The sequence below is a fragment of the Kutzneria kofuensis genome, from assembly GCF_014203355.1.
GTDB classification, from domain to species: domain Bacteria; phylum Actinomycetota; class Actinomycetes; order Mycobacteriales; family Pseudonocardiaceae; genus Kutzneria; species Kutzneria kofuensis.
In genome coordinates, this window is sequence record NZ_JACHIR010000001.1 from 6,576,145 (window position 1) to 6,633,141 (window position 56,997).

52 protein-coding genes and 1 pseudogene (2 of these 53 cut by a window edge) are annotated in these 56,997 nt (G+C 71.1%); 35 read left to right on the plus strand and 18 right to left on the minus strand.

Annotated features, from left to right (window positions below; translation table 11 throughout):
- From steA to BJ998_RS30505, 4 genes are all read left to right on the plus strand, one after another.
- A protein-coding gene (gene steA / locus BJ998_RS30490; protein WP_184866782.1) for a putative cytokinetic ring protein SteA crosses the window boundary here: on the plus strand, positions 1-610 show its 3' portion. Its footprint begins 575 nt before the window's first position; only the last 610 of its 1,185 coding nucleotides appear in the window; the start codon falls outside the window, past its left edge; the stop codon is at positions 608-610.
- Complete coding sequence (locus tag BJ998_RS30495; protein ID WP_184866783.1) at positions 607-1,548, plus strand: copper transporter; 942 nt, start codon at positions 607-609, stop codon at positions 1,546-1,548. Before steA ends, BJ998_RS30495 begins: the two co-directional genes overlap by 4 nt.
- 97 nt (positions 1,549-1,645) lie before the next feature.
- Complete coding sequence (pyrG, locus tag BJ998_RS30500; RefSeq protein WP_184869046.1) at positions 1,646-3,319, plus strand: CTP synthase; 1,674 nt, start codon at positions 1,646-1,648, stop codon at positions 3,317-3,319.
- Positions 3,316-3,969, plus strand: a complete 654-nt coding sequence (locus BJ998_RS30505) for an NUDIX domain-containing protein (RefSeq protein WP_376775939.1) — start codon at positions 3,316-3,318, stop codon at positions 3,967-3,969. The genes pyrG and BJ998_RS30505 overlap by 4 nt, the downstream gene beginning before the upstream one ends.
- 86 nt (positions 3,970-4,055) lie before the next feature.
- On the opposite strand, the gene BJ998_RS30510 is transcribed toward BJ998_RS30505, so the two are convergent.
- Positions 4,056-4,946, minus strand: a complete 891-nt coding sequence (locus tag BJ998_RS30510) for a phosphotransferase family protein (protein ID WP_184866784.1) — start codon at positions 4,944-4,946, stop codon at positions 4,056-4,058.
- Positions 4,947-5,139: 193 nt separating this feature from the next.
- On the opposite strand from BJ998_RS30510, the gene BJ998_RS30515 reads away from it, so the two are divergent.
- On the plus strand, positions 5,140-5,853 hold the full coding sequence (locus BJ998_RS30515; RefSeq protein ID WP_184866785.1) for a GAF and ANTAR domain-containing protein: 714 nt from the start codon (positions 5,140-5,142) through the stop codon (positions 5,851-5,853).
- On the opposite strand, the gene BJ998_RS30520 is transcribed toward BJ998_RS30515, so the two are convergent.
- Complete coding sequence (locus BJ998_RS30520; RefSeq protein ID WP_184866786.1) at positions 5,850-6,257, minus strand: nitroreductase family deazaflavin-dependent oxidoreductase; 408 nt, start codon at positions 6,255-6,257, stop codon at positions 5,850-5,852. The genes BJ998_RS30515 and BJ998_RS30520 overlap by 4 nt on opposite strands.
- Before the next feature lie 153 nt (positions 6,258-6,410).
- Between BJ998_RS30520 and BJ998_RS30525 the strand changes: the two genes are divergently transcribed.
- Positions 6,411-7,631, plus strand: coding sequence for an MFS transporter (locus tag BJ998_RS30525; protein ID WP_184866787.1), 1,221 nt, complete (start codon positions 6,411-6,413; stop codon positions 7,629-7,631).
- 269 nt (positions 7,632-7,900) lie between these two features.
- Entirely contained in the window at positions 7,901-9,127 is a 1,227-nt protein-coding gene (locus BJ998_RS30530) for a GGDEF domain-containing protein (protein WP_312890402.1), read from the plus strand.
- Between the two features lie 2 nt (positions 9,128-9,129).
- On the opposite strand, the gene BJ998_RS30535 is transcribed toward BJ998_RS30530, so the two are convergent.
- Positions 9,130-10,422 (minus strand): GGDEF domain-containing protein, encoded by a 1,293-nt coding sequence (locus tag BJ998_RS30535; protein ID WP_184866788.1) that lies wholly within the window; start codon positions 10,420-10,422, stop codon positions 9,130-9,132.
- Positions 10,423-10,817: 395 nt separating this feature from the next.
- On the opposite strand from BJ998_RS30535, the gene xerD reads away from it, so the two are divergent.
- The 8 genes from xerD (at position 10,818) to BJ998_RS30575 (ending at position 17,858) form a co-directional block, all read left to right on the plus strand.
- Positions 10,818-11,741 (plus strand): site-specific tyrosine recombinase XerD, encoded by a 924-nt coding sequence (xerD, locus tag BJ998_RS30540; protein ID WP_312890581.1) that lies wholly within the window; start codon positions 10,818-10,820, stop codon positions 11,739-11,741.
- A gap of 130 nt (positions 11,742-11,871) precedes the next feature.
- Positions 11,872-12,816: a ParA family protein gene (locus BJ998_RS30545; RefSeq protein WP_184866789.1), complete on the plus strand. Its 945-nt coding sequence runs from the start codon at positions 11,872-11,874 to the stop codon at positions 12,814-12,816.
- Positions 12,813-13,145, plus strand: a complete 333-nt coding sequence (locus BJ998_RS30550; protein ID WP_184866790.1) for a hypothetical protein — start codon at positions 12,813-12,815, stop codon at positions 13,143-13,145. Before BJ998_RS30545 ends, BJ998_RS30550 begins: the two co-directional genes overlap by 4 nt.
- A complete protein-coding gene (locus BJ998_RS30555) occupies positions 13,138-13,980 on the plus strand; it encodes a segregation and condensation protein A (RefSeq protein ID WP_184866791.1) in 843 nt (280 codons plus the stop codon). Before BJ998_RS30550 ends, BJ998_RS30555 begins: the two co-directional genes overlap by 8 nt.
- Positions 13,977-14,846, plus strand: coding sequence for an SMC-Scp complex subunit ScpB (gene scpB, locus BJ998_RS30560; protein ID WP_312890403.1), 870 nt, complete (start codon positions 13,977-13,979; stop codon positions 14,844-14,846). Before BJ998_RS30555 ends, scpB begins: the two co-directional genes overlap by 4 nt.
- Positions 14,836-15,591: a pseudouridine synthase gene (locus BJ998_RS30565; RefSeq protein ID WP_184866793.1), complete on the plus strand. Its 756-nt coding sequence runs from the start codon at positions 14,836-14,838 to the stop codon at positions 15,589-15,591. Before scpB ends, BJ998_RS30565 begins: the two co-directional genes overlap by 11 nt.
- Before the next feature lie 537 nt (positions 15,592-16,128).
- Positions 16,129-16,548, plus strand: a complete 420-nt coding sequence (locus BJ998_RS30570; protein ID WP_184866794.1) for a MarR family winged helix-turn-helix transcriptional regulator — start codon at positions 16,129-16,131, stop codon at positions 16,546-16,548.
- Complete coding sequence (locus BJ998_RS30575) at positions 16,545-17,858, plus strand: MFS transporter (protein ID WP_184866795.1); 1,314 nt, start codon at positions 16,545-16,547, stop codon at positions 17,856-17,858. Before BJ998_RS30570 ends, BJ998_RS30575 begins: the two co-directional genes overlap by 4 nt.
- Here the strand turns inward: BJ998_RS30575 and BJ998_RS30580 are convergent.
- Both BJ998_RS30580 and BJ998_RS30585 read right to left on the minus strand, forming a co-directional pair.
- Positions 17,855-18,565 carry a class I SAM-dependent methyltransferase gene (locus BJ998_RS30580; RefSeq protein ID WP_184866796.1) on the minus strand — a complete coding sequence of 237 codons (711 nt, stop codon included), beginning with the start codon at positions 18,563-18,565 and terminating at the stop codon, positions 17,855-17,857. The two genes, BJ998_RS30575 and BJ998_RS30580, sit on opposite strands and share 4 nt — an antisense overlap.
- A gap of 15 nt (positions 18,566-18,580) precedes the next feature.
- Complete coding sequence (locus BJ998_RS30585) at positions 18,581-19,501, minus strand: AraC family transcriptional regulator (protein WP_184866797.1); 921 nt, start codon at positions 19,499-19,501, stop codon at positions 18,581-18,583.
- Positions 19,502-19,707: 206 nt separating this feature from the next.
- On the opposite strand from BJ998_RS30585, the pseudogene BJ998_RS30590 reads away from it, so the two are divergent.
- Positions 19,708-20,448 (plus strand): annotated as a pseudogene (locus BJ998_RS30590) (zinc-dependent alcohol dehydrogenase family protein); the annotation flags it as partial.
- Positions 20,449-20,562: 114 nt separating this feature from the next.
- Here BJ998_RS30590 and BJ998_RS30595 read toward each other — a convergent pair.
- From BJ998_RS30595 to BJ998_RS30605, 3 genes are all read right to left on the minus strand, one after another.
- Entirely contained in the window at positions 20,563-23,316 is a 2,754-nt protein-coding gene (locus BJ998_RS30595; RefSeq protein ID WP_184866798.1) for an AfsR/SARP family transcriptional regulator, read from the minus strand.
- Positions 23,317-23,450: 134 nt separating this feature from the next.
- The gene (locus tag BJ998_RS30600) at positions 23,451-26,186 is read right to left on the minus strand and encodes an AfsR/SARP family transcriptional regulator (RefSeq protein ID WP_312890404.1); all 2,736 of its coding nucleotides are present in this window, start codon (positions 26,184-26,186) and stop codon (positions 23,451-23,453) included.
- Between the two features lie 117 nt (positions 26,187-26,303).
- Positions 26,304-27,449 carry an epoxide hydrolase family protein gene (locus BJ998_RS30605; RefSeq protein WP_312890405.1) on the minus strand — a complete coding sequence of 382 codons (1,146 nt, stop codon included), beginning with the start codon at positions 27,447-27,449 and terminating at the stop codon, positions 26,304-26,306.
- A gap of 46 nt (positions 27,450-27,495) precedes the next feature.
- On the opposite strand from BJ998_RS30605, the gene BJ998_RS30610 reads away from it, so the two are divergent.
- The 10 genes from BJ998_RS30610 to BJ998_RS30655 all read left to right on the plus strand — a co-directional run bounded on the left by BJ998_RS30610 (position 27,496) and on the right by BJ998_RS30655 (position 35,886).
- Positions 27,496-28,641, plus strand: coding sequence for a DUF1015 family protein (locus tag BJ998_RS30610; protein WP_184866799.1), 1,146 nt, complete (start codon positions 27,496-27,498; stop codon positions 28,639-28,641).
- Between the two features lie 25 nt (positions 28,642-28,666).
- Positions 28,667-29,029: a chorismate mutase gene (gene aroH / locus BJ998_RS30615; RefSeq protein ID WP_184866800.1), complete on the plus strand. Its 363-nt coding sequence runs from the start codon at positions 28,667-28,669 to the stop codon at positions 29,027-29,029.
- A gap of 166 nt (positions 29,030-29,195) precedes the next feature.
- Positions 29,196-29,927, plus strand: a complete 732-nt coding sequence (cmk, locus tag BJ998_RS30620) for a (d)CMP kinase (RefSeq protein WP_184866801.1) — start codon at positions 29,196-29,198, stop codon at positions 29,925-29,927.
- Positions 29,917-30,594, plus strand: a complete 678-nt coding sequence (locus tag BJ998_RS30625; protein WP_184866802.1) for a lysophospholipid acyltransferase family protein — start codon at positions 29,917-29,919, stop codon at positions 30,592-30,594. The genes cmk and BJ998_RS30625 overlap by 11 nt, the downstream gene beginning before the upstream one ends.
- Positions 30,591-32,006: a ribosome biogenesis GTPase Der gene (der, locus tag BJ998_RS30630; RefSeq protein WP_184866803.1), complete on the plus strand. Its 1,416-nt coding sequence runs from the start codon at positions 30,591-30,593 to the stop codon at positions 32,004-32,006. The genes BJ998_RS30625 and der overlap by 4 nt, the downstream gene beginning before the upstream one ends.
- 3 nt (positions 32,007-32,009) lie before the next feature.
- Complete coding sequence (locus BJ998_RS30635; RefSeq protein ID WP_184866804.1) at positions 32,010-32,615, plus strand: LuxR C-terminal-related transcriptional regulator; 606 nt, start codon at positions 32,010-32,012, stop codon at positions 32,613-32,615.
- 15 nt (positions 32,616-32,630) lie between these two features.
- Positions 32,631-33,227 carry a TetR/AcrR family transcriptional regulator gene (locus tag BJ998_RS30640; RefSeq protein WP_312890406.1) on the plus strand — a complete coding sequence of 199 codons (597 nt, stop codon included), beginning with the start codon at positions 32,631-32,633 and terminating at the stop codon, positions 33,225-33,227.
- Between the two features lie 143 nt (positions 33,228-33,370).
- Complete coding sequence (locus BJ998_RS30645; RefSeq protein WP_184869053.1) at positions 33,371-34,543, plus strand: cytochrome P450; 1,173 nt, start codon at positions 33,371-33,373, stop codon at positions 34,541-34,543.
- Between the two features lie 12 nt (positions 34,544-34,555).
- Positions 34,556-34,753, plus strand: a complete 198-nt coding sequence (locus BJ998_RS30650; protein ID WP_184866805.1) for a ferredoxin — start codon at positions 34,556-34,558, stop codon at positions 34,751-34,753.
- Positions 34,750-35,886 carry an NAD(P)/FAD-dependent oxidoreductase gene (locus BJ998_RS30655; RefSeq protein WP_312890407.1) on the plus strand — a complete coding sequence of 379 codons (1,137 nt, stop codon included), beginning with the start codon at positions 34,750-34,752 and terminating at the stop codon, positions 35,884-35,886. The genes BJ998_RS30650 and BJ998_RS30655 overlap by 4 nt, the downstream gene beginning before the upstream one ends.
- 72 nt (positions 35,887-35,958) lie before the next feature.
- Here the strand turns inward: BJ998_RS30655 and BJ998_RS30660 are convergent, their stop codons facing one another.
- Positions 35,959-36,342, minus strand: coding sequence for a VOC family protein (locus tag BJ998_RS30660; RefSeq protein ID WP_184866806.1), 384 nt, complete (start codon positions 36,340-36,342; stop codon positions 35,959-35,961).
- 66 nt (positions 36,343-36,408) lie between these two features.
- Here BJ998_RS30660 and BJ998_RS30665 point away from each other — a divergent pair, with 66 nt between their 5' ends.
- From BJ998_RS30665 to BJ998_RS30675, 3 genes are read left to right on the plus strand one after another with little or no spacing between them, the layout of a single operon-like run.
- On the plus strand, positions 36,409-36,732 hold the full coding sequence (locus BJ998_RS30665) for an ArsR/SmtB family transcription factor (protein ID WP_184869055.1): 324 nt from the start codon (positions 36,409-36,411) through the stop codon (positions 36,730-36,732).
- A 49-nt stretch (positions 36,733-36,781) separates the two neighbouring features.
- Positions 36,782-37,372: a cation diffusion facilitator family transporter gene (locus BJ998_RS30670; RefSeq protein WP_184866807.1), complete on the plus strand. Its 591-nt coding sequence runs from the start codon at positions 36,782-36,784 to the stop codon at positions 37,370-37,372.
- Positions 37,373-37,389: 17 nt separating this feature from the next.
- A complete protein-coding gene (locus BJ998_RS30675; RefSeq protein WP_184866808.1) occupies positions 37,390-38,298 on the plus strand; it encodes a ribonuclease Z in 909 nt (302 codons plus the stop codon).
- A gap of 151 nt (positions 38,299-38,449) precedes the next feature.
- Here BJ998_RS30675 and BJ998_RS47765 read toward each other — a convergent pair whose 3' ends face one another.
- Complete coding sequence (locus tag BJ998_RS47765) at positions 38,450-42,343, minus strand: glycoside hydrolase family 3 C-terminal domain-containing protein (RefSeq protein ID WP_246488690.1); 3,894 nt, start codon at positions 42,341-42,343, stop codon at positions 38,450-38,452.
- Positions 42,344-42,511: 168 nt separating this feature from the next.
- Entirely contained in the window at positions 42,512-46,060 is a 3,549-nt protein-coding gene (locus BJ998_RS30685) for a glycoside hydrolase family 3 C-terminal domain-containing protein (RefSeq protein ID WP_184866810.1), read from the minus strand.
- Between the two features lie 152 nt (positions 46,061-46,212).
- On the opposite strand from BJ998_RS30685, the gene BJ998_RS30690 reads away from it, so the two are divergent.
- Complete coding sequence (locus BJ998_RS30690) at positions 46,213-47,397, plus strand: ROK family transcriptional regulator (RefSeq protein WP_184866811.1); 1,185 nt, start codon at positions 46,213-46,215, stop codon at positions 47,395-47,397.
- Positions 47,398-47,477: 80 nt separating this feature from the next.
- On the opposite strand, the gene BJ998_RS30695 is transcribed toward BJ998_RS30690, so the two are convergent.
- The 5 genes from BJ998_RS30695 to BJ998_RS30715 form a co-directional block, all read right to left on the minus strand.
- Positions 47,478-48,746, minus strand: coding sequence for a ThuA domain-containing protein (locus tag BJ998_RS30695; protein ID WP_312890408.1), 1,269 nt, complete (start codon positions 48,744-48,746; stop codon positions 47,478-47,480).
- 252 nt (positions 48,747-48,998) lie between these two features.
- On the minus strand, positions 48,999-49,199 hold the full coding sequence (locus tag BJ998_RS30700; protein WP_281393369.1) for an anthrone oxygenase family protein: 201 nt from the start codon (positions 49,197-49,199) through the stop codon (positions 48,999-49,001).
- Positions 49,200-49,298: 99 nt separating this feature from the next.
- Positions 49,299-50,027 (minus strand): aminoglycoside adenylyltransferase domain-containing protein, encoded by a 729-nt coding sequence (locus BJ998_RS30705; protein WP_184866813.1) that lies wholly within the window; start codon positions 50,025-50,027, stop codon positions 49,299-49,301.
- Positions 50,028-50,047: 20 nt separating this feature from the next.
- Entirely contained in the window at positions 50,048-51,193 is a 1,146-nt protein-coding gene (locus BJ998_RS30710) for a serine hydrolase domain-containing protein (RefSeq protein WP_184866814.1), read from the minus strand.
- Positions 51,194-51,248: 55 nt separating this feature from the next.
- Complete coding sequence (locus BJ998_RS30715) at positions 51,249-52,403, minus strand: cytochrome P450 family protein (RefSeq protein ID WP_184866815.1); 1,155 nt, start codon at positions 52,401-52,403, stop codon at positions 51,249-51,251.
- A 142-nt stretch (positions 52,404-52,545) separates the two neighbouring features.
- Here BJ998_RS30715 and BJ998_RS30720 point away from each other — a divergent pair, with 142 nt between their 5' ends.
- Positions 52,546-53,589 (plus strand): TetR/AcrR family transcriptional regulator, encoded by a 1,044-nt coding sequence (locus BJ998_RS30720; RefSeq protein WP_184866816.1) that lies wholly within the window; start codon positions 52,546-52,548, stop codon positions 53,587-53,589.
- Positions 53,576-54,040: an RDD family protein gene (locus BJ998_RS30725; protein WP_184866817.1), complete on the plus strand. Its 465-nt coding sequence runs from the start codon at positions 53,576-53,578 to the stop codon at positions 54,038-54,040. The genes BJ998_RS30720 and BJ998_RS30725 overlap by 14 nt, the downstream gene beginning before the upstream one ends.
- Here BJ998_RS30725 and BJ998_RS30730 read toward each other — a convergent pair.
- Complete coding sequence (locus BJ998_RS30730) at positions 54,009-54,200, minus strand: hypothetical protein (protein ID WP_184866818.1); 192 nt, start codon at positions 54,198-54,200, stop codon at positions 54,009-54,011. The genes BJ998_RS30725 and BJ998_RS30730 overlap by 32 nt on opposite strands.
- 89 nt (positions 54,201-54,289) lie before the next feature.
- Between BJ998_RS30730 and BJ998_RS30735 the strand changes: the two genes are divergently transcribed.
- Positions 54,290-55,246, plus strand: coding sequence for a DUF1152 domain-containing protein (locus BJ998_RS30735; protein WP_184866819.1), 957 nt, complete (start codon positions 54,290-54,292; stop codon positions 55,244-55,246).
- Here BJ998_RS30735 and BJ998_RS30740 read toward each other — a convergent pair.
- Complete coding sequence (locus tag BJ998_RS30740; RefSeq protein ID WP_184866820.1) at positions 55,243-55,716, minus strand: GNAT family N-acetyltransferase; 474 nt, start codon at positions 55,714-55,716, stop codon at positions 55,243-55,245. The two genes, BJ998_RS30735 and BJ998_RS30740, sit on opposite strands and share 4 nt — an antisense overlap.
- A gap of 28 nt (positions 55,717-55,744) precedes the next feature.
- Here BJ998_RS30740 and BJ998_RS30745 point away from each other — a divergent pair, with 28 nt between their 5' ends.
- Entirely contained in the window at positions 55,745-56,233 is a 489-nt protein-coding gene (locus BJ998_RS30745) for a class I SAM-dependent methyltransferase (RefSeq protein ID WP_246488691.1), read from the plus strand.
- Positions 56,234-56,337: 104 nt separating this feature from the next.
- Positions 56,338-56,997 carry the 5' portion of a ketopantoate reductase family protein gene (locus BJ998_RS30750; RefSeq protein WP_184866821.1) on the plus strand. It continues 261 nt past the right edge of the window, so the window shows 660 of its 921 coding nt (coding positions 1-660); its start codon is at positions 56,338-56,340; the stop codon falls past the right edge of the window.

Here is a 56,997-nt window from a genome sequence, read left to right on the forward strand (position 1 = left end):
CGTCGAGGACCTGCGCCGGTTGCGCCGGTACATCAAGGAGTTTCGGCCGGTGCTGATCGGCGTCGACGCCGGCGCGGACACGCTGCTGGACGCCAACCTGACCCCGGACGTGATCGTCGGCGACCCGGACGGCATCAGCACCGAGGCGCTGCGCTCGGCCACCGAGGTGGTGCTGCCGGCGCAGCCCGACGGGCACGCGCAGGGCCTGGAGCGGATCCAGGACCTGGGCATCGGCGCGGTGACCTTCCCCGCCTCCTGCAACGCCGAGGACCTGGCGCTGCTGCTGGCCGAGGCGCACGGCGCCAGCCTGGTGGTCACCGTCGGCTTCCGGGCGACGCTGCGGGAGTTCCTGGACCGCGGCACCGGCGGCTCCATCCCGTCCACCTTCCTCACCCGGCTGAAGCTGGGCAGCAAGCTCATCGACTCGCACGCGGTGGCCGAGCTGCACCGCTCCCGGGTGTCCCTGGGCACCGTGCTGCTGCTGGTGCTCGCCGTGGCCGCGGTGGTCGCGGTCGCGTTGCTGGTGTCCGACGTCGGCAGCGTCTACCCGACGCTGATCGCCGGCGCGTGGCAGAACTTCGTCAGCTGGCTTGGGGGCCTGTTCCAGTGATCTCGTTGCGCAACCACGTCATCTCCATCGCCGCGGTGTTCCTCGCGCTCGCCGTCGGCGTCGTGCTCGGCTCCACGTCGCTGAGCAACCGGGTGCTCGGCGGGCTCGCCGACGACCGGGCCAACCTGAGCAAGCAGGTGTCCGACCTGCAGTCCAAGCAGACCGACCTGACCGGCCGGCTCACCGACGCCGACCGGTACGCGCTGGCCACCGGCCCGCTGGCGGTGCGCGGCGCGCTGGACGGCAAGTCGGTCGTGCTGATCACCACCGCGGACGCCAAGACCACCGACCGGGACGGCGTGGCCGCCCTGCTCCGGGCGGCCGGCGCGACCGTCACCGGCGAGCTGCAGCTGACCGACGCGTTCACCGACCCGACCAAGTCCGACCAGCTGCGGTCGCTGGTGACCCGGCTGCTGCCGGCCGGCGTGCAGCTGCCGACGGCGTCCGATCCGGGCACCCTGGCCGGCGGGCTGATCGGGCCGCTGCTGCTGCTCGACAAGACCTCCGGCAAGCCGCAGGCGTCCCCCGACGAGACGGCCGCGGCGCTGACCGGGCTGGCCAGCGGCGGCTACGTCCGCCAGGGCCAGGGCCTGCACGCCGCGCAGCTGGCGCTGGTGCTCACCGGCGGGGCCGCGAGCGGCAACGGGGCCGCCGACCGGGCGGCGGTGATCGCCCGATTCGCCACGCAGGTCCAGCGGTCCGGCGGCGGCACGGTGCTGGCCGGGCGTACGGGGTCGGCGGACAACTTCGGGCCGCTGGCGGTGGTCCGTGCCGACGGTGCGACGACGTCCGTGTTGTCCACGGTGGACGACGTCGACAATGCCGCCGGGCAGGTGGTCACCGTGCTGGCGCTGCGCGACGCGGCGGCGGGCAAGTCCGGCAACTACGGCACCGCCGGCAACGCGCAGGCACCCGCTCCCACATCCGCCACCGGGTGAGGTGCTACTGTGAAATCCCGTGGAAAGGCCGGTCGGCCCAGCCGGCGGCCTACGTACGGACCAGTCACCACGGGAGCCACTCTTGTCACAGGCACGGATGACCAAGCACGTCTTCGTGACGGGAGGTGTGGCCTCCTCGCTGGGCAAGGGGCTCACCGCCTCCAGCCTCGGCCAGCTGCTCACCGCGCGTGGCCTGCGGGTCACCATGCAGAAGCTGGACCCGTACCTCAACGTCGACCCCGGCACGATGAACCCGTTCCAGCACGGGGAGGTCTTCGTCACCGAGGACGGCGCCGAGACCGACCTCGACATCGGCCACTACGAGCGGTTCCTGGACCGTGACCTGTCCGGGTCCGCCAACGTCACCACCGGCCAGGTGTACTCGGCGGTGATCGCCAAGGAGCGGCGCGGCGAGTACCTCGGCGACACCGTGCAGGTCATCCCGCACATCACCGACGAGATCAAGTCGCGGATCCGGGCCATGGCCGACCCCGACGAGAACGGCGTCGCGCCGGACGTGGTCATCACCGAGGTCGGCGGCACCGTCGGCGACATCGAGTCGCTGCCGTTCCTGGAGGCCGCCCGCCAGGTCCGGCACGACGTCGGCCGGGACAACTGCTTCTTCCTGCACGTGTCGCTGGTTCCGTACCTGGCGCCGTCCGGCGAGCTGAAGACCAAGCCGACCCAGCACTCGGTGGCGGCGCTGCGCAACATCGGCATCCAGCCCGACGCCATCGTGTGCCGGGCCGACCGGGAGATCCCGGACGGCCTCAAGCGCAAGATCGCCCTGATGTGTGACGTCGACACCGACGCCGTGGTGGCCGCGCCGGACGCGCCGTCGATCTACGACATCCCCAAGGTGCTGCACGCCGAGGGCCTGGACGCGTACGTGGTGCGGCGGCTGGACCTGCCGTTCCGGGACGTGTCCTGGACGGTGTGGGGCGACCTGCTGGAGCGGGTGCACAACCCCAGCGAGACGGCCCGGATCGCGTTGGTGGGCAAGTACGTCGACCTGCCCGACGCGTACCTGTCGGTGACCGAGGCGCTGCGGGCCGGCGGCTTCGCCCACCGGGCCAAGGTGCAGATCGTGTGGGTTCCGTCCGACGAGTGCGAGACCGAGGCCGGCGCCGCGCACGCACTGTCCGGTGTGGACGGTGTGCTGGTGCCGGGCGGCTTCGGCGTGCGCGGCATCGAGGGCAAGATCGGCGCCATCCGCTACGCCCGCACCCGCGGCATCCCCACCCTGGGCCTGTGCCTGGGCCTGCAGTGCATGGTGATCGACGCCGCCCGCGGGCTGGCCGGCATCGCCGACGCCAACTCCGACGAGTTCGGCGAGCCCACGAAGAACCCGGTGATCTCCACCATGGCCGACCAGACCGACGTCGTGGCCGGCGAGCGGGACATGGGCGGCACCATGCGGCTGGGGGCGTACCCGGCGAAGCTGCTGCCCGGGTCGCAGGCGGCGAAGGCGTACGGGACGACCGAGGTGTCCGAGCGGCACCGGCACCGCTACGAGGTGAACAACGCCTACCGGGCCCGGTTGAGCAAGGCCGGCCTGGTCTTCTCCGGCACCTCACCGGACGGGCACCTGGTCGAGTTCGTGGAGCTGCCCGCCGACAAGCACCCGTTCTTCGTCGGCACGCAGGCGCACCCGGAGCTGAAGTCCCGCCCGACCCGGCCGCATCCGCTGTTCGCCGCGTTCATCCGCGCGGCGCTGGACTACGTCGCCGCCGAGCGGCTGCCCGTCGAGCTGGCCGAGGTGAACGCGTGAGCGAGCTTGCGAGCGAACCATCCAACACTGCGAGCGACCAGCGGCATGTGTTCGAGGTTGTCGACAGCAAGGACATCTACCAGGGGCGCGTGATCGCCCTGCGGGCCGACTCCGTGGTGATGCCCGGCGGTGGGACGGCGACGCGTGAGGTCGTGGAGCACCTCGGCGCCGTTGCCGTGCTGGCGCTGGACGACGACGGCCAGGTGACGCTGATCCACCAGTACCGGCACCCGCTGGGCCGCCGGATCTGGGAGCTGCCGGCCGGTCTGCTGGACGTCGTCGACGAGGAGCCGGTCGTCGCCGCGCAGCGGGAGCTGGCCGAGGAGACCGGCCTGGCCGCCGAGTCCTGGGTGACGCTGGTGGACGTGGCCGCGTCACCGGGCTTCACCGACGAGGTGGTGCGGGTGTTCCTCGCCCGGGGCGTTTCCGATGTGGGACGCGAGGTTCCCGACGGCGACGAGGAAACCGACCTGGTGTCGAAGAAGTTCCCGCTGTCGGAGGCGGTCCGGATGGCGCTGGCCGGGGAGATCGTCAACGGCGCCTCGGTGAGCGGGATCCTGGCCGCCCACGCCGTGTTGTCGGGCGCGGCGGAACCCCGCCCGGCCGAAACCCCCTGGATCGACCGGCCGACCAGGTTCGCCGCGAGGTAAACCCCCGCGAGTCCCGCTTAGCGTCACACCGAATGTAGGAAACGGATTCCTACATTCGGTGTGACTGTGGGCGGGACTCGCCAGGGTCAGTGGTACGGCGTCCAGCGGGTGGTGGTGTCGCCGGTGCGGATGGAGTGGAGGCGGCGGCGCAGTTCGATGCGGGACCGGGCGTCGCGGGCGATGGGCAGGCCCACCGCCGCCAGCTTCAGCTCACGGAGTTCGCGCAGCACGGCGAATCCCGGCCAGCGGGTGACGTCGAAGCCGTAGGCGTCGGCGAGTTGGCTCTGCTGATCGGTCCGGTGCTGGAAGCGGAGTTGCCGCACGGCGACGGGCACCAGGTCCCACTCGCGGGGGCCGATGCAGGCGGTGTCGAGATCGCACCAGATGACGCCGCCGGGGGTGGCGATGAGGTTGCCGACCTGGGCGTCGCCGTGGATGACGCCCTCCGGCAGCTGGTAGCGGATCTTCGACAGCGCCTTCTCGACGGCATCGCAGCGGCGGGCCAACAGATCCAGGTCGGCCTCCGGCCAGCCGCGGGTGCGGGCGTCGTGGATCCGGGTTCGCAGATCCGTGACGGGATCCCAACGCGGTAAGGCGGCCCCGGCGGGCGGCACGCGGTGCAGCCGCCGCAGCAGCCGGGCCAGCTCCGACGCGGTCGGCGTGCGGCCGGTGTCGGCGGCGCGCAGCCAGAAGGTGACGACGTGCTCCTCGACGTGCACGATCTGCGGCACGCCGTGCGCGGGTTGCACCACGGGCACGCGATGCCGGTCCAACAGCCGGGCGGCTTCGACCGCGGCCAACGCGCGCCGGCGCAGGCCGGGGGTGAGCGTGATCCGCACGATGATGGGATGCCGTTCCAGGCGGTACACGGCGTTGTTGACGCATCGCACGACCCGCGCCCCACTGTCGTCCAGGCCGACCCGGGCACAGGCGCGGGCCAGCACTGCTCGGATGGTGGTGTGGTCGGTGGTGAGCATCGTGCCCCTTCCGCCGGACAGGGGGTACCCAGCGCGCGGGGACTCGACGCGCTTCGACGATACCTACGCTCACACGGACTTTGTAGTGGCCGCTGTTACGGTGAGTGCGACCGAGGCCGAAATGCCCTCCCGGCCTGGCGCGCCACGTGGTACGGCTGCACGCGGGGGGCCCGAGGGCCGGGGACGGTGGCGTGTGGAGGACGGCCGGGCGCGTGAGGTCACCGCGTCCATCGACAAGATGGCGCAGGACGAGGGAGTCCCCGTCGCCGTCCGGCACGTGTGCCGTGCCTGCGCGGAGCGGATGCACGCTGTCGGGGTCGTCCAGTACGTGGTGTCGGATCTTGGTCAGGGCGAGCCCGTGTACGCCACCGACCTCGCGGCGGAAACCATCGCGGAACTCCAGGTGACACTGGGCGAAGGACCCGCCGTGGACACACTGGCCGACGAACGTCCAATGCTCGCCGTCGACCTGACCGCGCCATCGCCCTGGCCGGTATTCGCGCAGGCCGCCGTGGAGGCAGGCGTGCGGGCGGTGTTCGCGTTCCCGTTGCAGATGGGCTCGATCGCCGTGGGAGTGCTGGAGATCTACCGTTCAGTGCCTGGAGACCTGAGCACCGTCGAGTACCGAGATGCGCTCCTGTACTCGGACGCGGCGATGGCGCTGCTGCTCGAACACGTCGACGACGAGCCGAGCAGCCAGGAGGAGAACCTGTTCGCCGGCGGTTTCGGCACCCGTTGGGACAGCGTGCACCAAGCCACCGGCGTGATCTCCGTACAGCTGCGCAGCGGCCTCAGCGAAGCCTTCCTTCGCCTGCGAGGCCACGCCTTTCTCACCGGGCGTGGCCTCGCGGACGTGGCGGAGGATGTGATCGAGGGCCGGCTGCGCTTCGACCGGGACGACTGTTAGACGCGGTCCAGGTACAGCACCGGGATGCGGCGGTTGGCCTGCTTCTCGTACTCGCCGAAGCCCGGCATCAGCGACACCGCGTGCGCGTAGAGCCGGTCCCGCTCGGCGTCGTCGGTGACGGGCACCGCCCGCGCCCGGTACTTGTCGGTGCCGACCTCCACGGTCAGCTCCGGGTTCGCGACCAGGTTGTGGTACCAGGCCGGGTGCTTGGTCGAGCCGCCCGCCGAGGCGATCACGTAGATGCGGTCGCCGTCGTTGAAGTACACGACCGGGGTGGTGCGCTCGGCGCCGCTCTTGGCCCCGGTTACCGTCATCAGGACGACGTTGGCCTGCTCGAACGGCCCGCCGACCTTGCCGGAGTTGGCCCGGAACTCCTCGATGACCTGGGTGTTGAAATCCGTCATGAACATCCGAACGACACGGACGCCCGGATCCATCCCGTTCGGCGGAATCGATCCGGGCTGCCGCGCCGGATCCGTTCGGCGGGATCGACACGGGTGGGATCCGGTGTACCTTGCGTCACAGCCCTGCTGCGGTCGGTCACCGGGGGTGGATGCATGGCCGTGTTCGCCAGCCGTGAGTACCGCGCGCTGTTGTCCGCGTACACGATCTCCATGGCCGGCGACCAGTTCGCGCGGGTCGCGCTGTCGGTGCTGATCTTCGACCGGACGCGGTCGCCCGCGCTGACGGCGTTGACCTACGCGCTGACGTTCCTGCCCGACCTGGTCGGCGGTCCGCTGCTGGCCGGCATCGCCGACCGGCATCCGCGACGCACCGTGATGATCGTCGCCGACGTGCTGCGGGCCGTGCTGGTGGCCGTGATGGCATTGCCGGGGACGTCCTTCCCGGTGATCGCGACGCTGCTGGTCGTCGTGCAGCTGGCCGGGGCGCCGGCGAACGCCGCCCGCGGCGCGTTGCTGCCGCAGATCCTCGGCGACCACGACTATCCGGCGGGGCAGGCCGGGTTGTCCTCGGCCGGGCAGGCCGCACAGGTCGCCGGCTTCGCCGGGGGCGGCGCGCTGATCGTCGCCATTGGTACGAGTGGCGTCTTGCTCGCGGATGCCGCGACCTTTGCCGCCTCCGCTGCGCTGGTGCTGTTCGGCATCCGGCACCGCGACGCCGCCGCCAAGGCGACGGAGGTCATCAAGCGTGGCTGGGGGAGTGATCTCGTCGCCGGCGCTCGGCTGGTCGCCACGACGCCTCGGCTGCGCGCACTGATCGCCTTCGCCTGCATCTCCGGCATCTACATCGCCGGCGAGGCGCTCGCCGCCCCGTACGCGACCGAGCTGGGCGGCGGGCCGACGCTGGTCGGCCTGCTGTTCGCCGGCTTCGCCGCCGGCGCGGTCGCCGGCATGCTCGTGCTGGCGCGGCTCTCGGCGGCGGCCCAACTTCGCGCGCTGCCGCTGCTCGCCGTGGGCTCGTGCCTGCCGCTTGTCGTGTGTGTCGTCGACCCAGCGGCGCCGATCGTGGTGCTGCTGTTCGTGCTCAGCGGGTTCGCCAGCGGCTACCAGGTCACCGCCAGCACGACGTTCATGCGCAGCGTGCCCGATGACCGCCGTGGCCAGGCGTTCGGGCTGGCCGTGACGGCGTTGAAGGTGTCCCAGGGGGTCGGCGTCGGGCTCGCCGGCGTGGTCGCCGAGCAGCTCAGCCCGCACGGCACCGTCGCGGTCGCCGGAGTGGTCGGGGTGGCGGCGGCCGTCGGCGTCGGCCTGCTGTGGCGTGCAGCGGGAGGTGCGTCGGCCGTGTCCTCGACACGGCCGACACCCGCCCCCGGTTAAGCCGTCAGCGCCATTCGCTGGGGCGGCCGACGCGGCGCCACTCGGAGGGACGGCCGGTGCGGGGGGATTCGCTGCGCTTGATCATGATGTGCCTCCGTGTGGGGGTGGAACGTGATTTTCGTTTCCCCCGAGCGGAGCACGACACTGCGTCGATCCCTGATTACAGTGACTGTTTTCCGGGACGGGGGTGGCGCGTCGTGAATCGGGTCGACCCACGTCGCTGGCGTCTATGGTCCCTCCCAAGAGGACTTCTCGCGTACGTCGTCGCGGTGGAGTTGGCGACCGTACTCATGCTGGTCACGACCGCGACGCTGACCCCGATTACGCCCACGTCCCTGCTCTGGTTCGGCCTGCTGCTCGCCGCTTCCGCCATTCACCTGGAAGCCGCCCAGGGAATCGAACGTATTCGCGAAGTTGCCGCCGAGGGCAGCCCGTACACACATATGCAGAGCGTCTGGTATTTCGCCGGCGTGCTGTTGTTGCCGCTGCCGCTGCTGGCCGCTTTGATCGCGTTGTCGTTCACCCATGAGTGGTTCCGGGTGTTCCGCGGCCAGGCGATCGCGTACCGGAAGGTCTTCTCCGCGGCCACCGTCGTGCTCGCCGTCGGCGCCGGCCAGCTGGCCTTCGCCGCGTTCTTCCCGGCCGGCGGGCCGCCGTACGCCGCCGAGCTCGACGGGCCGCTCGGCGCCGTCGCGGTGATCGTCGCGGGGCTGGCGTACCGGCTGGTCAACTACGCGCTGGTGGTCGGCGCCATCGTCGCGTCCAACCCCGACCAGCCCGCCCGCAAGGCCCTCGGCCACGCCTCCGACCAGCTGATCATCGCCGCCAGCGTCGGGCTCGGCTACGCCGTCGGCGTGTTCACCGTCGACCGGCCGTGGTCGATGCCGATCCTGCTGGTCACCGTGCTCGCCCTGCACATGGGCCTGCTGCTGCCGCAGTTCCGGATCGCCGCGCACACCGACTCCAAGACCGGGCTGGTGGACGCCGCCTGGTGGTCCGACCGGGCCGCCGACCAGCTGGACCGGGCCCGCCGGCTGGCCCGGACCGTCGGCGTGCTGATGATCGACCTGGACCACTTCAAGGAGGTCAACGACCGTTACGGGCACCTCGCCGGCGACCAGGTGCTGACCGCCGTCGCCGAGACGGTGCGCCATTCCGTGCGGTCACTGGACCTGGTCGGGCGGTGGGGCGGCGAGGAGTTCGCCGTGCTGGTGCCCGCGGTCGGCGTCGACGAGCTGCGTGCCGCCGCCGAGCGGGTGCGCTCGGCCGTGCAGGCGCTGTCCGTCGACATCCACGACCTGGAGGGGCGGGACGTCGCCGTCACCGGGCTCACTGTGTCCATCGGTGCCGGGGTGTTCCCCGGGTCGGCGGCGGAGCTGAGTGATCTGCTGCTGGCCGTGGACGGGGCGCTGTTCCAGGCGAAGCGGCAGGGGCGGAACCGGACCGTGATGGCGACCCGCGTGGTCGCCGCCGCCGCCCGCGAGCGGACGGCCTGACGTCAGAAGCTGACTACCTTGTTGCGGCCGCTGTTCTTGGCGCTGTACAAGGCCGTGTCCGCCGCGTGCAGCAGGCGATCGACCACCGTGCCGGCCGTCGGGTACATGGCCACGCCGATGGACACCGACAGGTCCTTGATCACGCGGCCGTCGTCGGCGAAGTCGACCGGCACCACCAGCTCGCTCACCGCGTGCCGGATGCGCTCCGCGACCGCCACGACGTGCGACTCGGCCACACCGGGCAGCAGCACCACGAACTCCTCGCCGCCGAACCGGCCGACCGAGTCGTACGAGCGGACCTGAGCGGTGATCGTGTCGGCCACCGCCTTCAGCGCCAGGTCGCCGGCCAGGTGCCCGTACGTGTCGTTGACCTGCTTGAAGTGGTCCAGGTCGACCATCAGCACGCCGGTCGTCTCGTTGGTCCGGCCCGCGCGGGCCAGCTCGCTGGTGGCCAGGTTGTGCCAGCCCAGCGTGTTGAACAGGCCGGTCTTCTCGTCCTTGGTCGCCGCCACTTCCAGCTGCTTGACCAGCACGCCCCGGTGCAGCACCAGCAGCGGCGGCACCACCATCACCACCAGCACCGGCTGCGTCGCCATCGCCAGCGCCGTCAGCGTGCCCAGGCACAGCGTGGCCAGCTCGACCAGGTTGTCCGCCCAGCCGCCGAACAGCTCCCTGATCGAGCGGTACGTCAGGTTCAGCGCGCCCAGGATCAGCAGCGCGTTGGCCACGAAGTACGCCGCCACCGTGCCGGCGATCGCGGCCACGCCCAGCCAACCGTGCTGCAACACGTCGCCGATGCCGTGTACGCCGAACAGCTCCAGCACCAACCGCGCCACGTAGCAGGTCAGCACCACCACGGACCCGTTGATCACGCTCCGGAACGCCGGCACCCGCTGCAGCCGGTACCAGCTGCGCAGCGCCAGGTGGGCGTACAGGACCGCGACCAACGCCGCCACCAGTGCCGGCGGCAGCAGCAGGACGCCCGCGAACGTCCAGACCGAGGTCATGTTGATGTGCGGCGTGCCGTTCACCCGGCGGCGGACCCGCTCCACCTGCCGGCCCAGCTCCGCCTGCGTGATGCCCAGGACCGCCAGCGCCAGCATCACCAGGACGTCCTTCACGCCCGGGTGAACCCATTCCGCCGCCAGGACCGTAGTCCCGATCGCGACGGCCTCCGTGACCAGACAGAACGCGATCAGGCGGGGGCGCTGCCGCCACAGAGTCCAGCGACGGGGAGTGACCAGGAGGTCACGGACGTGCAGCGAGGCACCGGCTACCGGCCCCGTGTCGTCCATAATCGTGCTCCGGCACTCCCTGCGGTGACTGTCCTGACCCGGTCAGCCAATCACACCGAGCGAGCCAGGTCAGCCACCGTGACCTGGATGGATCAGCGAGGGGAGGTGCGGCCGCCATGAGCAACCGCGACAGCTGAACCTCCCCGCGCGCGTCAAGCGCCGTTGTAGAGACGGTGGCCGTCGACCAATTCGATCTCATCAGTGTTGTCGGCGGCCACCAGCAGTTCGTTAGCGAAGCCGGCGCCGCCGGAGTCGCTGCAACAGTGATTCGTCGATGACAACCGGCAGCGGTCCATCGGTCGCCCGGAGCGTGCCCTTGATCGCGGGTCTAGGCTACGGCGTGAGTCGGCCCGGAATGAGGTGAACTCCCGCTGAGCGCGCCGCAAGTCACCGACATCCCCACGGCCCTCCGCGAGGCCACCGCGAGCTACCTGGACCATTTGGCGGTAGAGCGCGGCACGGCCCGCAACACACTCGACTCCTATGCCCGCGACCTGCGTCGGTACAGCGAACACCTGGCCCAAGCGGGCGTGACGTCGCTGGCCGACGTCACGGAGCCGCACGTCACCGAGTTCCTGGCCGCACTGCGTGAAGGGGACTCGGACCATCCGCCGCTGGCGGCGTCGTCGGCGGCGCGGGCCGTGGTGGCGGTGCGCGGCCTGCACAAGTTCGCGTTCCGCGAGGGCATTGCCCAGCAGGATCCGGCCCGGGAGGTGCACCCGCCGGTGCCGCCGCGCCGGCTGCCGAAGGCGTTGCCGGTGCAGGAGGTGCTGCGCCTGCTGGACACGGCGACGGGCCAGGACGCGCGGTCGCTGCGTGACCGCGCGCTGTTGGAGTTGCTGTACTCCACGGGCGCGCGCATCTCCGAGGCGGTCGGCCTCGACCTGGACGACATCGACCGCGGCGAGCGCACGGTCCTGTTGGACGGCAAGGGCGGCAAGCAGCGCCTGGTACCGATCGGGCGACCCGCGCTGGCCGCCGTCGACGCGTACCTCATCCGCGCCCGGCCCGATCTGGCCCGACACGGACGTGGTACCCCGGCGGTGTTCCTGAACTCCCGCGGTGGCCGCCTGTCGCGGCAGAGCGCGTGGCAGGCGCTGAAGACGGCGGCCGATCGGGCCAGCATCGGCGTCGAGGTCTCGCCGCACACGCTGCGCCACTCCTTCGCCACCCACCTGCTGGAGGGCGGCGCGGACGTGCGGGTGGTGCAGGAGCTGCTCGGCCACGCATCGGTGACCACGACCCAGGTGTACACCCTGGTCACGGTGACCACGCTGCGTGAGGTCTATGCCACCGCCCATCCCCGGGCTCTGGCGTGATTTAGGCCGTTTGCAGCAATCGGCGCAGCTCAAACGCGTGCGACACGCTACGGCGAGGCGCGTTGCCGCACTCCCCGCAGCGCCTTACGCTGCGGCTCAAGGAGAGTCAGGTTACGAGGAGACTGGAGCCATGTCGACACCGCAGCCTTCCGAGGAGCGGCTCGTTCGTGGACCCTCCGTCGAGCTCAGCCTGGCGCCGCACGCGCGCCCGGAGCAGGACGACGGCCCGGACGTCGCCGCCGACGGCGAGATCGGCCCCACCGGCCGGCCGCAGCGGCACGTCCCCGAGCCGGCGCTGATCGCCAGCCACGGCCCGGCCACGATCCTGGCCGTCTGCAACCAGAAGGGCGGCGTCGGCAAGACCACCTCCACCATCAACCTGGGCGCGGCGCTGACCGAGTACGGCCGCCGCGTGCTGCTGGTGGACTTCGACCCGCAGGGTGCGCTCTCGGTGGGGCTGGGCATCCAGCCGCACCAGCTGGACCGCACCATCTACAACGTGCTGATGGAGCGCGCGGTCGGCATCGAGGACGTCGTGATGCGCACCTGCGTCCCCGACATGGACCTGCTTCCCAGCAACATCGACCTGTCCGCTGCCGAGGTGCAGCTGGTGTCGGAGGTCGGCCGTGAGCACACCCTCGTGCGCACGCTGCGACCCGTGATGGACCACTACGACTACGTGCTCGTGGACTGCCAGCCCTCGCTGGGGCTGCTCACCGTCAACGCGCTGGCCGCGGCCGACGGCGTTTTAATCCCACTGGAGTGCGAGTTCTTCAGCCTGCGCGGCGTCGCGCTGCTGATCGACACCATCGAGAAGGTCAAGGAACGGTTGAACCCCAAGCTTGAGATCACGGGCATCCTCGCCACCATGTACGACCCGCGCACGCTGCACTCGCGGGAGGTCATGGCGCGCGTCGTCGAGGCGTTCGGCGAGACCGTGTTCGACACCGTGATCAACCGGACGGTGCGCTTCCCGGAGACCACGGTCGCCGGCGAGCCGATCACCACGTGGGCGCCGCGCTCCTCCGGCGCCAAGGCCTACCGCGCGTTGGCCCGCGAGGTGATCGCCAGGTGACTCGCCGCGTCCAGCTTCCGGGTGCGGCCGAGTTGTTCCGGTCCACCAGTGTGCCCAGGACAGTTCCCCCCGGCGAGGCCCCGGTTCCGGAGGGACCCGTATCCTCGGCGGGAACCGGTCGCCGCAAGCACGAGGCGAAGATCACGGTCTACCTGTCCGACGAGGAGCTGCTGGCGTTGGAACACGCTCGGCTGGCGCTGCGCGCCGCGCACGGCATCGCCGTGGACCGCGGTCGGGTGGTGCGTGCCGCCATCGCCGCCGTGCTGGCCGACTTCACCCGGCACGGCGCCGACTCGCAGCTGGTCAAGGGCATCGTCGGGGATGACTGATGTGGATCCCGGGATCCCGGCCGATCAGGCCCCGAGCGGCAAGTTCACCGTACGGCTGAACAACTTCGAGGGACCGTTCGACCTGCTGCTGCAGCTGATCTCGCAGCACCAGATGGACGTCACCGAGGTGGCGCTGAGCCGGGTCACCGACGACTTCATCGCGCACCTGAAGACCCTCGGCGAGCAGTGGGACCTGGACGAGACCACCGAGTTCCTGGTGATCGCCGCGACCCTGCTCGACCTCAAGGCGGCCCGGCTGCTGCCCGCCGGCGACGTCGAGGACGAGGAGGACCTGGCGCTGCTGGAGGCCCGCGACCTGCTGTTCGCGCGGCTGCTGCAGTACCGGGCCTACAAGCAGGTCGCGGCCCTGTTCGGCGAGCTGGAGGCGGGGGCGCTGCGGCGGTACCCGCGGTCGGTGTCGCTGGAGGAGCGCTACACGGACCTGCTGCCCGAGGTCATGATCGGCATGAGCCCCCAGCGGTTCGCCGAACTCGCCGCCACCGTGTTCCGGCCCAAGCCGCCGCCCACGGTGTCGTTGACCCACCTGCACATGGGCGCGGTCTCCGTTCGTGAGCACGCCGCGATCATCCGGGTGCGGCTGGCCGAGGCCGGCGTCGCCACCTTCGGGGAGCTGGTCGCCGACTGCGGCAGCACCGTCGAGGTCGTGGCCCGGTTCCTGGCGCTGCTGGAGTTGTACCGCGAGGCCGCCGTGCTGTTCGAACAGGACGAGGCGCTCGGGGAGCTGACGCTGCGATGGTCCGGCGGCAGCGTCGAGGAGGCACAGGCGGCGGCCGAGGTGGATCGGGCGTTCGCCGACGAGGAGGAGTACGGGTGACCGAACCCGAGAACGAGCGCGGCGAGGAGCAGTTCGAGGGCGCGGCGGGTGGTGGAGCCGCCAAGCCCGCCCCGGCGGAACCCGAGGAGCCGGAACCCGCCGAGGACCCCGCGCCCGAGGAGGCGCCGGCGGAACCGGAGCGGGAGGCGGAGCCCGAGCAGGAGTCGGAGGAACCCGCCCCGGAACCGGAATCCGATGCTTCGGAGGTGGCCACGGTCGACGTCGCCGAGGCGATGGGGGCCATCCTCGACGAGGCGGCGGCGTACCAGGCGACGGCGTCCGAGGACGACGAGGAGGCCCCCGCCTCGACCCTGCCCGACCTCACCGACGACGCCACCCTGCATGCCGCCCTCGAATCGCTGCTTCTGGTCGTCGACTCGCCGGCCGAGGAGGAACTGCTGGCCACCGCGCTGGAGCAGCCGGTGAAGCGGATCCGGGAGGCGCTGCAGGCGTTGTCCGCGCGCTACACCGAGTCCGGCAGCGGCATCGACCTGCGCCGCGTCGGCGACGGCTGGCGGTTGCACACCCGGGACACCTACGCCCCGTACGTCGAGAAGCTGCTGCTCGACGGCCAGCGGGCCAAGCTCACCCGGGCCGCGCTGGAGACGCTGGCGGTGATCGCCTACCGGCAGCCCGTCACCCGGTCGAGGGTCGCCGCGGTGCGCGGCGTGAACGTCGACGGTGTGATCCGGACCCTGGTGACGCGGGGCCTGATCGAGGAGACGGGCAACGACCCGGACACGGGTGGCATTCTGTACCGGACCACCGAACTATTTCTGGAGCGGTTGGGGCTGTCCTCGTTGCAGGACCTGCCGCCGATCGCTCCGCTGCTGCCCGAAGTGGATGCGATCGACGATGTCGGCTAAGAACTCTGATGACGGTGTGCGCCTGCAGAAGGTGCTCTCCCAGGCGGGCGTGGCCTCGCGCCGGGCGGCCGAGGAGCTGATCGCGGAGGGCCGGGTCAGCGTCGACGGCAAGGTCGTGCGCGAGATGGGGCGGCGGGTCGACCCCGACACGGCCGTCATCCACGTCGACGGCAGCCGGGTGATCGTCCGTGAGGACACCCTGCACCTGGCGCTGAACAAGCCCAAGGGCGTGCACTCCACCATGTCCGACGAGATGGGTCGCCCCTGCGTCGGCGACTACGTGCGGGAGCGCGCCGAGTCCGGCGGCGCCCGGCTGTTCCACGTCGGGCGGCTCGACGTCGACACCGAGGGCCTGCTGCTGCTGACCAACGACGGCGAGCTCGCCCACCGTCTCATGCACCCTTCGTACCGGGTGCTGAAGACCTACCTGGCCGAGGTCCCCGGCCCCGTCGCCAAGGACGTCGGCAAGCGTCTCAAGGCCGGCATCGTGCTCGAGGACGGCCCGATCAAGGTCGACGCGTTCCGGCTGGTCGACTCCATGCCCGGCAAGGCTCTGGTCGAGGTCGTCCTGCACGAGGGCCGCAAGCACATCGTGCGGCGGCTGCTCGCCGAGGTCGGCTACCCCGTCCAGCGCCTCGTGCGGACCGAGATCGCCGGCGTGCAGCTCGGCAACCAGCGTCCCGGCTCGCTGCGCCGCCTCACCCGCGCCGAGGTCGGCCAGCTCTACTCCGCCGTGGGTATGTAAGCACTGCAGCTTCAGTGCCGACTGAAGCCAGCTGCGGTTTTCGGATTAACGAGCAGGGCCTCTCCCGAGCGGGAGGGGCCCTGCTCCGCTGTCTGGGGGCAGGCGCCTTCCCGTCTACGGCCCGGATGCGTTGTCCACTGCGACCGGGAGCGGTTGGGACGTTGAGGCTGTCCCCTGCGCGTCCATCGGGCCAGGAAGCGTCCGGCGGCGCTGCCCGTCGGTCGCCGGGGAGAAGTTACCGTCCGTGAACCTTCCTTGCATCTCGAAAGGCTGCGCCGACGCTGCCTTCTCCCGCCTCAGACGCCCTCGTGGCCTAGGTCCTCCTCCCTGTCGACGCTCCCGCTCCGGGGGGCTTTTCCTTCCGGCAAGAGCCCCTGTTTCCATGGCCGACATGGTAGAATCGAACACGTGAGCGAACCTTCGAACCCGGCTCCCAAGCCGTGGCCGGTGCCGCGGTAACTTCCTTCCCCTAGCTGATGGCTTTCGCCGTGCCGGGGAGCGGTATGCCGTGAAAGTCATCAGCTAGGCTTAGTATCCGTGGACGATGACGAGTTGGCGGTCGAGGTCCGGGAGGCCGTGTCCCGGCTGGCGCGGAGACTGCGCCAGGAGCGGCCGCCGCACGAGCTCGGCCTGACCTCGCTGTCGGTCCTGTCGCGCCTCGACCGGCTCGGTCCCGCCGGCCCGTCCGCGCTGGCCGCCGCCGAGAACGTCCAGCCCCAGTCCATGACCCGCGCCCTCGCCACCCTGGTCGAGCGCGGTCTGGTCACGCGCGAGCCGCATCCGACCGATGGCCGGCAGACCGTCGTCAGCATCACCGACGCCGGACGGGCCGTGCTGGAAGAGGACCGCTCGCGCCGGGACGCCTGGCTGGCCGGCGTGATCGCGGACCGCCTCACGCCCGTCGAACGGGAGTTCCTCGGGGCCGCGGCCAAGCTCCTGGAGGTGCTCGCCCGATGAGCGTCGTCCAGCGCTCCACCGGGCTGCGGCTGGTGCTGCCCGTGGTGCTCGGGACGCTGCTCAACGCGATCAACTCCTCGATGATCGCGGTCGCGCTGGTCGACATCCAGCACGAGTTCCACGCGGGCGCGGAGGTCGTGTGGCTGGTGTCGGGGCTGTACCTGGCGACCGCGGTCGCCCAGCCCACGATGGGGCGGCTGGCCGACCGGTTCGGGGCGCGGCGGGTGTTCTGCTGGGGACTCGTGATCGTCATGGCGGCGGCGGTCGGCGCGCCGTTCGCGCCCGGCCTCGGCTGGCTCGTCGCGGCGCGGGTGCTGCTCGGCATCGGCACCTCGGCGGCGTATCCCTCCGGGGTTTCCTTGATACGGCAGGGAATCGGCGGCGAGGCCACCGGGGCGCTCGGCGCGATCTCGGCGGCCGGTCAGGTGGCCGTGGCGCTCGGGCCGCCGCTGGGCGGGGTGCTCGTGCTGCTCGCCGGCTGGCGGTCGGTCTTCTGGGTCAACCTCCCCATCGCCGCCCTGTCGATGCTGCTGGTGCTGCTGTGGGTGCCCCGCGACCGGGCCGAACGGTCCACTTCGGTCGGCCTGGACCCGTTGGGAATACTGCTCTTCGCCGCCGCGATGGTCGGCCTGCTGGTGTTCCTGCTGGAATTCCGGTGGGTCTTCCTGGCCGCCGCCGTCGTGCTGGCGATTGTCCTGCTGTGGTGGGAACTCCGCGTCTCCCGGCCGTTCATCGACGTCCGGATGCTGTGGGCCAACCGGCCCCTCAGCCGCACCTACGCCCGGGTCGCCGTCACCTACGTCGTCTTCTACACGATCTTCTACGGCGTTCCCCAGTGGCTCGAACAGGGCCGCCTGCTCACCAGCGCCGAGGCCGGGCTGGTCGTGCTGCCCATCGCCGGCATGGGCATCGTCGCCACCGTCATCGCCACCCGCCGTCCCCGCCTGCCCCTGCTCGTCATCGGCTCCGCCGGTCTGCTCGTCGGCAGCCTCTCCCTGCTCCTCGTCGGCACCTTTACCCCCGTGGTGCTGCTGGTGATCGTCTGTGCCGTCCTCGGCATTCCCAACGGCTTCAACAGCCTGGGCAACCAGACCGCCATGTACGCGGCCGCGCCGGAAGGCCAGGTCGGCACCGCCTCCGGCCTCTACCGCACGTCCCAGTACATCGGCGCCAACCTCGCCGCCGCCCTCGTCGGCCTCGGCCTCGGCGACCACGCCACCGACGGCGGCCTCCACCTGCTCGCCGTCGTCATCTCGGCGATCAGCGCCGGGTTGCTGGCCGCCGCCCTGTTCCGAAAGCTACGGGCCTAGCCTGATTTCGTTGCCAGGAAGACGTGTTCGCGGCCGGGGCGGTCGGGGGCGTCGCGGACGTCGGTGACGGTGAAGCCATTGGCGAGGAGGTCGGATTCCACCTCGGCGCGGGAGCGGAAGCGGAGCGTCGACGTGGAGGTGAGGCGTTCGCCGTCGGGGAAGATCCAGGTCCAGCGGAAGGTGACGAGGGGGCCGTCGACGGCGAGGAGATCGACCCAGGTCTCCACCCCGTCGATGACGCTGAAGGTCTCGGAGCGGTTCCAGCCGAGCCAGGCCTGCCGGGCGGGGACACGGGTCTCGAACATGAGGACGCCGCCGGGGCGCAGGGCGGAGTGGACGCCGCGAAGGGTGGCGGCCCAGTCGGCGGGCGAGACGATGGCCTGGGCGACATTGGCGGTCATGACGGCGAAATCGGCCTGCAGGGGTGGCAGATCCCTTGCGTCGCCGTGGATCCAGCGGACACGGTCGGAGCCGGGCTTGGCCCGGGCGACGTCGAGGGAAGCCAGCGCGGGGTCGACGCCGACGACGGACAGGCCGAGGTCGGCGAGCTTCAGGGCCAGAACCCCGGTGCCGCAACCGATGTCCAGAACGGTGCGGGCGTTCAGCTCCGAGGCGACGGCGATGTAGGGGTCGAGGTCGGAGCGGTCGCCCTCGTGCACGTCGTAGAAGGCGGCGAGCCGGGGATGGGTGAAGCCTTCGTCTGCCATGCGGCCGATTCTGGATCAGGCGGCTCGCGGACGCCGTCGGTTTTTCCGCCAGGCGCCGGGGGAGACGCCTTCACGGCGGGTGAAGACGCGGCTGAGGGCGGTGCCGGTGTCGTAGCCGACCCGCACGGCGATCTCCTGCACGCTCAAGGGGGTGTCCCGAAGCAGGGTCTTGGCCCGGTAGATCCGCCACGACGTGAGGTAGCCCAGCGGTGTCTCCCCGGCCTTGGCGCGGAAGGCGGCGGCGAAGGCGGAGCGCGACATGCCGGCGATGCGGGCGAGTTCGGCGACGGTCCACGGCCGCGCGAGGTCGCCGTGCATGGCGTTCATGGCGGCGGAGAGCTGGGGGTCGCGGAGCGCGCCGAGCCAGCTGACGGCGCTGCTGCCGACGGAGGCACAGCAGGCCCGCATCGCCTGCACGAAAAGCACATCGGCGAGCCGGCTGGCGATCAGCGCGGAGCCGATGCCGCCCTCGGACGTCTCGGTGTCGAGCAGGTCGAAGGTGGCACGAAGCGACCGGCCGGCGGCGTTGCCGAGGTCGATGCGCAGCAACGGCGGCAGAGCGTCGAACAGCGGTTCCGCGGCGGCGGCGTCGAAGGAGAACCGGCCGGAGAGGATCACGGTCCGCTCACCGCCGCCGCCGCCATGCGCGGCAAGATGCCCGTCGAACAGCGACTCGCAGTCCACGAGGGTGCGGCCGGGCGCGTCCTGGAGGGTGAACTCGACGGTGCTCTGCACCAGGCAGCAGTCGCCGGCGACGAGTCGCTGCGGCTCGTCGAGCGACTTCGTGCCCAGCCAGCAGGAGCCCTCCGCGACGAGCAGCAGCCGGGCGGAGTCGCGCGACCGGAAGGAGATGCCCCACGGCGCGCGGGCGTCGAGCCGGGTGTACTGGGAGGGCCCGATGTTCATCGTGGTGAGCACGGTGTCGACGAGATCCATGGCCCCTCGGCGTGGACGATCGGTAGCAAACTCTGGACTCCAGGATACTGACCGTCCAGCCACGGCGTCCTAGCGTCGTGACCATGCAGTCATACCGATTGAACGCCGCCCGCGCCCTCGAACTGGTGGACGGCCCCACGCCCACGCCCGGACGCGGCCAGGTCCTGGTCCGCGTCAAGGCCACCTCCCTCAACGCCCGCGACACGATGATCGCCGACGGCGTCCACCCGAGGCCGGCGCTGCCGGACCTGATCCAGCTCTCCGACGCCGCGGGCGTGATCGAGGCCGTCGGGCCGGACACCACTCGGTTCCAGGCCGGCGACCGCGTGGTCAACTCGTTCTCCCCGAACTGGTACGGCGGCCCGCTGCGGGAGTTCGGCCAGATGTACGGCACCGACATCGACGGCTGGCTCGCCGAGTACGTCGTGGTCGACGCGAACGCACTGGTGCACATGCCCGAGCACCTCAGCTTCGAGGAGGCCGCGACGCTGCCGTGCGCCGCCCTGACCGGCTGGTCGGCAGTGGCCGGCGTCGGGCCCGGCGACACCGTGCTGGTGCAGGGCAGCGGCGGCGTGTCGCTGTTCGCGTTGCAGTTCGCCCACGTTGCCGGCGCTCGGGTGATCGCCACCACCTCCAGCGAGGCCAAGGCGGAGAAGCTGCTCGCCCTCGGCGCCAGCGACGTCGTGAACTACGTCGAGACGCCGGACTGGGGCGCCGCGGTCCGCAAGCTCACCGACGACCGCGGCGTGGACCTGATCGTCGAGGTCGGCGGGGCGATCGCCCAGTCGATGGAGGCGCTCGCCATGCGCGGCACCGTCGCCCTCGTCGGCAGCCTGGCGGGGCCCGGCGCGGGACCGGACCTGATGAGCGTCCTCACCCGGGTCGCGACGCTCCGCACGATCGGCGTCGGCAGCCGCAGCGACCTGGAGGAGATGAACCGCGTCATCGCCCAGCACCGCCTGCGCCCCGTGATCGACAGCGTCTTCCCCCTTCGCCGAGGCCCGGCCGGCGTTCGAGCACTTCCGGCACGGCTCACGTTTCGGCAAGGTCGTGATCAGCCACTAGCGGCGCTGGGTCGGGACGAGGCCGTCGGCCAGGGCGGCCAGTTCCTGGCGAACGACGTCCGCCTCGGCGTGCCGGGCCTGGCGCTCGAAGACGGCGATCGACTGCTGGAAGGCGTCGCGGGCCTGGTCGAGCTGCCCGAGCGCGAGATGGGCGCGGGCGAGGTCGGCCAGGGTGCCGCCGATGACGGTGTTGTTGCCGATCTGGCGGTAGAGGTCGAGGGCCCTGGTGTGGTGGCGGACGGCCGTCGCGTGGTCGCCGGTCATGGCGGCGATCAGGCCGAGCACATCGGTGGCGTCGGCCTGGTCCTCGACGTCGTTGTGCTCCCGGAAGACGGCCAACGCCTCCTCGCAGCACTGGCGGCCCCACTCGTGCCGGCCGAGGCGGGCGGCGAAGGTGCCGACGAGGGTGAGGGCCTCGCCCTCCCACAGGGGCTCGCCGGTGCGGCGGGCGGCCTCCAGCGCCTCCAGCTGGTGGTCGAGTGCGGGCTGCCATTCCTGGAGTCGCTTGTACACCAGGGCAATGGCCTGCTCGGTGCGGCAGAGGTTGACGGGATCCCGCTCCCGGTCGACCAGCCCGAGCGCGATCTGCAGCTGGTCCAGCGACTCGGGGAAGCGCTGGACACGGGAGTAGGCCCGGCCGGCGAGGCGGTGGATGACGGCGGCGGTCTTGGTGTCCACATGGGACACGGAAGTGAGCGCGGTCTCCCAGAAGGCGAGGTTGTCGTGGTGCAGGCCGAGCCGGTAGCAGTGGGTGGCGGTGTTCCACGCCACCTGCCACACCACGTCGTGCCAACCGAGTTCGACGGCAAGCTGTTGCACGGCAAGCAGACAGGGGATTTCGGCGTTGAACCACGCCGTGCCGTCGGCGGGCGTGTCGGGCTGGCAGTCGGGCGGCAGCTCGACGAATTCGACTTCCTGGTAGAAGGCATCCAGCGCCTTCTCGGCGTTCTGTCCTGAGTGGACGTAGAACGCGGTGAGCCGGCGCAGGGCCGGTTCGCGGTCGACGTCCGAGACCTGCGAGACGGCGAACAGCCGAACCAGGTCGTGCATCCGCCATCGGCCGGGAACCTCCTGGTGGATCAGGGAAAGCCGTTCCAGGCCGCGGAGCACGCGACCGACCGGCGCCACCGGGAGGCCGGCGAGAGCGGCGGCGGCGCCGAGGCTGATGTCGGGGCCGGGGGAGAGGCCGAGCAGGGCGAACACGCGTGCCTGCTCGGCGGTCAATGCCTTGTGGGAGCAGGAAAGCACGGCGGTGACGCCGGCGCCGGGGTCGTCCTCGTCGAGCACGCCGAGCCGGGTGGCGGCGTCGCGGAGCTCGGCGGCGAGCGTGGACAGCGGAAGGTCGGGGCGGGTCTGGGCCCGGCCGGCGACCAGGCTGAGCGCCAACGGGAAACCGGCGCAGAAAGCCAACAACTCGGACACCGCCGCAGGCTCCGCGGCCAGTCGCGCGGCGCCGACCCGGTTGCCGAGCAGGAGACCGGCGGCGTCGTCGTCGAGCAGGCCGACGGCGAGCGGCCGGGCGCCGTGGTTGGTGACCAGCCCGGCCAGCCGGTCCCGGCTCGTCACGATCACCGCGCACGTGGGGCTGCCGGGCAGCAGCGGCCCGACCTGCGCGGAGTCGGCGGCGTTGTCGAGCACGACGAGCATGCGGCGGTCGGCGAGCAGGCTCCGGTACAGCGCGGCCTGCCCGTCCAGGTCGGTCGGCACGGCGGACGCGGCGACGCCCAGCGCGTCCAGAAATGCCCGTACGGCAACGGAAGGCGGCACGGGCTCGCTGGTGGGGTCGAAACCGCGCAGGTTGACGTGCAGCTGCCCGTCGGGGAACTCCGCCACGTGCTGGTGCGCCCATCGCAGCGCCAGAGAGGTCTTGCCGATGCCGCCGGTGCCCCAGATCGTGGCGACGGGCATCGTGTCGTCGCGAAACTCCAGCGCCCGCGACAACGCCGTCAGCTCGATCACCCGGCCGGCGAACCACGCCGGCGGCGCGGGCAGCTGTCGCGGCACGAGGACGGGCCGCCGAGCGGTCGCCACGGCCAGGGCGGGATCGGCGGTGAGGATGCGCTGGTGCAGTTCCCGCAGCTCAGGCCCGGGATCGGTGCCGAGATCCTCGGCCAGCCTCGTCCGTACGGCCTGGTACCGGCTCAGCGCCTCGGCCTGCCGGCCGGCCCGGTACAGGGCCAGCATCAGCTGCCCGGCGGCGCGTTCGTCGAGCGGGTTCTCGGCGGTCCGGGCCAGCAGCTCCGGCACGAGCGCGGCGTGCTGGCCGAGGCGCAGCCGCAGGTCGGTGTGGTCCAACTCGGCGGCGAGCCGCTCGCGGGCCAGCCGGCCCCGCTCCTCGACGGCCCAGTCGGAGTCCAGCCCGGCCAGCGCCTCGCCCCGCCACAGCGCGAGGGCCCGCTCGAACACCGAGGGATCGTCGGAGCCCCGGGCCTGGGCGACCAGGCTTCGGAACAGGTTCACGTCGATGGCCAGCGGATCCTCGACGAGCAGCGAGTAGCCGCCCGCCCGCCGCACGATCGTCACGCCGTCGACGCGGCGCAGCCGGGTCAGGTAGCTGTGCAGGGTGCCGGTGGCGCGCTGCGGCGGGTTCTCGCCCCACACCCGGTCCACCAGCTCGTCGACCGACACGACGGCGTTGACGTCGACGAGCAGGGCGGCCAGCACGCACTGCTGCCGCGCGTGGCCGATGTCGGCGGGCCGTCCGTCGACCGTCGCCGTGATTGCGCCCAACAGTGCAAACCGTGCAGTCACGAACCGTGCATAGTGCCTGTGGCCTGCGGATTCAAGCGGAATGCAAGAAAGGGCGCGCCGACGTGGGGCACGATGGCGCACGACCACGCCGCGTCCAGGGCTCCAGGGGGGAACCGCGGGCGCGGCGTGGTCGCCTAGTCGAGCTCGGCGAGCTGGTCCCGCATGCGTTCGACGTCGGCCTCGCGGCGCTGTTCGTGGTACTGCGCCAGCGCGTGTTCCCAGGCCCGCCGGGCCGCCGGTCGGTCGCCGAGCCCGAGCAGCGCGCGGCCCAGCCGGTCGTGCAGTCCGGCGATGACGGTGAAGTTGCCCAGTTCGCGGTACATCTCGATGGACCGTCGGAAGTGGTCGACGGCGTCGGCGTGCCGGCCGCCGCGCTCGGCGATGAGCCCGAGCGAGTCGAGGGTGTCGGCCTCGCCGGCACGGTCGTCGAGCTCGCGGAACACCTCCAGCGCCTGCCGGGCCTCCTCGTGGGCGACGTCGAGCTTGCCCAGCCGCGCCAGGTACCAGGACACGAGGTTCCGCATCTCGCCCTCCCAGAGCCGGTGGCCGATCCGCAGCGCCAGGTCCAGCGCCTTGGTGGCGTGATCGAGGGACGCGAGGTCGTCGCTGCGCCGCTCCAGCACCAACGCCATGGCCTGATGGGTACGGGAAAGCTGGCCGAGATCGCCGGCCTGCTCGAACACGGCGAGGGCCCGGTTGAGCTCGTCGATGGCCTCGGGCAGCTGGTGCAGCCGCGAGTGGGCGCGGCCGAGCTGCCGGTGCGCGACCCCTTGCACGCCCAGGCCCAGGTGTTCGGCGGCGGCCGCGCCGGCCTGCCACAGCGCGAGGTTGTCGTGGTGGCGGCCGCGCCGGTAGTAGTAGATGACCTGCCCCTCGGCCAGCCAGAACGCCGCCAGGTGCCACCCGTGCTCCAGGGCGATGCGCTGCGCGGCGAGCAGGCAGCGCCGTTCCTCGTCGAACCACGCCATGGGATCGCTCGGCGCGAGCGGTTGGCAGCCGGGCGGGATGGGCTCGTCCGCGTCGGTGACGGGGAAGCTGGGATCCAACACACGGTTGCCGGCCTGCGCGCTGCGCGCGTAGAAGACGACGACGCGGCGCAGCGCCGCCTCCGGGTCCTCGGCCCGGTTGGCCGCGTACAACCGAACCAGGTCGTGCATCCGCCACCGGCCGGGGCTGTCCTGCGACACGAGGCTGCGCTGTTCGAGGTCCCGCAGCGCCTGCGCGGTCCGGCCGGCGGGCAGGCCGGCGAGCGAGGCGGCGGCGTGCAGGTCGATGTCGTCGCCGGGAACCAGGCCGAGCAGCGTGAACACCCGCGCCTGGTCGGCGGTCAGGGTGTCGAAGGAACAGGACAGCATGGCGGTGACGCCGGAGCCGGGGTCGTCCTCGTCCAGCACGCCGAGCCGGGTGGAGGCGTCGCGAAGCTCGTCGGCCAGCACGGCGAGCGGCTGACCCGGCCTGATCTGCGCGCGGCCGGCGGCGATGCTCAGCGCCAGCGGAAAACCGCCGCACAGAGCCAGGATCTCGGCGACGGCGTCGGGTTCGGCGGCCAGTCGACGGACGCCGACCCGGTTGTCGAGCAGCGCTCGCGCCTCCGAGTCGTCTAGGATGCCGGCGATCAGCGGGCGGGCGCCGTGCTTGGTGACGAGACCGGCGAGGCGGTTCCGGCTCGTCACGATCACCGCGCAGCCGGGGCTGCCCGGCAGCAGCGGCTCGACCTGCGCCACGTCGGCGGCGTTGTCCAGCACGACCAGCAGGCGGCGGCCGGCGACCCGGCTGCGGTACAGCGCGGCCTGCGCATCCGGATCGGCCGGCACGCTCCGCGGCTCGACGCCCAGCGCGCCGAGGAAGCCCCGCACCGCGGTCGACGGGGTCACCGGAGGCGCGGACGGGTCGAATCCGCGCAGGTTGACGTGCAGCTGGCCGTCGGGAAAGTCCTCGATACGCAGATGCGCCCAGCGCAGCGCCAACGCGGTTTTGCCGATGCCGCCATTGCCGACGATCACCGCGATCGGCACGCCGCCGGTGTCGGCGAGCGCCTCGCTCAGCGCCGCCAGTTCGTCGGCGCGGCCGGCGAACCCGGTCGGCGGCGCGGGCAGCTGCCTCGGCACGACCTGGTCCGCCGGCCGCGCCGGCACGGCGAGCACCGGGTTGGCGGTGAGGATCCGCTGGTGCAGCTGCCGCAGCTCGACGCCGGGATCCGCGCCGAGCTCGGTGGCGAGCCGTCCTCGCACCGCCTCGTAATGCGCGAGTGCCTCGGCTTGCCGGCCGGTGCGGTACAGGGCGAGCATCAGCTGGCCGGCCGCCCGCTCGTCCAGCGGATGCGCCGCCGCCCGCTCCACCAGCTCCGGCACCAGAACCCCGTGCCGGCCGAGCTGCAGCCGCAGGTCGGTGACGTCCAGCTCGGCGGCGAACAGCTGCCGGTCCAGGAGCTCACGGGTCGCGACGGCCCACGGTGAGTCCAGCCCGGCCAGCGCCTCGCCCCGCCACAGCTGCAACGCCTGCTCGAACAGCTCGACCGCCCGCTCCGGCGCGGACGTTGTCCGGGCCCGGTCGACCAGGTGCTCGAACAGGCGCACGTCCACCGTCAATGGGTCGTCCACCAGCAGCGCGTAGCCGCCGGACCGGCGCACGATGGCGAGCCCGGGCAGGGCGTTGCGGAGCCGGGTGAGGTAGCTCTGCAGCGTGCCGGTGGCCCGCTGCGGCGACTGCTCGCCCCACACCCGGTCGACCAGTTCGTCGACCGGGACGACGGCGTTGACGTCGATCGCCAGCGCGGCGAACACGTGCTGCTGGCGGGTGTGCCCGAGCGCCGCCGGGCGGCCGTCGAGCTCCACCTCGACGCCGCCCAGCATGCGGATCCCGACCGTCACCGCATCCCCCTGACCTGCGGATTCAAGCGGGTTGCAACTTTTCCCGCCACCTCGTCCGGCAGACTAGCCGACAGCCGGCCGCCGTTCCTGGCGCGGAGGGGTCGCCAGGACCGGCGGTCAGCCGCGCAGCGGCCGGAAGAACGCGCGGATGTCCTCGACCAGCGCTTCCGGCTGCTCCATGGCGGCGAAGTGGCCGCCGCGCTCGAACTCGGTGAACCGCTGCAGGTTGTACGCCCGCGCCACCCACTCCCGCGGCGGCCGGGAGATCTCCTTGGGGAAGCTGGCGAAGCCGGTCGGCGTGTCGATGTAGCCGGGGGTGAACATCGGCGTCGCCTGGTCGCGCCACGCCTCGTAGTAGAGCCGGGTGGAGGTGGCGATCGAGTTGGTCAGCCAGTAGATGCTGATGTTGGTGAGCAGATCGTCCTTGCTGAACACCGACTCCACGTCGCCGTCGCAGTCGCTCCAGCTGCGGAACTTCTCGACGATCCAGGCGGCCAGCCCGGCCGGCGAGTCGGACAGGCCCGCGCCGAGGGTGGCCGGCTTGGTGCTCTGGATCGCGGTGTAGCCGCCCTCGCTGCTGCGCCACGCCGCCTGGCCATCGACGTAGGCTTGCTCGGCGTCGGTGAGCGCGGCGGAGTGCTCCCCGATCACGGGCCGAGCGGCCATCATGTTCACGTGGATGCCGGCGAGCCGGTCGCCGTGGTCCCGGCCGAGGCAGGTAGTGATCACCGCGCCCCAGTCGCCGCCCTGCGCCGCGTAGCGCTCGTAGCCGAGCACGTCGGTCATCAGCTCGTGGAACCGGTGCGCGATCTCGGGCGGGGAGATGCCGGGCGTGCCGGGGTGTTCGGAGAAGCCGTAGCCGGGCAGGCTGGGCGCGACCACGTGGAACGCGTCGGCCGGGTCGCCGCCGTGCGCGGCCGGGTCGGTCAGCGGACCGATGATCTTGCTGACCTCCCAGAACGAGCCCGGCCAGCCGTGGCTGAACAACAGGGGTAACGGCTTCGGGCCTTTCCCCTCGACGTGCACGAAGTGCAGCTCGGCATCCCGCACGGTGGCGGTGAACTGCGCCATCTCGTTCAGCTTGGCCTCGGCCGCCGACCAGTCGAACTTGGTCCGCCAGTGCTCGACCAGCTCCGCCAGGTAGCCCGGCGGCGTCCCGTGCGTCCAGTCCGGCGACAGCGCGGGCGCGAATCTGGTGCGTGCCAGCCGTTCGCGCAGGTCGTCCAGGTCACGAGTGGGGACCGAAATTCGAAACGGCTTCACGCCCTCGCCTCCAGTGATCGCTCGGCCACGGGTCATCATGGTGGTCATGAACGGCTGGGTGCGTCCAGTGAGAACGGCCTGGGTCGTCCGGGACCTCGTGCCGGGCCCGGACGTGGACGAGTTCGCCGAGCCCGACCAGGTGACCGCCGCGCTGACGGCCCCCGGGGCGGCGACCGGCACGCTGCTGGCCGTGCAGCACCCGCACCGCACGCCGGCGGCGCGGGCCCGCGGACTGAGCCTCACCGACGCGTTGCCGATCGCCCGGGAGGCGCTGGATCACTTGCGCGCCAACCACTATCGCGAGATCCACGACGTCGTCGCGCCGTACCGGGTGGACGGCCCGGACGGTTCCGCGCACGGCGTGCTGTGCCTGGTCGATCCGGCCGAGGTGGGACGAATCCGGCACACCGAGGAGGTGTTCCCGGACGTCGTCGCGGAACGCTCGGCGGTGCTGTCCGGGCTGGGCTGCGCCACCAGCGCCGCCATGCTCGTGCCCGTGTCCGGCGGCGCCGTCCTGACGTCGCTGCTGGCGGACGTGTGCGAGGAGTTGGCGGATCCGGCGGTGTCCGTTGTGGACTCCGCCGGGCATCGGCACCGGATGTGGTTGCTGGAGAAGGGCTCCCGGCAGGCGGAGTTGCTGGAGCTGCTCCAGGAGCAGTCGCTGCTCGTCGCGGACGGCAATCACCGGGTGGCGGCGGCGACCGGGTCCTCGCTGCTGGCGTTGATCACCGGCGGGCCGTCGCTGCGTATCGGCGCGATCCACCGGGTGCTCACCGGCACCGGCCTGGACGCCGACACGGTGTACCGGAGGTGGCGGGAGATCGGCCTCACGGTCACGCGTGGGGGCGACGCCGAGCCGCCGAGCCGGCCCGGGGTGGTGGTCGCGCTCGTCGACGGCGAGGTGCTGCGGGTCGTGCTGCCCGACATGGGCGCGGAGACGCCGCAGATCGACCACGGCGTGGTCGAGCAGGTGCTCGTCAAGCAGGCGCTGGGCATCGATCCCGATGGTCCCTCGCTTCGCACGCTGCCCGCGGGACGGCCGGTGCCCGCAGGTGCGGACGTCTTGCTGCAGCTGGCCCCGGTGCCGTTCACGGATGTGCTCGCCGTGCACGCCGAGGGCCGGCGGATGCCCCGAAAGGCCACGTATTTCACGCCGAAACCCCGCAGCGGGCTGCTGCTCGCCGCGCTGTGACCGGGACGTCGGTTAGGGTCGGGGCATGGCAGTGCGGGCAGTGCGGGGCGCGACGCAGATCGACGCCGACGAGAGGGAACAGGTGCTCGAGGCGACCGCGGAGCTGGTCGACGAGGTGCTCAAGCGGAACGGGCTGGTGCCCGACGACCTGATCAGCGTCGTGCTCACCGCGACCCCGGACATCAAGTGCGAGTTCCCGGCGTACGCGGCGCGGATGGCCGGGCTGGCCGACGTGCCGCTGCTGTCGGCGACCGAGATCGACGTGACCGGGGCCATGCCGCGGGTCATCCGGCTGCTCGCCCACGTGGAGACCGATCTCACCCGCGCCGAGATCAAGCACGCCTACCTCCGGGGCGCGGCCGCCCTCCGCACCGACCTCCCGCACTGAGCCGAAGCTGTGAACGGACCTTTCCCAAACTCCGAGTAGAGGAACGGTCCGTTCCGAGCCTCGGGGAGCAGCCTCGGGGAACCCGACAGCTGTCCCTGATTCGTTGATCGGCCGGGGCACCAGGCAGAATGGTGCTGGACGGTCGGCGACTTCGGGAGGCGTTACGGTGGAACGCGGCGAGCTGCGTGGTGTGGTGGCCCTGGACGGGCCCTCCGGCACCGGCAAGTCCACCGTCGCCCGCAGGCTCGCGACGCGGCTGGGCGCCCGCTACCTCGACACGGGCGCGATGTACCGGGCGGCGACGCTGGCGGTGCTGCGCGCGGGCGTCGACCCGACGGACACCGACCAGGTGCGGGACGTCGTCGCCGGCGCCGAGCTGAAGGTCACCACGGACCCGCAGGCGCAGGCCACGACGCTGGACGGTGACGACGTCAGCGCGGAGATCCGTGGCCAGGAGGTCACCACCGCCGTGTCCCCGGTGTCGGCGGTGCCCGAGGTGCGGGCGCAGCTGGTCGCCCAGCAGCGGTCGATCATCGCAACCGCGCTGGCCGAGGCCGGCGGCATCGTGGTCGAGGGCCGTGACATCGGCACCACGGTCGCGCCGGACGCCGGCCTGAAGGTGTATCTGACGGCGTCGGCGCAGGCCCGCGCCGAGCGCCGGAGCAGGCAGGACGCGGCCGCGGGCCGGCAGTCGACGGTGGACGCGACGCTGGCCGACGTGCGCCGCCGCGACACGTACGACTCGACCCGCGCGGTGTCCCCGGCCAAGGCCGCGGACGACGCCGTCGAGCTGGACACCACGCACCTGGACCTGCAGGGCGTGCTCGCGGAGCTGCTGGCGATGGTCGAGGACCGCGGCCTGCTCGCGGTCCCGACCGGGAGCGCACGTGAGCACTGACCTTCCCGACGGTTCGCTGCCCTGGCTGCACGAGTTCGCCCGCTGGCTGGGCACCTTCATCTTCGTGCCGTTCTACCGGCTGCGGGCGCACGGCCTGGAGAACGTGCCGCGGACCGGCCCGGTGCTGATGATCGCCAACCACAGCACGATGGTGGACGGCCCGGTGCTGTTCGCGGTGTCCCCGCGGCGGCCGGTCTTCCTGATCAAGCGGGAGATGTTCAAGGGCCCGCTGGGCTTCCTGCTGCCGCGCATCGGCCAGATCGCGATCAGCCGCGGCGAGCCGGACCGGGCGCCGCTGATGACGGCGGTGCGGGTGCTCAAGGCCGGCGGCATGGTCGGCATCTTCCCCGAGGGCACGCGCGGCGCCGGCGACGTCGACGCGGCGCACAACGGCGCCGCCTGGCTGGCCCGCACGTCCGGCGCGGTGGTGCTGCCGGTGGCCTGCCGCGGCACGCTGCGCCCGGCCGGCGTGACCAGGCGCCGCTTCCGCCCGCGCGTGGACGTGCTGGTGGGCAAGCCGTTCGAACTTCCGGCCGACAAGGGCCGTGCCGCGCTGACCGCCGCCACCGAGCGGGTCCGGGTCGAGCTGGCCGACCTCGTCGCCGAACTGGATCGCCTGCGGGCAGGTCGCCCGCCGGCGAGCACAAGCAAGGAGCACGAGGCGTGAGTGAGTTGGACGGCACCTGGACCGACGAGGCCGAGTGGGCCCTCGTGGACGGGGGCGCTGAGCAGCGGGACTCGGACGACGGTGCGGTGCCGCAGCCGGTGCTCGCCGTCGTCGGTCGGCCGAACGTCGGCAAGTCGACGCTGGTGAACCGGATCCTGGGCCGTCGTGAGGCGGTCGTCCAGGACACGCCCGGCGTGACGCGTGACCGTGTCGCCTACGACGCGCTGTGGAGCGGTCGGAAGTTCACCGTGGTGGACACCGGCGGTTGGGAGCCGGACGCCAGCGGCCTGCAAGCCTCCGTGGCCAAGCAGGCGGAGCTGGCTATGCAGACCGCGGACACCGTGCTGGTCGTGGTGGACGCCTCCGTCGGCGCGACCGCTACCGACGAGGCCGTGGCCAAGGTGCTGCGCCGGTCCAAGCGGCCGGTGCTGCTGGTCGCCAACAAGGTCGACGACGACCGGCTGCTCGGCGACGTGGCTTCGCTGTGGTCGCTGGGCCTCGGCGAGCCGCACCCGGTCAGCGGCCTGCACGGCCGCGGCTCCGGCGACCTGCTCGACGCCATCCTCGAGGCGCTGCCCGAAACCCCGCGTGACGACTACGCGGAGCGCATCGGCGGCCCACGCCGCGTCGCCCTGGTCGGCAAGCCGAACGTGGGCAAGTCCAGCCTGCTCAACCGGCTGGTCGGCGAGCAGCGCGCGGTGGTCGACTCGGTCGCCGGCACCACCGTGGACCCGGTGGACTCGCTGGTCGAGCTGGACGACGAGGTGTGGCGCTTCGTCGACACCGCCGGCCTGCGCAAGCGGGTCAACTTCGCCAGCGGCACCGAGTACTACGCGTCGCTGCGCACCAAGGCCGCCATCGACGCGGCCGAGGTGGCGATCGTGCTGCTGGACGCCAGCGAGCCGATCGCCGAGCAGGACCTGCGGGTGCTGACCATGGTGGTGGAGGCCGGCAAGGCGCTGGTGCTGGCCATGAACAAGTGGGACCTGGTCGACGAGGACCGCCGCTACCAGCTGGAGAAGGAGCTGGAGCGGGGCCTGGTCCGGGTGCCGTGGGCGCAGCGGATCAACGTCTCCGCGGCGACCGGCCGCTCGGTGCGCAAGCTGGCCCCGGCCCTGCGCACGGCGCTGACCTCGTGGGACTCCCGGATCCCGACCGGCACGCTGAACTCGTGGCTGTCCGACCTGATCGCGGCCACGCCGCCGCCGGTGCGCGGCGGCAAGCAGCCCAAGGTGCTGTTCGCTACGCAGGCGCAGACCCGGCCGCCGACGATCGTGCTGTTCACCACCGGCTTCCTGGAGGCCGGCTACCGCCGGTTCATCGAGCGCAAGCTGCGCGAGCAGTTCGGCTTCGTCGGCACACCGATCCAGATCTCGGTGCGGGTGCGAGAGCGCAAGCCCCGCAAGGGATAGCGCATGCCGGTACGGGTGGTGCTCGCCGAGGACGACGCCGCGCTGCGGGCCGGCCTGCGCCTGCTGCTGGAGGCCGGCGGCCGGGTCGAGGTCGTCGCCGAGGTGGACCCCGGGCCGAAGCTGCCGGCAGTGGTGCGTGCGCAGTGGCCGGACGTCGTGCTGGTCAGTGACGTGTCGGCGCTGCGAGGCCTGGACGGCGGGCCGCCGGTCGCGGTGCTGGCGGCGTCCGCTGTGGACGATGCCGTGAACCGGGCGATCGACCTTGGCGCCCAAGGGTTCCTGCTCGCCGACGCGGAGCCGGAGAGCCTGGTGCGGGCGGTGCTCGACCTGGCCGCCGGCGGCGCGGTGTTCGACCCCAGGGTGGCCGCCGCCCTGCTGCCTCGGCTGCGCGGCAACGCGATGCCGGACAACGATTTGCTGCGAGGACTGTCCACACGGGAGCGTCAGGTGTTGGACCTGATCGCCGGCGGGCGGTCCAACGCGGCGATCGCCACCGAGCTGGGGCTGACCGAGGCGACCGTGAAGAGCTACGTGTCGGCGCTGCTGGGCAAGCTCGGCGTGCGAAACCGTGTGCAGGCCGCGCTGATCCTCCGACAGATGCGGCCGTAGCGGTTACAGTGCCTCGTGGCCGAGACCTCGCACCGCGTGCGCAACCCGTGGGGGCAGGGTGAGCGGTTGCGCCTGGAGATCCTCGACGCGGCCGCGCGCCTGCTGTCCGAGCTGGGCGGCGAGCAGGGGCTGACCATCCGGGGCGTGGCGCGGGCGGCGGGCATCGCGCCGGCCAGCATCTACCAGCACTTCGCCGACAAGGCCGCGCTGGTCAAGGGCCTGGTCGCCTACGACTACGAGCAGCTGTCGGCGGCCATGACCGCGGCCGACGAGCAGTGTCCGCCGGAGGCGGTGCTGGACCGGGTGCGGGCGCAGATGAAGGCGTACTGCCGGTTCGCGCTGGACAGCCCCGGCCACTACCGGCTGATGCTCAACAACCGGCCGATCTCGCGCAGCGGGCCGCTGATCGACATCGTGACGCAGATGATCTCGGCGTTCGAGCGCTGCGAACGGGCCGGGGTGCGGCTGCGGGTGCCGGCGCGGCGTGCCGCGGTGATGGTTTTCGTCGGCGCGCACGGCCGGGTCGCGCTCTGGCACGCCACCGAGGACCCCACCCAGGAGCCGCTGGTCCTGGAGTTCGTCGACGAGCTGATCTCACTCGTCACGGAGTGACGCAGGTCACTCGCACACCGTTACTAGTTGGATAGTGCAACCAAATGGCGCTATGCTGCCGAAGTCAGCGAACGATCGTTTGGTAACTGGGGGTCACAGTGACCGATACCTTGCCCGGGACCGAAACGGTGCCGGCCTTCCCCATGGACCGGGCCGCGAAATGCCCCTTCGACCCGCCGCCGCGGCTGCGCGAGGCGGAGCCGATCAGCCGGGTGCGGATCTGGGACGGCAGCACCCCGTGGCTGATCACCGGCTACGAAGCGCAACGGGCCGTGCTGGCCGACCAGCGGTTCAGCGCCGACGCCCGCAAGGCCGGCTTCCCGGCGCAGTCGGCCGCGGTGCTGGCCCGGCGTGAGAACACCCGGTCGTTCATCGCGATGGACGACCCCGAGCACGACCGGCACCGCAAGATGCTCACCCGCAACTTCATGATCAAGCGGGTGGAGGCGATGCGGCCGCGCGTGCAGGAGATCGTCGACGGCCTGATCGACGACATGCTCGCCGGGGACAAGCCGGCCGACCTGGTCACCGACTTCGCGCTGCCGGTGCCGTCGCTGGTGATCTGCGAGCTGCTCGGCGTGCCGTACGCCGACCACGACTTCTTCCAGGCCCGCAGCAAGAAGCTGGTCTCCCGCAGCACGCTCCTCGAGGAGGCGGTCAAGGCAGGCGACGAGCTGCGCGAGTACCTGCTGGACCTGATGGCGGCCAAGGAGAAGGAGCCGACCGACGACCTGATCGGCCGGCTGGTCACCGATCAGCTGGCCCGCGGCGAGCTGACTCGGACCGAGGTCGCCGACATGGGCACGCTGATGCTCATCGCCGGGCACGAGACCACCGCCAACATGATCGCGCTGGGCACGGTCGCCCTGTTCGAGCACCCGTCGCAGCTGGCCGAACTCCGCGACACCGACGACCCGAAGCTGATCGCCAACGCGGTCGAGGAACTGCTGCGGTACCTGACGATCGTGCACACCGGGCGACGCCGCGTCGCCACCGAGGACGTCGAGGTCGCCGGCCAGCTGGTACGCGCCGGCGAGGGCGTCATCCTGGCCAACGACGCCGGCAACCGCGACGAGGCCGCCTTCCCCGAGCCCGACCGGCTCGACATCCACCGGCAGGCGCGGCACCACATCGCCTTCGGCTACGGCGTGCACCAGTGCCTCGGCCAGCCGCTGGCCCGGATGGAGCTGCAGGTCGTCTACAGCACGCTGTACCGGCGGATCCCCACGCTGGAGCTGGCCATCCCGTTCGAGGAGATCCAGTTCAAGCACGACGCGATCGTGTACGGCGTCCACTCGCTTCCCGTTACCTGGTAAGGACTTCTGGCCATGAAGGTTGTCATCGATCAGGACAAGTGCGTCGGCGCCGGGCAGTGCGTGCTGCTCGCCCCGGACGTGTTCGACCAGCGCGACGAGGACGGCGTCGTCGTGCTGCTGCAGGAGTTCCCGCCGGCCGAGCTGCACGACGACGTCCGGCTGGCCGCCCGGGTCTGCCCGGCGCTGGCCATCGAGCTGGCCGAGCGGTGATCGCGGTTGTCGGGGCGTCGGCCGCGGGCCTGACCGCGGCCCAGACGCTGCGCCGCGAGGGCTACGACGGGCCGTTGACGGTCATCGGCGACGAGGAGCACATGCCGTACGACCGGCCGCCGCTGTCCAAGCAGATCCTGGCCGGCGAATGGGAACCGTCGAAGATCACTCTTCCGTCCACTATGGACAATGTCGAGTGGATGTTGGGTGTGCGGGCCGTCGGGCTGGACGTCGGGGGCCGTCGGCTGGCACTGTCCACCGGGGACTCACTGCCGTACGACAAGGTGGTGATCGCCACCGGCGTCACGCCGCGGCGGCTGCCGGTCGGTCAGGACCTGGCCGGCGTGCACACCCTGCGGACCCTGCCGGACGCGTTGGCGTTCAAGGCGGAGTTGGCCGCCGCGCGGTCGGTGGTGATCGTCGGGGCCGGCTTCATGGGCTCCGAGGTGGCCGCCGTGGCGTCGGCCATGGGAGCGGACGTCACCGTCGTCGATCCCTTGCCCGCGCCCATGATCCGCCAGTTCGGGCCGTGGCTCGGGGGTCTCGTCGCCAAGCTGCACGCCGACCACGGCGTGCGGATGCGCCTCGGCGTCGGTGTCACCGGGCTGGTGGGTTCCGGCCGGGTTTCCGGCGTGGAGCTGGCCGACGGCACCGTGCTTCCCGCCGACGTCGTGCTCGTCGCCATCGGCTCCGTGCCCAATACCTCGTGGCTGGCCGGCAGCGGGTTGTCCCTGACCGACGGCGTCGACTGCGACTCCCTCTGCCGGGCCGCCCCCAACGTCGTGGCCGCCGGCGATGTCGCGTCGTGGACCCATCCCGTACACGGTCGGCGGATCCGGGTCGAGCACCGGATGAACGCCACCGAGCAGGGCATGGCCGCGGCCAGGACTTTGCTGGGCAAGGGCGCGCCGTATGCGCCGATCCCGTACTTCTGGACCGACCAGTACGACGTCAAGATCCAGGCGTACGGCACCTTCCCCGAGGGCGCGGCTCCTACCGTCGCCGCCGGCGATGTCGGCGCCGGCCGCTTCGCCGCGCTGTACGTGGAGGATGGTCGCGTCACCGGCGTCGTCGGCTGGAACCTGCCGCGCGACACCCGCCAACTCCGCGCCCGGATCGGCGAGCCGGTGTAGTGCGGGCGGCTTGATCTCAGTCGATCATGTGCGTGGGGCCTCTCGTTGTCGGCGGGCCCTCCACGCCATCCCTCACGAGCCGCTGCCGTAGTCGCGGGTGAGGATCTCCAGGTTGTGCCCGTCGGGGTCGGGGAAGTACACGCCCTGGCCCCCGTCGTTGGTGTTGATCTCACCGGGCTGCTGGCGGTGCGGGTCGGCCCAGTAGGGCAGGCCGGCGGCGCGGATGCGGTCGAAGATCGGCTGGAACTGGTCGTCGGACACCTTGAACGCGTAGTGCAGCGAGCCGATCTCGCCGTCCACGCGCATGAAGTCGAGGCTGACGCCGTTGTCCAGCGTGACCACCTGGAACGGCCCGAACGTGACCGGCGCGGCCACCCCGAGCAGTTCGGCCAGGAACGTGGCGGACTTGTGGGGGTCGGAGGCGGGGACGATGGTGTGGTTCAGTTCGACGGCCATGTGCCCACGGTAGAACTTCGAGCGCGCTGGAGGTCTACCTCCGCGTGCTAGCATCGCCCAGTGACGATGACATCGACGCGGATGGATCTGTTGCCGGCGGCGGCCCTGTTCCGCTCGCTGGGCGATCCCGCACGGCTGGCCATCCTGCAACGCCTCGCCGTCGGACCCGCGCGGGTCACCGACCTCGTCGCCGCGCTCGGCCTGGCCCAGTCCACGGTGTCGAAGCACCTGGCCTGCCTTCGCGGCTGCCAGCTCGTCGACTCCGAGCCGGTCGGCCGCGCCTCGGTGTTCCGCCTGACGCAGCCCTCGGTGGTGGAACTGCTGGCCTCGGCCGAATCGGTGTTGGCGGCGACGGGAAATGCGGTGGCCCTGTGTCCGACCTGCGACTGAGCCTGCCCGGCCCTTTCCCTGCTCGCCGCGGCCGGGAGGCGGTGACCTCGTGTCCGACCTGCGACTGAAGCTCGCCGCCCGCGCCCGTCTCCTCTCCTGGCTCTCCCTCGCCTACATGGCTGTCGAGGGCGCGGTCGCGCTGTGGGCCGGCGCGACGGCGGATTCCGCGGCGCTGCTGGGGTTCGGCCTCGACTCGGTGATCGAGGGCCTGGCCAGCGTGATCGTCATCTGGCGGTTCAGCGGCGCCCGCACCTTCTCCGAGGCGGCCGAGCTGCGGGCCCGCAAGGCCGTGGCGGTGACGTTTTTCCTGCTCGCGCCGTACATCGTGGTCGAGGTCGTGCTGTCCGGACGCCCGGAGCCGAGCTGGCCGGGCATCGGACTCGCGGTGGCCAGCCTGATCGTCATGCCGCTGCTCGGCGTCGCCAAGAAACGACTCGGCGCGCAGCTGGGTTCGGGGGCGACCGCGGGCGAAGGAACCCAGAACCTGCTCTGCGCCTACCTCGCCGGGGCGGTGCTGCTCGGCCTCCTCGGCAACGCCCTGTTCGGCCTGTGGTGGCTCGACCCGGCCGTCGCGCTCGTCGTCGCCGGCCTGGCCGTGCGCGAGGGCATCGAGAATTGGCGTGGCGACGACTGCTGCTGATTGGTCAGGATGGTCCGGTGTCCCAGCGTGAACTCGTGGTCCTCGGCTCGGCCAGCCAGACGCCGACCCGGCACCGCAACCACAACGGCTACCTGCTGCGCTTCGACGCCGAGGGCATCCTCTTCGACCCCGGCGAGGGCACGCAGCGGCAGATGATCCAGGCCGGGCGGTCCGCCTCCGAGATCACCCGGATCTGCGTCACCCACTTCCACGGCGACCACAGCCTCGGGCTCGCCGGCACCATCCAGCGGCTGTCCCTCGACAACGTGCCGCATCCCGTGCGCTGCTACTACCCGGCTTCCGGCCAGGTGTACTTCGACCGCCTCCGCTACGCGACTTCCTTCCACGAGCGGGCAAAGCTCGTCACCGTTCCGTTGCATGTGGACGGTCTCGTCGACGACAACCTCTCCGTTGCCGCCCTGGAGCACCGTATCGACTGCTACGGCTACCGCTTCGCCGAACCCGACGGCCGACGCATGCTCCCCGATCGCCTGGCCTCCCTCGGCATTCGCGGTCCCCTGATCAGCGAGCTCCAACGCTCCGGCGTCGTGGTGATCGACGGCCGCACGGTCACCCTCGACGAGGTCAGCGTCCCCCGACCCGGCCAGGTGTTCGCCTTCGTCATGGACACCCGCCTCTGCCCCGGTGCCTTCACCCTGGCCCAGGACGCCGATCTCCTCGTCGCCGAGTCGACCTTCCTCGATGCGGACCGGGACCTGGCCCACGCCTACTACCACCTCACCTCCCGCGAAGCCGGCCGCCTCGCCGCCGAGGCCGGCGCCCGGGAGCTGGTCCTGACCCACTTCTCCCAGCGCTACCCGTACGAGGAGGCCGAACGCTTCCGCGAGGAAGCCGCCCTGGAGTTCAAGGGCGAGATCCACCTCGCCGTCGACCTCACCACCATCCCCCTCCCCAAACGCCGTTGAACCCCGGCGAGTCACGCTCTGGGGCACACCGATTGTAGGTTTCCGGCTCACCCGATCGGGCGTGCCGGAAACCTACATTCGGTCTGTCTGAGAACGTGACTCGCGGGGGTGGCCGGCCGGGACAAGGGGGCCGGCCGGCCACCGCGCAGGGTCACGAGATGGTGACCGTGCCGGACAGGGGGAGGGAGCGGGACGAGCCGCCGACACGAATCGTGTTGGCGCCGGTGGCCTTGGTCCAGCCGTTGTTCCAGTACTGGAAGCTGCGGGCGTCCAGGGTGAGGGAAACGTGCTGGGACTGGCCGGGGTTGAGGGTGACCCGGGTGAAGCCCCGCAGGCTGTTCGGCGGTTCGCCGGTCGACGCGGGTTGGCCGACGTAGACCTGGGCGACCTCGGTGCCGGCTCGTGACCCGGTGTTGGTCACGTCGAAGCCGACCTGCACGGCGCCTGAGCTGTCCGGAGTGGACACTGTCAGGTTGGAGTAGCCGTACGTGGTGTAGGAAAGGCCGAAGCCGAACGGGAACATGGGCGTCACGTGCTGGCTGTCGTACCAGCGGTAGCCGACGTTCACGCCCTCGGAGTACTGCACGGTGCCGTTCTGGCCGGGCCACTGCGCCCCGGAGTGGGCAGGCACGTCGTTGAGCGAATTCGGGAACGTCACCGGCAGTTTGCCGGAGAAGTTGGTGTCCCCGAACAGAAGCGACGCGATGGCGGCGCCGTCCTCCTGGCCGGGGAACCAGTTCTCGACGATGCCCCGCACCGAGTTGGCCCACGGCATCGTCACGGCCGACCCGGAGTTGACCACGACGATGGTGTTGGGGTTGGCCGCGGCGACCTGGCTGACCAGGGTGTTCTGGTCGGCCGACAGGTCGATGTTCTGGAGGTCCCCGCCCTCGGAGCCGGCGTTGCTGACGAACACGACCGCCGTCGACGCGGCCCGGGCGGCGGTCACTGCCTGGCCCAACAGGTCCTGGTTGGGGATCTGCCAGCCCAGGTTCAGCTGGCTGCCGCCGCCGTCCTGGAAGTAGTCGACCTCGATGCTCACGGGCTGGCCGGCGGTCAGCGAGATCGAGCCGGTCTTGGTGGTCGGCGGCTGGTCGGCCCAGTTGCTGATCACCTGCTGCCCGTTGACGAACAGCCGGCTGCCGTCGTCGCTGGTCAGCGAGAACGTGTAGGTGCCGGTGGTGGGCGGCGTCAGCGTGCCGGTCCACTTGGCCGACCAGTTGGTCGCGGGCACGCCGGTGGTGGGCGACTGGGTGCCCCAGATGAAGTTGATGTTCGGATCGGTCCTGGTCAGGATGGGCGGCCCGGACAGGCCGGTGCCGTTGTAGAAGGTGGCCGAGAGGCCGTTGCCGAAGAACGACGGGTCGACGATCTCCCCGTTCGGCGCGGCCACGCCCTGCGAGTACGTGACGGAAGCGTTGCCGGCCCGGGCCTTGATGCCCTGGTACGGCGTGACCACGTGCGGCGCGTTGACGTGCGCGGAGCCGCCGCCGGCGGTCAGGGCGTTCTGCCCGGCGTCGTCACCGATCACGGCGATGGAACCGGATCCCAGCGGCAGCACGGAGCTGCTGTTCTTCAGCAGCACGCTGCCCTCCTGTGCCACCTGTCGCGCAACGGAAGCATGCGCCTCGTTGGTGACGACGGAGTTGATCGTGCCGGTCGGGGAGTGGTCGAACAGCCCGGCCCGGAACATCGCCACCAGGATGGCCCGCACCCGGCTGTCGATCGTCGCGATCGACACCTGCCCGCTGGCCACGGCCTGGGTCAGCGGCGCGCCGTAGTACTGGCTGCCGTCCATCTCCATGTCCATGCCGTTGGTGACGGACGGGATCGTGGAGTGGGTGCCGCCCCAGTCCGAGGTGACGAAGCCGGAGAAACCCATCTGCTGCCGGAGGATCGTGTTCAGCAGCTGCCCGTTCTCGCAGGCGAAGGTGCCGTTGATCTCCGCGTACGAGCACATCACCGAGTCGGTCTGGCCCTGCTGCACGGCCGCCTGGAACGCCGGCAGGTAGATCTCCTGCTCGGTCCGGTCGGAGACGATCGCGTTGTCCTGTGGGGTGTTGCGGTAGGTCTCCTGGTTGTAGACGGCGTAGTGCTTGACCTGCGTCATCGGCCCCTGCGCGCGGATGCCCTGCAGGTCGGCCGCGCCGAGCTGGCCGGCCAGGTACGGGTCCTCGCCCAGCGACTCGAAGGCCCGGCCCCAGCGCGGGTCCCGGACGATGTTGATCGTCGGGCCGAGGACGAGGTTCGCGCCCTTGCCCCACTCCTCGGCGCCGATCACGCCGCCGTACTGCTTCATCAGCGCGCTGTCCCACGTCGCCGCGCCGGCCACCGGCGCCGGCAGCTGGGTGACGCCGACAGCGCCGTCGGCCACACCCGCCGGCCCGTCCTGCAGGTGCAGGCCGGGAATCCCGAGGCGGGGAATGGGATCCACGCAGGCGCCGTAGCCGCAGGACGCCCCGCCGTGCATCATGGTCAGCTTCGCGTCGGTGGTCATCTGCGCCAGCAACGCGTCCGCCCGCTGCTCCGGCGACCCGGGCGGCGGCGGCGCGGAAGGCGTGCCGTAGACCTGGAATTCCGACACCTGCCCGGCCGGCCAGCCGGTGTTGCCGGTGAAGGTCAGCCGCAGGTACCGCTGCGCGCTGCCCGGCAGCGAGATCGACACCGTGTTGCCGGTGGCCGGATCGAAGCGGTATCCGTTGCCGCCCACCAAGGTCGAGAAGTTGGTGCCGTCGTTGCTGCCGCTGACGGTCAGTGTCTGCGTGCGGGCACCCCACGCGGTCGAGGGCGGCAGTGTCAGGGTGATCGAGTTGACGGGGTTGGACGCTCCGAGATCGACCTGAAGCCATTGCGGGAAGGCGTTGTTCGCGCTTTCCCAGTAGCTGGTGGCGTTGCCGTCGTTGGCGTTGCCCGGCGGGAAGCCGCCCTGCGAGGCGCTGGCGCTCATCGCCTTGCCCAGCGCCAGGTTCACGTCCGACTTGCCGATCGAGCCCGGGTCGAACCGGTCGACCCAGTACTTGGTGCGGTCCAGGTACGCCGTCGACGAGGCGGTGCCGGTCTGCCCGTACGCGCCGCTGTACGTCAGATATCCGCGCCCGGCCGGCGGATTCGAGCTGGCCGGCTCGATCTGGGAGCCCTCGTGCCACTCGTTGAACGAGGTCACCGAGACCCAGTCCGGCTTGCCGCCGATGGTCGGGTCGAGCGCGTTGTTCCACGTCTTGTCGTACTCGGCCCCGTTGTCGCGGTTGACGGTCGGCGTGCTGTTGCCGGGCACCGCGCGGTCGTCGATGTAGCCAGGGGCGACCGACGGGGCCCACACCATGCCGTGGTCGTGGCAGTACGCGCCGGCGTTGGCCCAGCCCGGCGCGGTGGCAGCGGCGATACCGTCGTAGGTGTACATGCCGTTGAAGTGCGCCACCTTGGACGTGTCGGTGGTCTGCGCGAGCACGATGTTGGCGCCGGTCACCGAGTCCAAATTGGACCAGTCGGTGATGTTCAGGCTGTCGAAGATGTAGAACGCCGGCTTGTTGCCGTGCGAGGGATCCCGGTAGAACGCCGGGCTGCCGCCGTAGCGGGAGTCGATGTAGTTGATGTCGGACGCGACCGAGGCGGCGGTCCGGTTGCCGTACGGCTCGATGTGCCAGGCCACCCGGATGCCGTGCCGCGCGGCGGCGGCCAGCACGCCGGCGGCCAGACCGTCCTCATAGGACCCCTGGCCCCACCAGCTGTAGATGATGACGCCGGCGCCGGACCGGGCGATCCAGGTCATCTGCTGGTCCACCGCGCCGCTGAAGTCGCCCGAGTCGTACGGGCCGAGCGAGGGGTAGTAGTTGGCGCCGATGTCGTCGGGCGGGGTGTGCCCGCCCTGGTCCCAGTGCCGGTAGCTGCCGTTCACGGTCGGGCTGCCGTACCAGGGGTAGTAGAACAGCTGGACCTTGTCGGAGAGTCCGGCTGCGTTGCGGGCCAGCGCCGTCGGGGCGTGGGCGGCGACCAGGGCGCCCACGAGCAGGGTCAGAACGGCGACCAGGCTTCTCAAGCTTCGCATGGCAGGGTCCATTCGGAAGCCGATGGGAGGAAGTGAACCGACCATAAGCTTCTGAACGGAAAGCTGCAATAGTTCGACTTCCCAACGCAAGATCTTGACACTGCCGCCTGTGGGCATGCGGGTGCCCCGCCCGGTCGACGCTGACCGGGCGGGGCGGTCTCGACGCCGTCAGCCGACGGCGATGGCGAACACGTGCAGCTTGGGCTGTCCCTGCGTGGCCACCGAGGTGACGTTGGGCAGGGTCACCACGGAGATCGTCTTGCCGGCCTGCAGCGGCACCGACGCGTAGTACATGTTGACCTTCTGTGTCTGCTGCCCGCCGCCGTTGTTCAGGTACGGCAGCGCCGCCACCACGTCCTCGCCGGGGATCGACGGCGACTGCCACCAGTCGTTGAAGCCCAGTGCGAACTGCTGTGTGGTGCCGTCTGTATACAGAATGGTGCCGCCACCAGACGGTGTGCCGGAGTCACCGGTGCCGATGAAGCCCAGCTTGCTGCCCGATCCCGACAACAGCACCGACTGCCCGCCGGTGAGCACGTTGTCCGGCTGCCCGTTGCCGGAGTTCGGCCAGGTGAAGGTCAGGCCGTCGTGCTGCACGGAGCCGCCCGACGTGAGGCCGGCCGCGGCCAGCGCCTGCGCCGAGTAGCTCAGGCCGCCGCCGTCCAGATTGGCAGCCCCGGTGTTGTGGTCGTCGCTGATGCCGACGTTGTTGTACGCGGCGGAAAGCGACTGGTACGGCACCGACACCTGGCCGACATCCGTTCTGGTGCCGGCACTTGTGGTCGCCGTCGCGCCGAACGGGTACGACCCCGGCGCCGCCGAGGCCGGCGCGGTGATCTGCCAGGTCGTCTTCACGGTCTGGCCGCCGCCGACCGACGGGAAGGTGGCCGGCGAGGTCGCCGTCGCCGTCCAGCCGGCCGGCGCGGTGACCGACATCGTGACGTTGCTGATCGCCGAGCTGCCACCGTTGGCGAACGTCGTCGTGGCGGTGATGCTGTTGCCGGCCTTGACGATCGGCGGGATGGACAGCGACAGCGAGTGCCCGACGACGATCACCGCCGTGCCGGTGACGCCGTTGACCGTGACCTTGATCGTGGCGACACCGTCGCCCGCGGCGCGGACCAGGCCCTTGGCGTCGACCGTGGCCACCGCCGGATTGCTGGTGGCGTAGGTGACCTTGGCCTTGGACAGGTCCACGAAGGACTGGTCGTTGTTCACGGCCATGACGATGTCGTCGGCGGCCGCGTGCTGCTGGCCGGTGTCGTCGGCGATCCACTTGTTCTTGCCGGTCAGGTCGATCGTGTCGCCGGCCCGGTACACCACCGCGCCCGGCTGCACGGTGACGTAGGCGATCTTCGGCGTGATGGACCCGGTGACCGTGGTCTTCACGCTGCTCGCGACGTCACGGGAGTTCGACGCCACCTGGAACTGGTACACGCCGTCGTACACGGCCTGCTTCGCGCCGTCCCACTGGGACAGATCGGAGATCCTCACCGGAATGGTGATCTTCTGCGACTGCCCCGGCCTGAGCACGTCGGTCTTCTTGAAGCCGGCCAGCCGCTTGATCGGCAGCTCCACGTTCGGCACGGTGAACTGTTGCGCCGCATAGAGTTGCGCGACGGTGGCACCGGCCGTCCTGCCGGTGTTGGTCACGGTGAACGAGACGTTCACGGTGCCGTCGGCGCTGACCGTCGACTTGTCGATCGTCGCCGGCGAGTAGCCGAACGTCGAGTAGCTCAGCCCGTAGCCGAACGGGTAGCTGGGCGTGCCGGTGAAGTACTGGTAGGTCCGGCCCAGCCCGTCGGTGTCCTTCGGCGCCAACCCGTAGTCGTTCATCGGCGGCAGCTGAGAATCGTCCTTGTACCACGTGAAGTTGAGGTGGCCGCTCGGATTCTGCTTGCCGGTCAACACGTCCGCCAGCGCCGCGCCCTGCGCCTGTCCGTTGTAGCCGGAGAACAGGATCGCCGGGACGCTGCCCTGCACGTCGTCGAGCACGACCGGGCCGTCGGACTGCACGACCAGGGCGGTGTTCGGATTGCCCAGCGCCGAGACCTGCGTGATCAGCGAGTGGTAGTTGCCGGGCAGGGCCAGCGTGCTGCGGTCATGGCCCTCGTTGGCCACGGAACCGTCCGTGCCGACGAAAACCACGACCAGGTCGGCACTCCTGATGTCCGCCTGGGTCTGCGCGGACAGCGTGGCCGGGCCGGTCGAGCCGGTGGACGTGCCCGCGGCGTCGAAGACCACCTGAGCGCCGGGCAGCGCGGCCTTGATGCCGCCGACCGCCCCGACCTGCACGTTGGGCTGGCCGGAGTAGTTGCCGAGGGTGACCTTGTTGGCCATGTCGCCGAGCACGACGACCTTGTGCGTCTTCGCGGCGTTCACCGGCAGCACGCTGTGGTCGTTCTTCAGCAGCACCAACGAGTTGTCGGCGACCTTCTGGGCCAGCTCCTGGTGCGCCGGGCTCTGGATGGTGTCCTTGGTGATCTTCGTGTACGGCACGCTGCCGACCGGGTCGAACTCGCCGGTTTCCATCCGGATGGTGAACACCGGCACCAGCGCGGCGTCCAGCACGCCCTCGCTGAGCACGCCGGCGTTGATCGCCTCCTGGATGTTGGGCAGCGTGTTCTCCTCGCCCGGGCAGTTCAGCGCCGTGCCGGCGCGCAGCGCGTACGCCTGGCCGCCGGCCGGGCCGGAAACCTTCTGGCCGGTCGCGGTGTTCGTCCAGGTGGCGCCGACGTCCTTGCCGTCGGTGGTCCAGCCGGGCGGCGCCCAGTTGTGCCCGCCGTTGGGCTGCCGGTAGGTCGTGCCCACCGCGCCGCAGTCGGAGGTGATGTAGCCGCCGAAGCCGTACGTCCGCTGGGCCAAGGCGTTCGTGGTGTACGTGTCGGCCACCGACGGCGTGCCGTTGATCGCGTTGTACGAGGTCATCAGGCCGGCCACGTGCGCGTCCTCGATCAGGTCGCGGAACTGCGCCGTGTAGTAGTCCCGGATGTCGGCGTCGCTGGCGTCCGAGCTGATGCCGGTGCGGTTGAGCTCCACGTCGTTGAGGGCGTAGTGCTTCGCGGTCGCCGCGACCTTCAGGTACTTGTTGGCGGCCGTGCCGTCCGGCTTGTTGCCCTGGTAGCCGTTGACGAACGCGCCGGCGATCTGCCCGACCAGGTAGGGGTCCTCGCCGAACGCCTCGTCGGTGCGGCCCCAGCGCGGGTCGCGGTCCATGTTGACGGTCGGGGCCCAGTAGGTCAGCGAGCCGTAGTTGTTGACGTCCGGGCCGATGTTGTTCGGGCTGACGCCCCACAGCGACTTGTCCAGGAAGCCGCGGATCTCGTCGGAGACCGCGGTCGTCTCCTGGTACACCAGGTCCGGGTCCCAGGCCATGCTCGACGCGAAGTTGGTCGGGAAGCTGGTGGCGTGCACCTGGTCCGGCGGGGTGTTGGGGTTGGTGGACGCGCCGAGCCGGTTGATGCCGTGCTGGCCCTCGCTCCAGTACGTGTACTGCTGCACCCCGAGTCTGGGGATGGCGGGCCCGCTGTTGGTGGAGAGCTGGCGGACCTTCTCCTCCAGCGTCATCCGGGACACCAGGTCGGCCGCGCGCTCGGCGAACGAGTAGTGGGTGTCCTTGTAGATCGGAACGGGATCGGTGGCAGCCGCGCTGCCACTGGTCAGGGCGAGGGCGCAGACCACCGCGCACGCCGAGGCCACAGTCGCCGTTATCCGCATGACTTGGCTGCCTCCGTCGTTGGAGAAGCGCTGGTGCGGGGCTGGCGGCGAGGCCACTATGGCTGGTTTTAGCCCAAAATGGCGCCCCGGTGGGACTATGGTGCTCAGGATTGTCCGGTAGTTGACCTAAGTCAAGGTGTTACCGTGACCGCATGTCGCAGGCTCCGCTCAACCTGAGGGAAGAGGGCCGGCTGCGGGTGCTGCAGGCCCTGCACCGCACCGGGCACAGCAGTCGAGTGGAGCTGGTCCGGCGGACCGGGCTGTCCAAGGCGACCGTGTCCACGTTGGTCGCGGACCTGATGTCGGCCGGGCTGGTGCGCGAGGACGACGAGCCGCCGGGCGAGACCCGCCGGACGGGCCGGCCGGCGCAGGGCCTGTCGCTGGTGCCGACCGCGGCGTACGCACTGGGTGCGGACATCGGCCACCAGCACGTCCGAGTGGTGCTGTGCGACCTGCTCGGCACGCCGCTGTGGGACCGGTTCGTGGTCAAGGAGGTGGACCGGGAGCCGGCGCAGACCCTGGACCTGGTCGCCGACCTCGTGGCGCAGGCGTTGCTGGACAACGACATTCCCGTCGAACGGGTGCTCGGCATCGGCACCGGCATCGCGTCGCCGGTGGAGCGCAGCGGCGAGCTGGGCCGGTCGATGATCATGTCGGCGTGGGCGGGGCTGCGGCCGGCGTGGGAGCTGGAGCGGCGCACCGGGCTGGCCGGCATGGTCACCAACGACGCCAACGCCGGCGCGCTGGCCGAGCGGCTCTACGGCGTCGCCCGCGACACCGGGGACATGGTGTACGTGCGGCTGTCCGCCGGCATCGGCGCGGGCATTGTCGTTGACGGACAACTGATGCTCGGCGCCCGCGGCCTGGCCGGCGAGGTCGGGCACCTGCTGGCCGAGCCGGGTGGGCGGATCTGCCGCTGCGGCAACCGGGGCTGTCTGGAGACGGTCGCCAGCCCGGTGGCGGTCGCGGAGTTGTTGGCCCGCAGCTGGGGCGAGCCCGTGACGCCGCTCGACCTGCCGCGGCTGGTCGCCGAGGGCAACCCGGGGGCGTCCCGGGCCATCGAGGACGCCGGTGAGGCCGTCGGCCGCGTGCTGGCCTCCGTCGTGACACTCGTGGACCCGGAACTCGTTGTGGTGGGCGGAGATCTGGCCGCCGCCGGTGAGCTGATCCTGGCCCCCGTCCGGTGGAACATCCGCAAGCACGCGCTGTCGCTGGGCGCGCGACAGGTGGCCGTGGTGGCCGGTGAGCTGGGGGATCGGGCGGAGGTGCGGGGCGCGGCCGGCATCGTGCTGTCGAACGCGCCCCGCCTGCTCGCGACCGCCGCCAGCGCCGCCTGAACGACAAAGGCGCGGCCGGCTGTGCCGCCGACCGCGCCTTGCCCGACAACCGCCGTCGTGGACCGGGCGGTGGTCTCAGCTCAGGACTGCTGCTGCAACCTGAAGGACTGCGACGCGACCCCCGTGCAGGTGGCCTGCGTCAGCTGCGTGCCGTCGCCGGAACCGGACGCCGTCAGGCATTTCTGGGTGCTCATGCTGGTGAAGTGCCAGTAGCCGCCGGCTTCCTGGACCGCCTGCCACTGCTGGTTGGTGCCGCCACCGTAGGCCCAGAGCTGGATGCCGGCGCCGTCGGCGGTGGACCGGCCGGACACGTCCCACGACTCCGCGGTGTTGCCGCGGTTGTTCACCCGCAGGTACGGACCGTTGGTCCACTGGAACTGGAACTGCTGCGCGTTGGTGTTGTTGCAGCTGTACTGCTGGATCACCGTGCCGTTCGCGGTGCCGGCGCCGCGGGCGTCGACGCACTTGTTGTTGCCCTTGTTGATCACGCTGAAATAGCCGCCCGGATTGATCTGGTCAGTGGGGGCGTCCGTCGGCGTGCCGCCGCCGAGCCAGAGCAGGCCGTCGATGATGAACTTGTCCTGGACCGGGTCCGCGAAAGTGGACGACAGTGGCGTCTTCGTCGTGTAGTTCATCGCGTCGTGGCCGAAATTGGCGTACAGCATCTTGTAGCTCTTGTTCGTCCACAGGATGGGGTAGTAGCCGCTGTACCAGGACTGGTTCGGGTCGGTGCCGACCGGGAAGCTCGACGCGTCGACCGAGGCCAGGACCTGGATGTTCGGGTTCTGCCTGAGGTCGTTCTGCCAGCTGTACCATTCGCTGACGCCGGCCGTCCACGTCGTCGGCAGACGCCGCGTCGCCGCGTGCGCCGAATCCGTGTGCAGAATTGCCGTGGTCGGGAACCACGTGTTGTTGCGGAAGGTTCCGGTGCCCATGAACGTGTTGTTGAACCACGGCCAGTTGCTGCCGGAGTCGTTGTACGCGGACACGTGCCAACCGAAGTAGGCGCCGCCGTTCTGCATATAGTTCTGGAATCCCTGTTGTTGGGCGGGATCGCCGGGAACATTGTCGAGGAACATGACGACATTGGCGGTCGCGGTGGTCAGGTTGTTCAGCAGCGACCAGTTGTTCGTCTGGGTGTACTGGAAGTTGTACTGCGCCGCGACCTGGGGGAACCAGATCGCCGCCTCCTTCTCGAAGGCGATGTGCGCGTCGTCGTACGTGCCGCTGTAGAAGGCCAACACCTTGAACTGCGGCGCCTGCGGCGCTGCGGGTGTGTTGGCCGCCGTGGACAACAACAGCAGCATGGACAGCACGGCGATGACCGCGCGCGAGAGTCTCGATTTCACCTTGACTGGACCCTTCCGTTCAGGGCGACGGGTAAGGGGCCGTCCGAGCTGGCGGTCTACGGAGCGACGTGCAGCCAAGGAAGCATAAATCCCACACTTAGTTCAAGACTCTAATTAGGGGAGTGGGTACATTCGGCGCAACGGTCACGGACACTGCGCCTTTCGGTCCCGTAAGCGCTCCTGTCCCGATCGGGAAATGGTGTTCGTGGCGGTCTGAGTTCTGTGGCGGCACTCAGCGGAGAATATGCGGAATCAGGTCAGCGCGAGTGTGACCACCAGCGCCGCCAAACCGCCGGTCGTGGTCAGCGTGCGCACGTTGTTCCTGCGCACCCAGCGCTCCTCGAACGCCCGCCACGCTGTCGCCGGTGCCGCCGGCTCCGCCTTGTCCAGAGCGATGTTCAGCGGGATGTTGACCCGGAAGGTGATCACCAGGCTGGCGCCGAACAGGATCAGGCCGAGCGCCTCGCCGCGCCCAGTCCGGTCGCCGTCGTCGCCAGCACCAGCACGATTTGTCCGAACATCCCGGGAGTCAAGACCCGCCCCGGCGTTCGGTCAACAGCAACTTGCGATCGCCGCCTCCAGGTAGGCGACCGCGGCCGCCTGCCGTTCGAGGTCCGGGTGCTCGGGCTTGACCACCGGCGATGTCCGGTGCCGCAACGCCTCCTCGATGATCGCTCGGTGCTTCGGGAAGGCCCGCAGGGCATGTCGTCCCGCGCCCGTCTTGGACGTGACATCACCCGTGACCATCGAATAGTGCAGCCTGCTGATGCCCAGCACGCCCCACGCGATCCCGGCGTCGAAGATCAGGTCGTACGGGTCGTCGACGAACTGCCGCCAGTACGTGTTCGCGTTGCCGCGCACCCATTCTCGCAGCTCGTCGGGATCCACGTGCACCTGAAGCTCTTGTGGTCGTGGCCCGCGGATCGTGACGCCGTGGTTGGCCAGCACTGTCCATTCCACCGGCGACCGACCCTCGTCGCCCACCTTCAGCTCGCCCTCCAGCCGGTAGTAGCCGTTGGGCAGTTTCGACGGGCTGGTGCGGAGATCCTCGAAGGTGACGTACAGGCCGTCGAACTTCTCGAGGCCCTCGTGCACCTTGCGCAGCACCGCGGGGTCCGGGTTCTCGGCGACGGCGATGAAGTCGACGTCCGAGACCTCGTCGTGGAAGTCGTGCAGCGCAACGGATCCGACCAGGTAGAGGCCCTGGAGCAGGCCAGGGCTCTCCCGGTCGATACGGCGCGTGTAGCGGTCGACGACGTCCCGCGCCCGTGGTGGCAACATGATCACCACCCTGCCACGGGTCAGGCCGTGGTCGCCGCCGCGTGCAGAGCGCGGACCAGCCCCAGGTTCTCCGGCCCTGGGCCGCCGGGGAAACCGAAGCGACGCCGCACATAGCCGTACGCGATGCCGTTACGGGGATCGGCGAACGCCTCGGTGCCGGTGGCGCCGGCGTGGCCGAAAGCGCCCTGCCCGAGCATCGGGTAGGCGCGACCGACGCTCATGAAGCCGAGACCGAACGCCGACGGTTGCCGCGTGACGAGGTCGGTGCCGGCGGAGTGGATCTGGCCGACGGCCGCGATCAGGTCCGGCTTGAGCAGCGGGGCGTGCCCGTGCAGGCCGGTGGTGATCGCCGCGTAGAAGTCGGCCAGGCCGCGGGCGGTGCCGACGCCGCCGACCGACGCCGGCCCGAGTTCCCGGACCACCCGGTGGTTGGGCAGCTCCTGGAGGTCGACGGCCTCCGGGTGGTTGCGGTTGAAGGCGATGCCGGTGATGCTGTTCGGCCCGGTGGCGGCGGCCTGCAGCTGGGTCAGCTGCTCGGGCGTCGGCCGCATCGGCTGCGTGGACAGCCACCTCGGCTCCAGTTCGGCCGGAAGGCCGAGATAGAAGTCGATGCCCAGCGGTCCGCGCACCCGGGCCTCGTGGATCTCCTGGATGCTCTGGCCCGTCACCCGGCGGACGACCTCGCCGGTGAGCGCCCCGATGACCAGCGCGTGGTAGCCGAACGCGGTGCCGGGCCGCCAGTACGGCCGCTGCCCGGCCAGCCGCTCCGCGATGATCCGGTCGTCGGCGATCTCGTCGATGCGGAATCCGTCGTCCGCGCCGACGACGCCGGCCCGGTGCGAGATCAGGTCCCGCAGCGTCAGCTCGTGCTTGCCCTCGATCCCGAACTCCGGCCAGTAGTCGGCGACCGGCCGGTCCAGGTCGAGCACGCCGTCCTGGACCAGCAGCGCCACCACGAGATGAGCGGCGCCCTTGGTCGCCGAGAACACCCCGGTCAGAGAGTCCGCGGTGATGTCAGGGCCGGTCCACAGGTCCACGACACGGTCGCCACGGACGTGCGCGACGAGCTGTGCCGAGTAGTCCTCGCCCTCGGCGGCGGCGATCGCGGCGAACTCGTCCCGGACGGCCTCGTAGCCGGCGGCGACGGTGCCTTGCAGTGCAGTCACGACTCCCCCTCGGTCACACAGGTTCTGCCGAGGACAAGTCGTGCTGGGCCGCCGGCTATTCCCCGGCGGGCGTGACCTCTGCGGTCGTGACCGGAAGGGTGGTCAGCCGCCAGGTGCCGGGATCGGGCACGCGTACCGGGTCGGCGGCCAGACGCAGGCCGGGGAAGCGGTTGATCAGGGCGGCGAGGGCGACCTCCGTCTCCACGCGGGCGATGGCGGCGCCGAGGCAGAAGTGCGCGCCGTGGGCGAAGGCCAGGTGGCCGAAGGAGCCGGGGGCGCGCGTGACGTCCAGGCGGTCGGGGTCGGGGAAGACGTCGGGGTCGCGGTTGACGGACAACATGGAGACGGTGACGGGTTCGCCCTTGGGGATGGGAACGCCGCCGATCTCCACGTCCTCGGCGGTGAAGCGCGGCACAGTGAGCAGCTGCGGCGTGCACCAGCGCAGCAGTTCCTCGACGGCCCGCGGCAGCAGCGACGGATCTTGGCGCAGCAGGGCCAGTTGGTCGGGGTGACGCAGCAGGGCTTCGACGGCGTTGCCGATCAGGTTGCCGGGCACCTGGCCGGCCAGCACGAGATGCCACACGAGCACCACGAGTTCGTCGTCGGTGGCCTCGGACTTCACGAGATCGGTGAGCAGGTCGTCGCCGGGTTCGGCGCGGCGCCGGGCGATGGCTGCCTTGGCGCCGGCCAGGATGTCGGGGATGGCGTCCTGGAACGCCTGCCCCTGGCCACTGGCCACCGCCACGCCCACCCGACGCCACAGCGGACGGTCGTCCTCGGCGATGCCGACGAGTTCGCACATGACCTCGATCGGCATCGGATGAGCGAAGTCGCGCAGCAGGTCGAACTCGGGGGCAACGCGGTCGAGCAGGCCGTCGACGATGCGCTCGATCCGGGGGCGGAACTCGGCCGCCCGGCGGGCGGTGAAGGCGGGGGCGACGAGTCGGCGCAGCCGGGCGTGGTCGGGGCCGTCCATCTCGCCCAGGTTCGGGGTGTCGGGCAGCCCGGCGGGGCGCATCGCGTAGCTCTCCCGGCCGAGCCGGAACCGGGGGTCGGTGAGCATCGCGCGGGCGGCCTCGTGCCGGGTGACGATCCATAACGTGCCCAGGCCCGGCACCGGCATGGTCGCCACCGGCGAGTCCTTCCGGGCGGCGGCGTAGGTGGCAACGGGGTCGAGCAGCATGGCGGGGTCGGACGGGTCCAGCTGCATGATCGCTCCATTCAGATGATGAGATCATATGTTTCTACCATCTGAGTGGTGACGGTATCTTCGCGGTGGTGCCGGCGCAACCGAGGAGGACGATGGCTCGGCTGACCAGGGTGGAGGCGCGGGAGCGCGACCGAGGTGGACCATGGCTCGGCTGACCAGGGCGGAGGCGCAGGAGCGCAACCGGGCCAAGGTGCTGGCGGCGGCGCGGGCCGAGTTCGCCGAGCGCGGATTCCGGGAAGCCAAGATCGACGTCATCGCCGAGCGGGCCGAGCTCACCCGCGGCGCGGTCTACTCCAACTTCCCGGGCAAGCGGGCCCTCTACTTCGCGGTGCTGGCCGAGGACGCGGAGAACGCCGAGCTGCCCCAAGACCCGGAGATCGGGCTGACACCCCGCGAAGCCCTCGGCGCGTTCGCCCGAGCCTGGGTCACCCGGCTGCCGCTGGTCAACGACCGGGAGTCGGCGCGGCTGGGCCTCGACCTGATGCCGGAGGTGCTCGCGTCCGAGCAGACCAGCCGGCCGTTCTCACAGCTCACCCGCTTCACCGCGAGCCTGCTCGGGCTGGCGATGGAGTGCATGGACCCGGTCTCCGGACGGCTGGTGCGCAGCGCCGAGGCCGCGCTGACCATGCTGCACGGCGCGAGCCAGCTCGCCGCCGCCGCGCCGGGCTTCGTCGAGCCGTTCAATGTGATCACCGCGTGCGAGAACTTCGCCGACCTCAAGCTCAACGACAGCTGGCCGCCGCAGCCGCCGATCGTCGCGCCGGTCCGCGCCGTCTCCGAGCCGTGGAACCCGCCCGCGGCGGTCGACCTGCTGCGGGGCGAGCCGATCCGGGTCGGCAAGGGCGTCGTCGCGATCCTCGGCCTGCACCGGCTGTCCGCCGCCGAGGAGATGATCCGCGCCGCGTCACCGTCGGACGACGTGACGATCGCGTTCGTCACCGCCGAGCCGGCCGAGCTGTCGGCACTGGGCCGGCTGGTGATCGCCGACTTCCGGTGGTGCCTGCACCAGGCCTTCCCGCGCTCGGCGTGGCCGCGGGTGCAGATCGTCGCCGACGACTCCGGCGCGCTCGCCGCGGCCGCCGGCGTTCCGTCCGTTGTGGACGGAACCGAGGTGGCGATCCGGGTGCGGGACGGGCAGATCGTGCGGCGAGCCGAGGGTTTTGGTGCGTGCTATGCCGTCTGTTGAGAACTACGACCAGACGCGCGTCGTGCCCCGGCGCTGCGTGCAGTGGCTGCTCGACCGGCTGCTGGTCTCCGTGCCGGCGTTCGCGCTGCTGGTCGTGCTCGTGATCACCTTGTGGGGCCACCGTTCACTGTTGTTCCTGCCGCCGACCGCCTTCATCGTCGGGTTGCTGGTCGGCAACCTGCTGATCGACGTGTGGGTGCCGCACCGCACCGGCGGCCGCACGCCCGCGATGCGGTGGCTGGGCCTGCGGATCGTCACCGAGTGGGGCGGCACGCCGACGCTGGGCAGCTACGCCCTGCGCTGGCTGCTGCAGGTCGTCGACGGCTTCGCGTTCGGCCTCGCCGGGCTGCTCGTGATGATCCTCAGCCCACGCCACCAGCGCGTCGGCGACCTCGTCGCACGCACGCTGGTGGTCCGGGTCAGCGCCGACGGGCCGCGATCACGCCCGTGACGCCCTGGGCGAGCATCCCGAAGGCGCACACGAACACGATGCCCTGCAACACCAGCTGTTCCGTGTTGGCGGGTTGCGTCACGTACACGACGATCGACGCCGCGATCAGCAGCAAAGCGATGGCGACTCGAAGGCACGAGGTGCGAAGCTCCTTGGTCATGACCCCGATCATCGGCGCCGGCCGCGGCCGGCGCCTCGGCCCGGCGAGTGGTTCCGGCTCAGACTTTCGGCCGATCTGAGGTGTTGGACGTGAGTTCCCTCGCGGTGCCGCCGCTGTTCGCCCGACTCGCCGATGCGCAGCGCGTCCTGGTCGCGGGCGCGGGCGGCGGCTTCGACGTGTACGCCGGCCTGCCGCTGGCGACTGCGTTGCGGGCCATGGGGAAGGAGGTTCACCTGGCCAACTTGTCGTTCAGCAATCTGGACGGGTTGGACATCGAGGACTGGCTTGAACCGGGCCTGGCGGCCGTCACACCGGACAGCCGCGGCGGTGAAGGCTACTTCCCTGAGCGAACCTTGGCGCGATGGCTTGCGGCGCAAGGACTTCCGGCGGTGGTGCACGCATTCCCGCGAACCGGCGTGCACCCGTTGCGCGCGGCGTACACGACGCTGGTCAAGCGCTACGACGTGGACGCCGTCGTGCTGGTCGACGGTGGCACGGACATCCTGATGCAGGGCGATGAATCCGGCCTCGGCACGCCCGAGGAGGACGTGGCCAGCCTGGCCGCGGTCGCCGGGATGGACGGGGTCGACCGGCTGGTGGTGTGCCTCGGCTTCGGCATCGACTCGTTCCACGGCGTCAGCCACGTCGACGTGCTGGAGAATCTCGCCGCCCTGCAACGAGAAGGGGGCTACCTCGGGGCACTGTCGATCCCGCCGGACTCGCCCGAAGCGGCGGCCTACCTCGACGCGGTCGCCCATGCTCAGGGGGCGACGCCGCTGCGGCCGAGCATCGTCAACGGCCAGATCGCGGCGGCGGTGCGCGGTGAGTTCGGCAACGTGCACGTGACGACACGGACCAGCGGCAGCGAGCTGTTCGTCAACCCGCTCATGGCCGTCTACTTCACGGTCGACCTGCTTTCCTTGGCGCGCAACGTGAAGTACCTCGACCGGTTGGAGAACACCCGAACCATCAACGAGATCGCGTACGCCATCGAGGACTACCGGGAGACGGTGTCACGCCGGCCGCGGCGAAGCCTGCCGCACTAGAGCTCCCGCGCGTACGCCAGCAACCGAAGCCCCGGCACGGGGTCGACGTCCCGCGCCGGCACGCGCACGAAGCCGGCCTGCTCGTACAGGTGGTGGGCGGCGAGCATCGTGGGCTGGGAGTGCAGCACGAGCCGCTCGACCGACCACTCGGCGGCCAGGTCGATCACGGCCTGCACCAGCGCGCGACCGACACCGCGGCCCTGGGCCTCGGGCGCCACGGCCAGCGCCCGGACCTCGGCCTCCGCCGGGCCGGTGGCCATTTCGCTGGCCTGATGCCAGCGCTCCAGGGTGATCGTGCCGAGGATCTTGTCGTCGTCGACGGCGACCAGGACCACGCCGTGCTCGCCGAGCGCGCGCAGGCGGTCGGCGTACGACGGGAACGCGTCGAGCAGGTGCTCGGCGTCGTAGGCCGTCACCCGGAGCTCGCCGACCTCGGGCAGTTCGACGGCTTGGGCCGTTCGCACGATCATGGCGTCATTCAAGCGGCAGGATGGGCGGATGTCATGGGATTCCGCGGCGGCGACGTTCGACGATGAACCCGATCACGGGCTGCGCGACCCAGCCGTGAAGGCGGCCTGGGTTGCGCTGCTGCTACCAAGGCTGCCTTCGCGGCCCTGTCGGATCGCCGATCTCGGCTGCGGCACGGGCAGCGTCTCGGCGCTGTTCGCCGAGGCCGGCCACGAGGTGCACGGCGTCGACCAATCGCCGCGAATGCTGGAGATCGCCCGCACCAAGTCCGACGCCGAGTTCCGGCTCGGCGACGCCGCCGATCCGCCGCTGGATCCTGCTTCCTACGACGTCGTCTTCGCCCGGCACGTGCTGTGGACGCTGCCCGAGGAGTCGCTGGGCCGGTGGGTCGAGCTGCTGCGGCCGGGCGGGCGGCTGGTGCTGGTCGAGGGCGGTGGTCGACCGGCGCCGGGCTCACCGCCGACGAGTGTCGGGCGCTGGTGCTGCGGCATCGCCGGCAGGCGGTCGTCCAGGAACTGACCGATCCGACGCTGTGGGGCGGGCCGATCGACGACGAGCGGTACCTGCTGGTCAGCGCGGCGTAAGATGCCAACCGAGTACAGGTCTTACGAGAGGGGCGAGGCGTGCGAATCCTGGTCATCGGCGCGGGGGCGACCGGCGGGCTGTTCGGCGCACGGCTGGCGACGGCCGGCCGGGACGTGACGTTCCTGGTCCGGCCGCGGCGGGCGGAGCTGCTGCGCGAGCGCGGGCTGCGGGTACACGGCGCCGGGCAGGACCTGGTCATCCGGCCGAAGGTCCTGGTCACCGGCGAGATCGCCGAGACGTACGACGTCATCCTGGTGTCGGTGAAGGCCGCCGGCCTCGAGCAGGCCATCGAGGACTTCGCGCCCGCGGTCGGCCCCGACACGCTGATCATGCCGTTCCTCAACGGAATGCGGCACCTGGAGGCCCTGGACAAGCGGTTCGGCGCGGACCGGGTGCTCGGCGGCGTCGTCCGCGTGCAGACCACTGTGGACGCCAACGGCGACATCCTGCGCGTCGGCGAGCTGGAGGACATGTCCTACGGCGCCCGCGTCGGCACCTCCCCGGCACGGCTGCCCGAGCTGCACGACACGCTCAGCGGCGCCGGCTTCCCGGCCGTGCTGTCCGAGCACATCGACGCCGACATGTGGGCGAAGTGGGTGCTCATCGCCTCGCTCGGCGGCGAGACGTGTCTGATGCGCGGCACGGTCGGCGAGATCGTCGTCGCCGGCGGCTCGCGCTTCGCCGCCTCCCTCGTCGAC

Excerpts from the sequence above, each read along its gene's own strand:
- BJ998_RS30665 (WP_184869055.1), top strand. The coding sequence starts at position 36,409 with ATGACATCGACGCGGATGGATCTGTTGCCGGCGGCGGCCCTGTTCCGC.
- BJ998_RS30745 (WP_246488691.1), top strand. The coding sequence starts at position 55,745 with ATGTCATGGGATTCCGCGGCGGCGACGTTCGACGATGAACCCGATCAC.
- BJ998_RS30580 (WP_184866796.1), bottom strand. The coding sequence starts at position 18,565 with ATGGCAGACGAAGGCTTCACCCATCCCCGGCTCGCCGCCTTCTACGAC.
- BJ998_RS30740 (WP_184866820.1), bottom strand. The coding sequence starts at position 55,716 with ATGATCGTGCGAACGGCCCAAGCCGTCGAACTGCCCGAGGTCGGCGAG.
- BJ998_RS30650 (WP_184866805.1), top strand. The coding sequence starts at position 34,556 with ATGAAGGTTGTCATCGATCAGGACAAGTGCGTCGGCGCCGGGCAGTGC.
- BJ998_RS30575 (WP_184866795.1), top strand. The coding sequence starts at position 16,545 with ATGAGCGTCGTCCAGCGCTCCACCGGGCTGCGGCTGGTGCTGCCCGTG.
- BJ998_RS30690 (WP_184866811.1), top strand. The coding sequence starts at position 46,213 with ATGTCGCAGGCTCCGCTCAACCTGAGGGAAGAGGGCCGGCTGCGGGTG.
- BJ998_RS30660 (WP_184866806.1), bottom strand. The coding sequence starts at position 36,342 with ATGGCCGTCGAACTGAACCACACCATCGTCCCCGCCTCCGACCCCCAC.
- BJ998_RS47765 (WP_246488690.1), bottom strand. The coding sequence starts at position 42,343 with ATGCGAAGCTTGAGAAGCCTGGTCGCCGTTCTGACCCTGCTCGTGGGC.
- BJ998_RS30705 (WP_184866813.1), bottom strand. The coding sequence starts at position 50,027 with ATGTTGCCACCACGGGCGCGGGACGTCGTCGACCGCTACACGCGCCGT.
- BJ998_RS30725 (WP_184866817.1), top strand. The coding sequence starts at position 53,576 with ATGCCGTCTGTTGAGAACTACGACCAGACGCGCGTCGTGCCCCGGCGC.
- BJ998_RS30715 (WP_184866815.1), bottom strand. The coding sequence starts at position 52,403 with ATGCAGCTGGACCCGTCCGACCCCGCCATGCTGCTCGACCCCGTTGCC.
- BJ998_RS30635 (WP_184866804.1), top strand. The coding sequence starts at position 32,010 with ATGCCGGTACGGGTGGTGCTCGCCGAGGACGACGCCGCGCTGCGGGCC.
- aroH (WP_184866800.1), top strand. The coding sequence starts at position 28,667 with ATGGCAGTGCGGGCAGTGCGGGGCGCGACGCAGATCGACGCCGACGAG.
- BJ998_RS30730 (WP_184866818.1), bottom strand. The coding sequence starts at position 54,200 with ATGACCAAGGAGCTTCGCACCTCGTGCCTTCGAGTCGCCATCGCTTTG.
- BJ998_RS30645 (WP_184869053.1), top strand. The coding sequence starts at position 33,371 with ATGGACCGGGCCGCGAAATGCCCCTTCGACCCGCCGCCGCGGCTGCGC.
- BJ998_RS30525 (WP_184866787.1), top strand. The coding sequence starts at position 6,411 with ATGGCCGTGTTCGCCAGCCGTGAGTACCGCGCGCTGTTGTCCGCGTAC.
- BJ998_RS30535 (WP_184866788.1), bottom strand. The coding sequence starts at position 10,422 with ATGGACGACACGGGGCCGGTAGCCGGTGCCTCGCTGCACGTCCGTGAC.
- BJ998_RS30510 (WP_184866784.1), bottom strand. The coding sequence starts at position 4,946 with ATGCTCACCACCGACCACACCACCATCCGAGCAGTGCTGGCCCGCGCC.
- BJ998_RS30565 (WP_184866793.1), top strand. The coding sequence starts at position 14,836 with ATGTCGGCTAAGAACTCTGATGACGGTGTGCGCCTGCAGAAGGTGCTC.
- BJ998_RS30585 (WP_184866797.1), bottom strand. The coding sequence starts at position 19,501 with ATGGATCTCGTCGACACCGTGCTCACCACGATGAACATCGGGCCCTCC.
- BJ998_RS30520 (WP_184866786.1), bottom strand. The coding sequence starts at position 6,257 with ATGACGGATTTCAACACCCAGGTCATCGAGGAGTTCCGGGCCAACTCC.
- BJ998_RS30545 (WP_184866789.1), top strand. The coding sequence starts at position 11,872 with ATGTCGACACCGCAGCCTTCCGAGGAGCGGCTCGTTCGTGGACCCTCC.
- BJ998_RS30720 (WP_184866816.1), top strand. The coding sequence starts at position 52,546 with ATGGCTCGGCTGACCAGGGCGGAGGCGCAGGAGCGCAACCGGGCCAAG.
- BJ998_RS30610 (WP_184866799.1), top strand. The coding sequence starts at position 27,496 with ATGAACGGCTGGGTGCGTCCAGTGAGAACGGCCTGGGTCGTCCGGGAC.
- pyrG (WP_184869046.1), top strand. The coding sequence starts at position 1,646 with ATGACCAAGCACGTCTTCGTGACGGGAGGTGTGGCCTCCTCGCTGGGC.
- BJ998_RS30555 (WP_184866791.1), top strand. The coding sequence starts at position 13,138 with ATGACTGATGTGGATCCCGGGATCCCGGCCGATCAGGCCCCGAGCGGC.
- BJ998_RS30685 (WP_184866810.1), bottom strand. The coding sequence starts at position 46,060 with ATGCGGATAACGGCGACTGTGGCCTCGGCGTGCGCGGTGGTCTGCGCC.